Genomic DNA, 56,916 nt, shown 5'->3' with positions numbered 1-56,916 from the left:
GCCGTGCCCTCCCTGTCCGCACAACTCGCCCCGTCCGCCACCCAACTCCTGTGGATCGTGGACGTCTACGGCTTCGCGCTCGGCGCCCTGCTGATCGTGGCGGGGAACCTCGGGGACCGGATCGGGCGCAAGAAGCTGCTGCTGATCGGCGTGGCCTGCTTCGGTGTCGCCTCCGGGATCAGCGCCTACGCGAGCACCCCTGCCACCCTGATCGCCGCCCGGGCGGTGCTCGGCGTGGCCGGCGCGACCATCATGCCGTCCACGCTCTCCCTGGTGCGGGCCTCCTTCACCGACCCCAAGGAGCGGACCACCGCGGTCGGCATCAGCGGCGGGGTCGGAGCCGGCAGCTTCGCGCTCGGCCCGGTGGTCGGCGGGCTGCTGCTCGACCACTTCTGGTGGGGCTCGGTCTTCCTGGTCAACGTGCCGGTGACGGCGGTCCTACTGGGGGCGGGCGCGATCGTCCTGCCCGAGTCGCGCAATCCGCAGCCGGGGCCGCTGGACTGGCGCGGCGTGCCGCTGTCGGTGGTGGGGCTGTTCGGGGTGATCTACGCGATCAAGACGGGGGCCCGCGACGGGGTCGCAGAGCCTTCCGTGTGGATCACCGCGGCGCTCGGCGCCGTGCTGCTGGCCGTCTTCCTGCACCGCCAGACCGCGCTGGCACACCCGCTGCTCGACCTGCGGCTCTTCCGCAACCGCGCCTTCTCGGGTGCGATCAGCGCGAACGTCGTGACGATGTTCGCCGCGTCCGTGCTGTCGCTGGGCTTCTCGCTGTACTTCCAGGTGATCCGCGGCTGGTCGCCGCTGACGGCGGGTCTCGCGGTGCTGCCGGGGCCGCTCGCGGCCGCCTTCACCGCGCCGGCGGCCGGCTCGCTCATCCCGCTGATCGGCCGGGCGCGTACGGTCGCGGCCGGGCTGTTCCTGATGGGCGTCACCACCGCGGGGCTCGGCCTGGCCACCCCGCACACCGCGTACTGGCAATTGCTGCCGGTGGTGGTCGTCAACGGCGCCGGGCTGATGCTCATCTTCGCCGTGACCGCCGACACGATCCTGGCCAGCGCGCCCAGCACCAGGACGGGCGCCGCCGCGGCCATCTCGGAGACCGGGATGGAGTTGGGCGGCGCGCTGGGCATCGCGGTACTGGGCTCGGTGCTCAGCGCGTACTACCGCAGTGATCTGCGGCTGCCGAGCGGTCTGACGGCAGCACAGAGCAGCACCGCGCACGAGTCGGTCACCAGCGGCGTCGAGACCGGGCGGCACCTGCCTGGCGCTCTCGGGAGGCATGTCACCGAGGCCGCCAGGCAGGCGTTCACCGACAGCATGCACACCACCACGCTGATCGGCGGGGGCCTGCTGCTGCTCGGCGCGGTGGCCGCGCTGATCTCGCTCAGGGACGTGCCCGCGGTGCTGAACGGCCCCGACCCCGAGCCGGTGCCCGCGCCGGTGGCGGGCTGACCGGCGGAGTCGGGGCAGGGCCCCGCGCCCCTTTCGAGGGGCGAGGGGTCAGGCGCCGTCCCGGTGCGGGTTGTCGTCGTCGGACGGTGCGGCCTCGACGTCGGAGTCGGGGAAGCCGTCGACGCGGTCGACATGGGCACCCGAGCCGTTCACCGACGCGGACGGACCGTCGAGCGGGTCGACCACCGTCAGGGTGCTGGTGCCGCTGATCCCGTCGGTGACCTCGTCCGGCTCCGTCGGCTCGGTCGGCTCGACCAGCCAGTCCGGGTTGGCCTGCTTGCTCCACCAGCGCCAGGCGGCGAAGGCGGCGCCGCCGACGACCCCGGCCAGCAGCAGGCCGCGGAAGGTGCGGCCGGCCCGCTGCCGGCGGACCCGCCGGCGTACCAGCCGGTCGATGTCGTCGGCCGTCACCTGGCCGCGCAGCGCGTGCAGGGCGGCGGCGCCGCGCACCAGCGCCTCGTTGGTCACCGGCACCGCGACGGCCCTGGTGGCCGCGACCGCGGTGCCCACCTTCGGCACGGTGTAGTCGGCCGCTGTCTTCGCGGTCTCCTTCGTACGGCGGGCGGCGCTCTCCACGGCGACCGCGGTCTTGGGCGGCACGGCCGCCCATGCCTGTTCGCGGGCCTGCCGCACCTGGGCGGCGAGCTTGGCGTCGTAGGCCTGCTTGGCGAGCGCGCCGGCCTGCTGCGCGTACGTACCGGCTTGTTGTGCGTAACGCGCTGCCTCATCCTTGGCGGTGCTCGCGTACGGCGCAGCCACCTCCGCGGCGTGCCGCACGCTGTCCTTGGTGATGTCGGCCGCGTTGCGCACGCTGTCGATGCGGGTCACAGGAACCTCCTCCTCGGTGGCGTACGGTTTTCGCCTGTCCACCCGGTTTGAAATCATGCCCGGCTGGCCGCCGTACGGCATGTGCGGACGTGCATACGGGTCAGTCGGCCCGGTTGCTGCGCGGTCCGGCCGGGCGGAGAACGGGGGAAGCCCGCGCGCGGGGCTGGGCCGTGCAAGGATTTGTGCCTGTCAGCGAAGACTATGGAAGGTAGACCGTGGCCGAGCAGCTCTACGCCACCCTGAAGACCACCCACGGCGACATCGTGATCCGGCTGCTGCCGAACCATGCCCCCAAGACGGTGGCCAACTTCGTCGGGCTCGCCGAGGGCACCCGCGAGTGGACCGACCCGCGGACCGGCAAGGCGTCCCACGACAAGCTGTACGACGGCACGGTCTTCCACCGGGTCATCTCAGGTTTCATGATCCAGGGCGGCGACCCGCTGGGGAACGGCACCGGCGGCCCCGGCTACGAGTTCGCCGACGAATTCCACCCGGACCTGGCCTTCGACAAGCCCTATCTGCTGGCGATGGCCAACGCGGGCCCCGGCACCAACGGCTCGCAGTTCTTCATCACGGTCGCCCCCACCACCTGGCTGACCCGCAAGCACACCATCTTCGGCGAGGTCGCGGACGAGGCGAGCAAGAAGGTGGTGGACGGGATCATCAACAGCCCCGCCAATCCGCGCACCGACCGCCCGCTGGAGGACGTCGTGATCCAGTCGGTCGTCGTGGAGAAGCGCGGCTGACGTAGCCTTCGGGAACACCGCGCCCCGCCCGCACGTCCAAGTGGGCGGGGCGTTCAGCGCGTCAAGGCGCGGCGACAGGGGAGTACGTTGATGGACCAAGCGGTCTGCTGCTACCGGCATCCCGACCGGGAGACGGGCATACGTTGCACCCGGTGTGACAAGCCGATCTGCCCGGACTGCATGGTCAGTGCCTCGGTCGGCTTCCAGTGCCCGGACTGCGTCCGCCAGGGCTCCGGGCACACGCCCCGGCAGCGGACGGTGGCCGGCGGTGTCGTGGCGCACGACCCCTTCCTGATCACCAAGATCCTCATCGCGCTGAACGTCGCGGTCTTCGCGCTGGAACTGGCGGTCGGCGAACGGATCGTGAGCGACCTCGGCCTCTACGCGGCCTGCACCCCCAAGCAGTTCCCGCCCCAGCAGTGCATCGGGGTCGCCGACGGCGAGTGGTACCGGGTGATCACCTCGGCCTTCCTGCACGACCGCAGCAATTTCGCCCACATCGGCTTCAACATGCTGTCGCTGTGGTGGATCGGCGCCCCGCTGGAGCGGCTGCTCGGCCGCAGCCGCTACATCGTGCTGTATCTGATCTCCGCGCTGGCCGGCAGCGCCACGGTGCTGCTGATCACCCCGGACACGCTGACGCTCGGCGCCTCGGGCGCGATCTTCGGGCTGTTCGGCGCCACCGCGGTCTTCATGCGGCGGCTGCGCTATGACATGCGCCCGATCCTGATCCTGCTGGTGCTCAACGTGGTCTTCAGTTTCACGTGGCCCAACGTCAGCTGGCAGGCGCACATGGGTGGCCTGCTGGCGGGCACCGCGGTGGCTATAGCGATGGCGTACGCACCGCGGGAGCGGCGCAATGCCGTGCAGTGGGGGACGGCAGCCGGTGTGCTGGTGCTGACGGTGGTGCTCACGGCGATCGCTGTGGTGCAGGTCACGTCCTGAGGGCCGTGTCCGCTGGCGTTGATCCCGCGTTATCCACAGCGGGTAGGGAAGCCTGTGCAAGTTGTGCACAGCCGGTGTGAACGGCTGCGCGATCGCCCGCTCATCCGAGTTGTCCCGATATTCCCGGCAAGATCAGTACAGTTCGGCGTCCGGACAGCAAACGACCGGTGGCCGTCGGTCCTGGCCACCGGTCGTACCGGCGTCAACCTCGTAGAGGTTATCCACAGATCTTCCGACCTTTTCCCCACTGTGGATAACCGTGTGGACAACTACTTCCACTGGGTCGAGACGACGAACCCGCCGGCGATGAAGCCGAAGCCCACCACGATGTTCCAGTTGCCGAACGCGTCCACCGGGAGGCTGCCCTGGGTGACGTAGAACAGCACGATCCAGGCGAGGCCGACGATGAAGAACGCCAGCATCAGCGGCGCCACCCAGTTGCGGCCGCCGAGCTTTATGGCGGTGGCGGCCTTCGCCGGGGGCGGGGTGAAGTCGGCCTTCTTGCGGATCCGTGACTTCGGCACGAGGGAGTCTCCTGTCGATGCGCTGCGTAACCGCGCGGATGTGCGGGGCGGTCCTGGCGGGTATGGGGCGGGTACGGGGTGGCAGTCGGCTGCCGGCGAGGGGCACTGCCGCCGCCGGGCGTCCGTTAGCGTAGTGCTTCCTCAGGTTGTAAGGAGACAGCGTACGGTGGCGACGGATTCCGGTGGAAGCGCACCCACCCCCTCCCGCCGTGCTGTCTCCCGCACGGTAGCGCTGCGAGTGGTCAGTGCGGGAGTCTTCGCACTGGCCGGACTGATCTTCTGGATGAGTTTCGACACCGCCAAGGGTGTGGACATCCGCAGTGACGACCCGCTGCCGAAGCTGTCCGACACCATTCGCACCAAGAACACCCGCAACGGCCGGCTGGAGAGCCAGCTCACCGGCGTCCGCGACGACGTGGACCGGCTGACCCGGCAGGGCAGCGGCCTCAGCGCCGCCGAGCAGGCCAGGATCGACGCGCTGGCCAGGTCCGCGGGCAGCGACCCGCTCACCGGGCCCTCGGTCGAGGTCACCCTCAACGACGCCCCGCCCAACGCCACCCCCCTGATCCCCGGCGTCCCCGACCCGCAGCCCAACGACCTGGTCATCCACCAGCAGGACCTGCAGGCCGTGGTCAACGCGCTGTGGCAGGGCGGCGCCCAGGGGATCCGGGTGATGGACCAGCGGCTGATCTCCACCAGTGCGGTCCGCTGCGTCGGCAACACCCTGATTCTCCAGGGCCGCGTCTACTCACCGCCTTACCGCATCACCGCCGTGGGTGACCAGGCGAAGCTGCGCAAGGCGCTGGACGACAGCCCGCCGATCCGGAACTACCTGCAATATGTCGCCGCCTACGGCCTGGGCTGGAAGGTCACCGAGGCGAGGAAGACGACGCTGCCCGGTTACACCGGCTCGACGGCTCTGCACTATGCACAGCCTGTGAGCCGGCCCTGAGGGGCGGTCGGCCGACGGCCGCGAATCCGGCGGACGCCCAGGTGAAGCCATGACGAAGCTTTGTCCGGCTACCAACCCGCTCCGTGCGATCTCCCCTTACTCTGTTCCGGGAAGCCGGAAGGAAGGGACCGTAATGTACGGCTGGATCTGGCGGCACCTGCCGGGCAACGCATGGGTGAGGGCGCTGGTCTCCCTCATGCTGGCCCTGATCGTCGTCTACGTCCTCTTCCAGTACGTCTTCCCCTGGGCGGAGCCGCTGCTGCCCTTCAATGACGTCACTGTCGACAACGGGATGGCAGCCGTCCGATGAGCGCACGCATTCTCGTGGTCGACAACTACGACAGCTTCGTCTTCAACCTCGTGCAGTACCTCTACCAGCTCGGCGCCGAGTGCGAGGTGCTGCGCAACGACGAGGTGCGGCCGGAACACGCGCAGGACGGCTTCGACGGGGTGCTGCTCTCCCCCGGCCCCGGCACTCCAGAAGAGGCGGGGGTGTGCATCGACATGGTGCGGCACTGCGCGGAGACCGCGGTTCCGGTCTTCGGCGTCTGCCTGGGAGTGCAGTCCATCGCGGTCGCCTACGGCGGAGTCGTCGACCGGGCACCCGAGCTGCTGCACGGCAAGACCTCACTGGTGACGCACGAAGGGGTCGGCGTCTTCGGCGGACTGCCGACACCGTTCACCGCCACGCGTTACCACTCGCTCGCCGTGGAGGGCAGCACTCTTCCGGACGAACTGCAGGTCACCGCGTGGACGGAGAACGGCATCATCATGGGCCTCCGGCACCGGGACGCAGCCGTCGAGGGCGTGCAGTTCCACCCCGAGTCGGTGCTCACCGAATGGGGGCACAAGATGCTGGCGAACTGGCTCGCCGTCTGCGGTGACCGCGCCGCCCCGGACCGCTCGCACGGACTCGCACCGGTCGTCGGGCGGGCCGGGGCGTGACCACGCTCCGCCCGGAGCGCCCCTCGGACGGCCCGATGTCCTACGACAGCACCGGGCAGTTCAAAGCCGTGGTCGAGCAGCTGAACGACCCCCTGAACGATCCGCTGCCCGGCCACCCCCCGGCGGTGCAGGAGCCGGAGTATCCGCGGCAGCCGTTCCCCGACCCCGCTGCCTCCCCGTGGTTCCCCACCCCGGAGCACGACGAGCCGCCCGTGGCCGAGCCCGCCGTCATGGCACCCCCCGTGTATCCGACCGCGCGGATGCCCGTCGTGGCGGAGCCGGACGTGCCCGCGGAGGACGGCGGGCCCGAGGACGTACCGCTGCTCGCACCGCCCCCGCCCCTCCCTCCGCCCGCGTCGCCACCGGTGCCGGCGGACGGCGGACGGGCCGCCAGGCGCAAGGCGGCGCGGCAGGGTGGTGGCCACCGGGCCGGCGGGCACGGCCGCAGTGGCGCCGCACAGGGCCCAGGAACGGCCCAGGAGGCCGCCTCGGCGCCGTTGAGCCGGGTGGAGGCCCGGCGGGCCGCCAAGGCCGCCAAGGACAGCCCCGCGGTCGTCGCGAGCCGGGTCGTCGGCGAGCTGTTCATCACCGTCGGCGTGCTGATGCTGCTGTTCGTCACCTACCAGCTGTGGTGGACGAACGTACGCGCCCACCAGCAGGCCAACGGCGCCGCCAACAACCTCCAGCACCAGTGGGACAGCGCCTCGGCCGACCCGAACCGGGTGCCGGGCACCTTCTCGCCCGGGCAGGGCTTCGCGATCATGTACATCCCGAAGCTGGACGTCAAGGCGCCTATCGCGCAGGGCATCTCCAAGCACGACGTGCTCGACAAGGGCATGATCGGCCACTACGACGGCAGCCTGAACACGGCGATGCCCTGGGACAAGTCCGGGAATTTCGCGGTCGCCGCGCACCGCAACACCCACGGCGAGCCCTTCCGCTACATCAACCACCTGCAGCCCGGTGACAAGGTGGTGGTCGAGACGGCGACGGAGTACTACACCTACGTGATCACCGGCTCGCTGGCCTCCACCCCGCCGGCCAACGTCAGCGTGCTCAAGCCGATCCCGGTCGGCTCCGGCTTCACCGCACCCGGCCGCTACCTCACCCTCACCACCTGCACCCCCGAATTCACCAGCACCAACCGGCTGATCGTGTGGGGCAAGCTGGCCGAGGAGAGGCCGCGCAGCAAGGGCAAGCCGGACGCGCTGGTCGGCGGCTGACGTACTCCGCAGTACCCCGGCGCCGCGACAGGTGCCGCCAGACGTGCCACCGGACGGAGAGCGGAACAGCGTGACGACCAGCAAGCCCAGCGGGCGGCGCAGGGCCGCTTCCGTCATCAGCGTCGTCGGTGAGCTGCTCATCACCGCGGGGCTGGTGCTGGCCCTCTTCGTCGTCTACTCGCTGTGGTGGACCAACGTGGTGGCCGACCGGCACGCGACCAAGGCCGCCAACAAGGTGCGCCAGGAGTGGGCGGGCACACCGGCCGGCGGGCCGGCGCGCGGCCTCGACACCCTGGACGGCATCGGCTTCCTGCACGTTCCGGCGATGGGCAGGAACTACGAGGTGCTGGTCAAGAAGGGCACCTCGACCGAGGTGCTCAACGAGGGCGTCGCCGGCTACTACACCGAGCCCACTCCCGCGGCCATGCCGTGGGACTCGGTCGGCAACTTCACCCTCGCCGCCCACCGCGACGGCCACGGGGCGAAATTCCACGACATAGACAAGATCCACACCGGTGACCCGATCGTCTTCGAGTCCAAGGACACCTGGTACGTCTACAAGGTCTACAAGATCCTCGACCAGACCTCGAAGTACGACGTCGCCGTGACCGACCAGGTCCCCGAGGAGTCCGGCCGCAAGAAGCCGGGCCGCTACATCACCCTGACGACCTGCACCCCGGTCTACACCTCGCGCTACCGCTACGTCGTGTGGGGCGAGCTGGTCCGCACCCAGAAGGTCGACCCGCAGCGAACGCCGCCGCCCGAACTGCGGTAGTCCGGGCGGCGGCGTTCTCTCAGCGGGTCGGCGGCGTTCTCAGCGGGTCGGCCGGGCTAGTGGCCGTTGCCCCCCGGGGCCGGGCTCGTCTGCAACTGGACCTGCTGGTTCTGGGTCAGCGGCTGCCCCTGGCCGGGGGTGCTGCCGATGACCAGGGCGTTGCGGTCCTCGGGACCGCCGTTGACCACGACGACGCTCAGGTTCAGGCCCATCCCGTTGAGCTGGTCCTCCACCTCGCCGAGCCGATGGAACTGCACGTTCGGCATCGTCTGCCCCTGCGGCGGGGTCTGCGACTGGTCGGGGCCGGTGGAGATGACCAGGTTGATCGGGTCGTCCTTGGCGGCCTTGCCGCCGGCCGGGGACTGGCTCATGACCGTGCCCGCCGGCGCGTTCGGGTCGGACTGGGAGGTGGTGTTGATGTTGGTGAAGCCGTCCTGGTGAAGACGGTCCAGCGCGGCCTGCTTGGTGTAGCCCTTGACGTCGGTGACGTCGAGCTGCTCGGGCTGGACCGCGACCTTGAGCGTGATCAGCGTGCCCCTGGGCTGCTTGGTGCGGGGCGCGGGATCCTGGCTCAGGACGGTGTTGACGTCCTTGGTGGTGGTGACCTGGTCCACCCGCTTCACGGTGAAACCGGCGGTGACCAGCTGCGACTGCGCGTCGTCGAAGAGGTCGTTCTTCACGTCGGGCACCGGGATCGGCGCCTCGCCCTTCGACAGGATGACGGTGACCGTCTTGTTGGAGGGAACCGCGCTGTCGGCGGGCACGCTCTGCTTGCAGATCAGGTCCTTGTCGACGCCGGCGCAGAACTCGGGCAGGCCCTTGGTCAGCGTCAGGTCGATGTTCCCCGCCGTCGTCGACGCCTCGTCGAAGGACTTTCCGACGAAGTTCGGCACCTTGGACTCGGAGGTGTTGCCGTTGCCGCTGAAGAGCGTCTTGCCCAGGAAGATCGCACCGATCAGCACCAGGACACCGCCGACGACCAGCAGCACGGTGGACGTACTGCCGCCCTTCTTCTGCCTGCGGCGGTCCGGGCGGTCGTCGTAGCCGTAACCGCCGTCGTCGTCGCGGGACGGCGGCAGCATCGAGGTGTGCGGGTCGGCCTGCGACGGCAGCGCGGTGGTGGCGGCGTTGTCGCCGTAGCCGTGCGGGTAGCCGTAGCTTGCCGCGCCCATGGCGACGGCAGCGGCGACCGGCTGGCCGTCGAGCGCCGCCTCGATGTCGGCGCGCATCTCGTCGGCCGACTGGTAGCGGTAGTCGGGGTCCTTGGTGAGCGCCTTGAGGACGATCGCGTCCATCGCCGGGGTGACCTCGGGGTCGAAGACCGACGGCGGCTGCGGGTCCTCGCGCACGTGCTGGTAGGCCACCGCGACCGGTGAGTCGCCGACGAAGGGCGGGCGTACGGTCAGCAGCTCATAGAGCAGGCAGCCGGTGCTGTACAGGTCGGACCGGGCGTCGACCTGCTCGCCCTTGGCCTGCTCGGGCGAGAGGTACTGCGCGGTGCCGATGACGGCCGCGGTCTGCGTCATGGTCATGCCGGAGTCGCCCATGGCGCGGGCGATGCCGAAGTCCATGACCTTGACCTGGCCGGTACGGGTCAGCATCACGTTGGCCGGCTTGATGTCACGGTGGACGATGCCCGCCCGGTGGCTGTACTCCAGTGCCTGGAGGATGCCGACGGTCATCTCCATGGCCCGCTCGGGCAGCAGCTTGCGCCCGGAGTGCAGCAGCTCACGAAGGGTGGAGCCGTCGACGTACTCCATCACGATGTAGGGAATCGAGATGCCGTCGACGTAGTCCTCGCCGGTGTCGTAGACGGCGACGATCGAGGGGTGGTTGAGCGAGGCGGCCGACTGGGCCTCCCGGCGGAAGCGGGCTTGGAAGGACGGATCGCGGGCAAGATCCACCCGCAGCGTCTTCACAGCGACGGTACGGCCGAGGCGGGTGTCGTGCGCGAGGTACACCTCGGCCATGCCACCGCGACCGAGCACCGAGCCCAGCTCGTACCGGCCGCCGAGGCGACGCGGCTCTTCCATAGCTCTGCCCTCTCCTCAAACCCGTATCTTGACGTTCACGACCCGAATCACGACCCGAATCCCGTTAACCCATCCCCTGCGCCTACACGGAGATACGGTACCGGGCCTGCCCGGCCCATCCGTGCGCCGGACGTCCGCTGATACCTGACCGGTATGTGCACGGGCGCCACGACGCGCGTGACATTCGTCTCGTCGGGGCTCCACCGCGCGACCCTGTGGCGGTCACTTGTTGAGGACCGCCTCCATCACGCTCTTGGCGATCGGCGCCGCCAGACCGCCGCCGCTGATGTCGTCGCGGTTGGCCGAGCCGTCCTCGACGACCACGGCCACCGCGACCGGCGAGCCCTGGTCGGTCATGGCGTAGGAGACGAACCAGGCGTAGGGCGCCTTGTCGTTGTTGACGCCGTGCTGCGCGGTGCCGGTCTTGCCGCCGACCCTGACGCCGGGGATCTTCGCGTTCTTGCCGGTGCCGTCCGTGACGACCGTCTCCATCATGGACTGGAGCTTCTGCGCGTTCTCCGGCGACAGGGGCTGGCTCATCTTCTGGGGGTCGGTCTGCGAGATGGTGCTCAGATTGGGCGCCACCAGCTTGTCGACCTCGTAGGGCTGCATCAGCACGCCGTTGTTGGCGATGGCCGAGGCGACCATGGCCATCTGCAGCGGGGTCGCCGCGGTGTCGAACTGGCCGATGGAGGACAGGGCGACCTGGTCGGGGCTCATCTTGGTGTCGAAGTTGCTCGCGTCGGCCCGGACCGGGATGGTCTGCTCCTTGTTGAAGCCGAACTTCTCGGCCTCGTCGACCATGCCCTTGAGGCCGATGTTGGCGCCGAGATTGCCGAAGACGGTGTTGCAGGACTGCCGCAGCGCATTGCGCAGGCTGGCGTCCTTGCACTGGAGGTGGCCCTCGTTCACCAGCGGGGTTGTGGTGCCGGGCAGGGTGTACGGGTCGGGCGACGTCGTCTTGGCATTGATGTCGGTGACTTTTCCTGTCTCCAGTGCCGCCGCGGCCGTGACCAGCTTGAACGTCGATCCCGGCGGGTAGGTCTGGCGCAGCGCCCGGTTCAGCGACGGGTCGTTCGGGTCGTTCTTCTTGTCGAGCGCGATCCAGTTCTTCTCGTCGGTGGTGGAGTAGCCCGCGATGCCCGAGGGGTCGTACGACGGGGTGCTCGCCATGGCGAGGACGGCGCCGGTGCGCGGGTCGAGCGCGACCACCGCGCCCTTCTTGTCGCCCAGACCGTCGAAGGCCGCCTTCTGGGCCTTGGCGTTCAGCGTGGTCACCACGTTGCCGCCCTGCCGCTGCTTGCCGGTCAGCAGGTCGATGGTGCGGTTGAAGAACAGCCGGTCGTCGTTGCCGGTGAGGAACTTGTCCTCGACGCCCTCCAGCATGGTGGTGCCGTAGGCCTGCGAGGCGTGGCCGGTCACCGGCGCCCACATCGGACCGTCGGTGTAGGTGCGCTTGTACTTGAAGTCGCTGCCGTTGGTCTCGGTGTGGCCGGTGACGGCCTTGCCGTCGACGATGATGTTGCCGCGCGGCTGGGCGTACTGGTTGATGGCGACCCGGCGGTTGTGCGGGTCGTTGGAGAGCTGGTCGGCCTGGACGAACTGCACGTAGTTGACCCGCACCAGCAGGGCGAGGACGAGAAGACCGCAGAAGACCGCGACCCGTCGTAGCGGCTTGTTCACTGGTTACGCACCACCTGGGTCGCTTCGGCGTCGGGGGAGGGGGCGGGGCTCGGGGCCGGCCGCCGGGCGGTGTCGCTGATCCTCAGCAGGATCGCGACCAAGGCCCAGTTGGCGATCACCGAGGAACCTCCCTGGGCCATGAAAGGCATGGTCATACCGGTCAGCGGGATGAGCCCGGTCACACCGCCGGCGACCACGAAGACCTGGAGCGCGAAGCCGCCGGACAGGCCGATCGCCAACAGCTTGCCGAACGGGTCGCGGGCCGCGAGCGCGGTGCGTATACCGCGCTCGATCAGCAGCCCGTAGAGGAGCAGCACCGCCATCAGGCCTGCCAGGCCCAGCTCCTCGCCGACCGTGGCGAGGATGTAGTCGCTCTTGGGCGCGATGCCGTGGATCAGCCGCGAGTAGCCCTGGCCGAGTCCCGAGCCGAACAGCCCGCCGGAACCGAAGGCGTAGCGGGCCTGCGCGGTCTCGGTCACCGCGCCGTTCTGCAGGGCCAGCGGGTGCAGCCAGTCCTGCACGCGGATCTTCACGTGCGGCTCGGAGGACGCGACCGCGACCGCGCCGGCCGAGCTGAGCAGCAGGCCGAAGACGATCCAGCTGGTGCGCTCGGTCGCCACGTACAGCATGATCACGAACAGGCCGAAGAAGAGCAGCGAGGTGCCCAGGTCGGTCTCGAAGACCAGGATCAGCAGGCTGACCGCCCAGATCACCAGGATCGGGCCGAGGTCCCGGCCGCGCGGCAGGTACAGGCCCATCACCCGGCGGCTGGCGAGCGCCAGGGCGTCCCGCTTGACCATCAGGTAGCCGGCGAAGAAGACCGTGATGATGATCTTCGCGAACTCGCCCGGCTGGAGGGAGCCGATGCCGGGCAGGCTGATCCAGATCCGGGCGCCGTAGACGGGCGGGAAGAACACCGGCAGCACCAGCAGGACCAGCGCGAGCACCATCGAGATGTAGGTATAGCGCTGGAGGATGCGGTGGTCCTTGACCAGGACCAGCACCAGTACGAAGAGCACCACGCCGAAGGTCGACCACATCAGCTGCTTGGGCGCCATCGCGGAGCCCAGGGACGGCTCCTGGTCCAGCCGCCAGATCAGCACCAGGCCGAGGCCGTTGAGCAGGGTGGCGATCGGCAGCATCAGCGGGTCGGCGTACGGCGCGAACTTGCGCACCAGCAGGTGGGTCACCGTCGCCAGCAGACCGAGGCCGACGCCGTAACCGAGCAGGCCCGCCGGCACCGAGCCGTTCTTGGCCAGGCCGACGTTCGCGTAGGCGAAGACCGGGATGGCGACGGCGAAGACGAGCAGGGCGAGCTCGGTGTTGCGGCGGTTGGGAGCGCCGATCGACGTGATGGTGGTGGTATTGCTGGCGCTCATGTCGAGCCGACCCCTCCTGGTGTTACGGCTGGCCCGTGGTGCAGTTCTGGCGCAGCTTCTGCTCGTCCGACAAGGGCGTCGACGTCGGCGCCGATGTCGGGGCGGTGGTCGGGATGGTCGTCGGGGCGACGGTCGGGCTGATCGTCGGCGTGGGGTTCTTGGCCGTGGTGACGGCCGCGCCGCCGACGGGGGCGGTGGCCGCGCCGCCGGTCTTGCCGCTCGGCTTCGGCAGCTGCTGCTGGACCTTCTTCGCCGCGTCGGCGACCTCCTTGCACGCGGAGGCCTGCCTCGCCAGCTCGTCGGCCTTGTCGTCGGCCTGGCCGAGACTGCTCAGTGCGATGGTGCTTTCGACCTGGTCGCGCTGATACGCCGGAAGGTACTTGAGTTCGATATCGGTGCGGTCCTTGTGCACCTTCGACAGGTTGATCCAGGCCAGCTTCTGGTCGATGCCCTGGTAGACGGCGACATGGTCGTCCTTGGCCCCGACGTAGTACTGCGTCTGCGTCCAGGCGTAACCGGCGTACAGACCACCGGCCACCACCGCCAGCACGGCGACGCCGACCAGTGTGCGCTTGGGCCACTTGCGGCCCGCCGGCTTGTCGAAGTCGGAGTCGTCGTGGCCGCCGAAGCTGCCCAGCGGGGCGCTGAGGCCGCCCGGCACCGGGTCGCCGCTACCGGGCGGCCCGAAGGCGCCGGCCGGACCGGCCTGATGGGGGGTACGGCCCAGCTCGGCCGCGCGGCCTGCCGGGGTCTGCAGATGGCGGGCGTCGCTGAGCGGCAGCTGGGTGTCGGCGACCGCGCCGACCACCACCGGGGTGTCGTTGAGCTGCGCGGCCAGCGTGTCGCCGTCGTCGGTGTCCAGGACGTCGGCGACGATGCAGGTGATGTTGTCGGGGCCGCCGCCGCGCAGCGCGAGCTGGATCAGCTCCTGCACGGTCTCGTGCGGCGCCTGGTAGCCGGCAAGGGTGTCTTCCAGCGTCTGGTGGCTGACCACCCCCGACAGGCCGTCGGAGCAGATGAGATAGCGGTCGCCGACCCGGACCTCGCGGATGGACAGGTCGGGCTCGACCCGCTCGCCACTGCCCAGCGCGCGCATCAGCAGGGAGCGCTGCGGGTGGGTGGTGGCCTCCTCCTCGGTGATCCGGCCCTCGTCCACCAGCCGCTGCACCCAGGTGTGGTCCTGGGTGATCTGGGTGAGGACGCCGTCGCGCAGCAGGTACGCACGCGAGTCGCCGACATGCACCAGGCCGAGGCGCTGGCCGGTCCACAGCAGCGCGGTCAGGGTGGTGCCCATGCCCTCCAGCTGCGGGTCCTCCTGGACCATCTGCAACAGCTGGTCGTTGGCGCGCTGCACGGCCGTACCCAGCGACGTGAGGATGTCCGAACCGGGAATGTCGTCGTCAAGCGTGACAATGGTGGAGATCACCTCGGAGGAGGCGACCTCGCCGGCGGCCTGGCCGCCCATGCCGTCGGCGATCGCGAGCAGACGGGGGCCGGCGTAGCCGGAGTCCTCGTTCCCCTCGCGGATCATGCCCTTGTGCGAACCGGCGGCGAAACGCAGGCTCAGAGACATGCGCACCTCCCCCGTCGGCTCCGGGTACATCCGCACGCTGCCCACCCTCTCGCTCGCGCGTCGTGGCTCCGCTCGCCCATTGTGCGACTACTTCCGCAGCTCGATGACGGTCTTGCCGATGCGGATCGGCGCACCCAGCGGGACCGGCGTCGGCGTGGTCAGCCGGTTCCGGTCGAGATAGGTGCCGTTCGTGGATCCGAGGTCCTCGACGATCCACTGGCCGTCGCGGTCCGGGTAGATCCTGGCATGCCGGCTGGACGCGTAGTCGTCATCGAGGACAATCGTCGAGTCATGCGCGCGGCCCAGCGTGATGGTCTGGCCCTGCAGCGCCACCGTGGTGCCCGCGAGCGAACCCTCGGCAACCACCAGCTTGGTGGGGGCGCCCCGGCGCTGCCGGCCGTTCTGCGCCGGCTGCTGGCCGCGCCGGTCCTGCGCCGCGGCCTGCTGGCGCTGCTGCGGCGGGCGTGCCGCGGTCTCACCGCGGCGCCCGGAGCGCTGGGTCACCCGGGTCCCGAAGAGGTCGCTGCGGATGACCTGCACCGCGACGATCACGAACAGCCACAGAACGGCGAGGAAACCCAACCGCATGACCGTCAGGGTCAGCTCTGACATTGGCCCCGCTTCACCCTTCGGCTTGCCGGTAGACGATGGTGGTGCTCCCCACGACAATGCGGGAGCCGTCGCGGAGCGTAGCGCGCTGGGTGTGCTGCCCGTCCACCACGATGCCGTTTGTCGATCCGAGATCCTGCACCAGGGACGGCGTGCCCACTCTGATCTCGCAGTGTTTGCGTGATACGCCCGGGTCGTCCACCCGGACGTCCGCCTCGGTGGAGCGGCCGAGCACCAGGGTGCCCCTGGTGATCTGGTGCCGGGTGCCGTTGATCTCGATCCAGTGCCGGGTGCCGGCCGGGGCGCCGGTGCCGGGCAGCCGGGTGACGCCCGCCGGCGGGCGGCCGCCGGCGGGCGGCGGGGCCGCGGGCATCGGCGGCGGGGTCGCCGGGCGGCCGCCGGCCGCCGGGAAGGGGGCGCGGGGCGGCTGCTGGTAACCCTGCGGCTGCCGGTCCTGGACTGCCTGCGGATACGGCGGCTGCTGCGGGGAGCGCTGGGCCGGCTGGCCGTACTGGCCCTGCTGCTGGTCCTGCGGGAACTGGGACTCGCTGGACGCGAGAGTGCGGCTGCGCACCCGGTACAGGCCGGTGTCGAGGTCGGCGGCCCGCTCCAGGTGCACCTTGATGGTGCCCATGAACGTGTAGCGCTGCTGCTTGGCGTAGTCGCGGACCATCCCGGCCAGCTCGTCGCCCAACTGCACCGCGTACGGGCTCAGCCGCTCGAAGTCGGGGGTGCTCAGCTCGACGATGAAGTCGTTGGGCACCACCGTGCGGTCCCGGTTCCAGATCGTGGCGTTGTTGTCGCACTCGCGCTGCAGCGCGCCCGCGATCTCGACGGGTTGCACCTCGCTCTTGAACACCTTGGCGAAGGTGCCGTTCACCATGCCTTCCAGCCGCTGCTCAAAGCGCTTCAGTACTCCCACGGGGCACCTCCCTCCTCGGGGCCATCATCCGAGTCGAATCCGATACTGCTTACTGATCGTATCCACGCGCGGGAAAATCCTGTGGTTCCCCGATCACCCTGGACAGGCCAGTGTCAACCCTCACACCCGCCGCGCTTTCCCTCCCCCTGCCCACTGCGATGGTAGATGCGACCCCGTGCTCGGTGCTCTCCAGTGTCGCGCACCGCCGGGCCCACCCGCGCCGACTCCCTCCATCCCGACGGCCCGCCATTGCGCCGCCCCTTCACCTGCTTCCCAGCCTGGCCGCCCTCAGGCCGAACAGATGTGATTCCACCCCACGCCCCGTGCTAATCTTCTGCATGTCGGAAGGCACTCCCACCTCACCGGACCGAACAGTCCACCGGATGTGTGAGTATCGAACGGCAGCACCCATGCGCGGGTGGCGGAATAGGCAGACGCGCTGGATTCAGGTTCCAGTGCCCGAAAGGGCGTGGGGGTTCAACTCCCCCCTCGCGCACAGCGGGACACCGACGAATGGTGTCCTATCGCACCGACGAGAAGGTCGGCACCATGGTCATGGTGCCGACCTTCTTGTCGTGTCGGGCCAGGTCAGGCCGGGGTCGAGCTCGGACACGGGTGAGCGTCGGCGGCTGGGGGCCGTCTGGGCCGGCGGCGTGGGCGGTTGCGTCGACGGCGGCGCTCCGCAGCAGCCGGCGGTCGGGCGGCCGAGGCCCGGTGCGGCAGTACGGAAGGTCCGCACTGGCGCACCGGGCCGATCCGCCCCGGTTCAGCTGGGCGGCATCAGGACGGTGTCGACGAGGTAGACGGTGGCGTTCGCGGTGGGGATGTTGCCGCAGACGATGTCGGCCGATTTGTTGACCTTGAAGCTCGTGCCGGAGCCGGAGGTCGTGAGCTTGGAGCCCTCGAGGGTGGTGAACGAGCCGTTGGGCAGTTCCGCCTTCGTCACGTGCTGCTTCACCACGTGGTATTCCAGCGCCTTCTTCAGCTGCGTTGGATTGTTGGCCAGGGCGGTGCGCTGGGAGGACGACAGCTTCTGCCAGGCGGCGTTCGTGGGCGCGAACAAGGTGATGTCCTTCGACGTGTCGAGCGTGTTGGCGAGCTTGGCTCGGTTGACGTAGCCGACCAGGATGCTCAGCTGGGGGTTCCCGGTCGCTGCGGCCACGACCTTCTGCTTGGCCATGACCGCCGCGCTGCCGGCGCCGGTCTTGGGCAGCGAGGAGCAGCCGGGTCCGAAGACGCCGGAGGAGGTGGTCGAGGTTCCCGAGGGGCTGGGCGAGGGTGAGCTGGTCTGCGCGTGGGCCGCGGGCGCGAGGCCGCCGATGCTCAGCGGGATGGCGACGGCGGCGGCCGCTATCGCGGTGGTGAGGCTGGTACGTGACAGTGCCATGGAATCGCACCTCCATGAGCAGGCGGAGGCCCAGGGGCGAAGCGTTTGCCACCTGTGGGCCGTGTCCCCGTAGAAGGGGTTCTGCCTGCGAGAGAGACGTGGTCCGGTTTCTTGTCCCCCCACACAGAAGGTAGCCACAGGCCGGTACGTCCGCACGTCGGCGGCTGACACGGACCTGGACACTGCTCGACGACCAGATGGACGCGGTCCTGGAAGACCTGCGCGGCCGTGGCCTGCGCGAGCAAATGGTGCGAGAACAGCCGGGCGCTGCCACCCTCGAAGGGATGGCCTCAGGCGCACCTGCAGTAGCGCGGCACCGCCCGCTCGGGTGCAGTCCGACCGGGCCTCCATCCCCCACCGCATCTCGCGCGACCGCGCATTGTCTTCCCGCAGTGGAAAAGGAGGAGAGGACATGGCCCTGACCCGAAACCGGATCCTTTCTCTCGCGACGCCGAGCGCAGCAGCGGTGCCCGTGCCGCCGGGCGTGCGAGGGTTCGCGCCCGTCGCCTGCTCAGGGCACGGATCGGCTGCCCCCTCCCGGGCCCACCGCAGCCCGCGGTTCGTCCGCGGCACCAGCGCGCACCGCAGCGTCCTGTTGCCGACCGCCTAGCCACGAGGACGTCTCCATGTCTGTACGAGACAGGCGTGCCGAGGTGAGTACAGCGGCTTGGAGTCCTCTCGCGCGGGAAGTGGCGAGGTTCGCGGTCGTGGGGGGCACCGGCGTGGCGGTGAACCTGCTGACCTTCAACCTCGTCCGGCACCTCACGTCGATCGCGGTCGTGCCGGCGGGCATCATCGCCACCGTCGTGTCGATCGCCGTCAACTACGTGGGCTTCCGCTACTTCACCTACCGGGACCGGGACAAAAGCCGCCGTGCTCGCGAGATCGGGCTCTTCCTGGTGTTCAGCGCCATCGGGCTGCTGATCGAGAACGGCGTACTCGCCGTGGCGACGTACGGCTTCGGCTGGGACTCCCCGCTGCAGAGCAACGTCTTCAAGTTCTCCGGGATAGCCCTCGCGACGCTGTTCCGCTTCTGGTCCTACCGGATCTGGGTGTTCCGGGTGCTCCCCGAGTCGCCCGGGGCGTCGCAGCCCGGGAGCCGCGGGGCGCCCGGGCGGAAAGGCGCCGTACGGGCCTCGGGCACGGCAGGTTGGCCGCGCAGGGCGGGTCCGCCCGGATCGTTCCTGGACGAGGCACGTGCGTCCCTGCGGTCGGCGACGCCCGGCATCCTGGCGTTCATCGCCGCCCGGACCGGCAGCCTGCTGGCACTGGTGCTGCTCGGCTCCGGGACGCCGCGCCACACCTTGCACCGCTTGGCCGTGCACTGGGATGCCGCCTGGTACATCGACATCGCCCGGCACGGCTACGACCACTCCCTCCACCCGCCCGTGGCGGCCGGACACCCTTCCCCCCGCAGCAACCTCGCGTTCTTCCCCCTGTATCCGGCCCTGATCAAGGCGGTGCACACCGCCCTGCCCGTGGCGGGATGGGGCGGAGCCGCGCTGCTCGTGGTCGGCGCCTGCGCCCTGGTAGCGGCCTGGGGCATCCACGCGGTCACCGCCTACTGCTACGGCCGTCGCGTGGCCGTGTTGACGACGGTGCTGTGGGGCATCGCGCCCCTGGCCGTGGTGGAGAGCGCCGGATACAGCGAGGCCGCGTTCACCGCACTGGCCGCCTGGGCACTCCTGGCGGTCCTGAGACACAAATGGCCGGCGGCCGCCGCGTTGTCCGTGGCGGCGGGGCTGACCCGCCCCGCCGGGGTCGCGGTCGCGGTCGCGGTCATGGCGGCGGCCTGCCATGAGGTCGTCCAACGCCACCGGCGGCGCCGGGCATCCGCGGTACCGGACCCGCCTCCCGCGCAGGCGCAGGCGTCCGGCCCGGCGCCTATGCGGTTGTGGCAACCGGTCACCGCGTTCGTCGCCGCACCGCTGGGCTGGCTGGGCTTCATCGCCTGGACCGGCCGGCGGATGCACGACTGGCGGGCCTACTTCCGCATCCAGTCCATGTGGAACTCGCGCTTCGACTTCGGGATCCACACTGCCGGCCAGTTCCGCGGCCTGTTCACCCGCGACCCATCGGCCCACCTGTCCTTCTCGATCACCGCGCTGCTCCTCGTCGCAGGCCTGATACTTCTGGCGGTGACCATCGCCCAACGGCAGCCACTTCCACTCGTGATCTACAGCTTGATCATCACCGCCATAGCGCTTGGCGACACAGGGCACTGGTCATCCCGCGGCCGCTTCCTGCTCCCGGCCTTCCCGCTGCTGATCCCCGTCGCAACAGGACTGTCCCAGGCTCGCAAACGCCTCACGCCGATCGCCGTCACGGCCGGCCTGGGCACCCTCACCGCCTGTTACGGCGCCTACGTCATGCTCTACTCCGTCCGCGCACCCTGACGGCACCCCTCAACGCCTCATCGCGTCGTGCCACGGGTGGGCCTCCTTCTCAGGATGGGGGTGGTTCGAGCCGGTAGCCGTGCCCGCGGAGCGTGTCGATGTGGGGCAGGCGTGGCTGGTCCAGGGTCGCTTCTGCTGCCTCGAGGCGGCGGCGGAGGGCGGCCATCGTCACGTCGAGGGTTTTGGTCGGTCCGAACCAGTTCGCGTCCCACACCTGCGCCATCAGTTCCTCGCGGGAGACCGCGATGCCAGGCTGCTGGGCGAGCGCCGCCAGAAGTTCGAATTCCTTGGGGCGCAGAACGACTTCGGTGCCGGCTGCCAGGCAGCGGCGTGAGGAGGGGTCCACGGTGAGGTCGCCCAGCTGGATCGGCTGGCGGGCGGTGTGGGCGTCGGCCGGCCGACGGCGCAGGTGGGCTCGCAGGCGGGCGAGCAGCACGCTCAAACTGAAGGGCTTGACGAGGTAGTCGTCCGCGCCGGCGTCGAGGCCGGCGATGACATCGATCTCGTCGCTGCGTGCCGTGAGGATGACGATCAGCAGGTCGGGATGGTCGGCTCGCAGCCGGCGGGCGACATCCATCCCGTCGGTGTCGGGGAGTCCGAGGTCCAGCAGGACTGCGTCGTGGCGATGGTGTGCGGCCTCGGCAAGGCCGTTGACTCCGGTGCGGGACCAGGTCGCCGCGTAGCCGTTTCCCCGCAGCCCTGTATGGAGATGGCGGCCGATCGCCTCGTCGTCTTCGATGACCAGGATGCTGGTGACGGCCGGCCCGTACGGGTTTGGCGCAGGCATGCCTGGAAGGGTACGTGCACTCACAGTTCACGCAGCTCCTCGACGGCCGGACGGGAGAAGCTGCGGGCGCTGCCCAGCGCCGCGGAGGCGATGGCCGCAAGAGCGACGCCGCCGGTCAGGGCGAGGTAGGCCCAGGGTACGGCGACGGCCGATGGCGGCGGGTCGAAGACGCCGGTGAGCACCTTCACCAGCATCTGCGAAAGCGCCCAGCCGATGAGTGCACCCCCGAGCAGGCCGCCGGCTGCGGTGACGGCGGCCTCGCTGAGCATCAGCCCGCGTACCTGGCGCCTGCCGGCACCCAGGACGGTGGTGATCGCGAAGGTGCGCCGCCGCTCGGCGAGTCCGAGGACCAGCACGATGCCGCCGGCGCCGGCGGCCAGCAGGACCGCGAAGAACAGCTCGATGCGGGTCAGGCCGGACAGGTCGACGGAGGTCAGGCTGGAGCCCACCGCGTTGCGGGTGCGGGTGATGTCGGTGACCGTCGCCGTGGTGCCGAGCTGCGAGCGCAGGCGGTCACCCACCTGCTTCTGATGGGTGCCTCCGGTGTCGACGAGGAAGGCGCCGACCGCAGCGCTGCCGGTCGACTTGGCGACGTAAGCCGCGTTGGCGACGAGGAAGCTGTCCTTGGGGGCGGTGGGGAACTCCTTGACGACGCCGGCGAAGTGGAAGGGGACCGTGCGCAGGGCCCCGGTGCGGGCGTAGGGCAGTCGCAGATTGATCAGGTCGCCGGGGGCCAGTTGGAAGTCGCGAACGGTCTCAGCGCTCACCAGGAGGGAGTCGGGCCGCGCCTTCAGGGCGGCCATCAAGTCGTGGGCGGTGTCGCCGGCGAAGTACGCGTCCTGCAGCGCGGTGACAGACCCGACGCTGGTGGGCCGCACGCCGTAGAGGTCCTGGAGGTCGGATCCGACGTACGCGAACCGGTGCTGGATCGGCTCGACGTGGTGCACTCCGGATACGGCTGCCAGGGCGGACGCGCCCTCGGGGCCGGTCGCGGCGCCTGGCGGCTCGGTTACGGTGACGTCCGCGCCGTTGGTCAACTGGGCGTCGGCTTCGGCCTGTTGCCGGTAGGTGGCGTTGAATGTGGCGGTCGAGGCGGCGAAGGACAGGGCAAGGGCGAACAGCACGACGGAACGGGCCAGCGGGCGGCGCCTGCGGTTGATGCCGGCTGCGGCGGTGCCGGCCAGGGTGCCGGTCAGTGGACGGGCGAGGCGGGTCAGCAGGCCCCTGCCGTGGCGGAGGGCGAAGGCGGTCAGGCGCCACAGGACCAGGGCCGATCCGAGCCACAGCAGCCCAGGGCCCAGAAACGCCCAGTAGGACACGGAGATGCTGGCGACGCCTTCGGGCGCGAGGACCAGCGCGTAGTTGTTGCCGCTCGAGGCTCGGAAGACCAGCAGCGACCCGGCGAGCATCACGATGTCCAGGCCGTAGCGCATCCACAGGGGTGAGCGGTCACGGCGGCCGACGCTCCGACGGGCCTGGGCGACCGTTGCCGCCCGCAGATCCCGGATCGCGGGTACCAGGACGACCAACAGCGCCACAGCGAGACCGAGGGCGAAGGCGGTACCCGACCACAGGGCTGCCGAGGTGGCCGTCGCTCCGAACGAGGCCGTCCCGAAGGCGGCGCGCCCGGCGACTGCGGCCAGGCCGAGGCCCAGCAGTCCGCCGGCAGTGCCGATGAGCAGGGCCTCGATCACGGCGAGGGTGCCGACCTTGCGCGGTGCCAGGCCGCGGGTGCGCAGCAGGGCCTGTTCGCCCCGTCGCCGGTCCGCGCCGGACCCGGCCACGGCGGCGGTGAGCAGGGCGGCGAGGGTCACGCCGGGCGCGCCGAGGAAGAGGAAGAGTATCTGCGCGTACAGGGCGTCCTCGCGGGCGGCGCCGAGGGCCGCGCCGATGTTGTCTCCCACCAACGCGCCCCCGGCGCTGCGGACTTCGAGGTTGTGGGCGGCGCCGGTGACCGCGGTGTAGGCGGCTGCCGGGTCCGAGGGCAGGCGGGCGTTGCGGGCCACGTGGATCTGTGTGGTGACGGCGGTCGCTCCGGCGGCCCCGGTCAGTCGGCTGAACGCGGCTGCCGGGAGCAGGATCACGTTGTCGGGGGGCGCCGTGGGCTGGGACTGGGGGGGTGCTCCGACCTTCTGGAACAGGGAGTCGGCCTGCGGCAGGTCGACGACGCCGTCGACCTTCACCCGGGTCTCGGGGGCCCCGGGCAGGGTGATGGTGACGGTGTCGCCGGGCGCGGCGTGGAGGTTGGCCGCGGTCTGCTGCGCGAGTTCGACACCTGCGGGGGTGCCGGTCAGCTGGCGGATCTCCTGCGGGAAGGCGGAGCTGTAGCCGTCGGGCATGCCGAGGGCCGTCCCCGGTCCTGTGCTCTGCACGGAGCCGCCGGCTCTTGCCTGGAATCCGGAGGTGCGGGCGAAGCCGACGGGCAAGGCTGTTCTCACCCCGGGTGAGGTCCGCACGCTGCGGAGGACGGTTGCCGGATCGGTGCCTGCCTGGACCTCCACCTGCCAGTCGACGGCGACCGATCGGGCGGCCCGCGCGGTCATCGTCGACTTCGATGCGGTCAGGAACGAGCCGAGGGCGGCCGCGAGGGCGACGGCGAGCGCGATGCCCAGGGCGGTGGCCGCCAGCCGTCCGGAGCGCCGCCGGATCAGTCCCGCGGCCCAGGTGATGATCATGACTGTGGTCCTTGGGTGCCGTGGGGTGCAATGAGCCGTCCTTCGTGCATCTCCCGCCGGATGGCGAGACGTCGTGCGACGGCGTGGTCGTGCGTGGTCACGACGAGTGCCGCGCCGAGCATGTCCACCGCGCTGATCAGGACATCGATGACGTGGTCGGCGGTGGCACGGTCGAGATGTCCGCTCGGCTCGTCCGCCAGGACGAGCCGGGGCGACTGGGTGAGCACGCGGGCGATCGCCACGCGCTGGGCCTGTCCGCCGGACAGCTCCTCGGGCAGGCGTCGCGCCAGGCCGGCGATGCCCAGGTCGTGCAGGCTGGCTTGCGCGCGCCGTTGCGCCTGGCCTTCCGGCACGCCGGCCAGGACCAGCGGCAGGGCCGTGTTCTCGACCACGTCGAGTGCCGGGATCAGGCTCGGGCCCTGGAACACGACGCCGATCTGATGGATGGGTGCCGATTCCGCGGACGGGGTGTCGAGGCCAGGCCAGGACACCCGTCCGCCGCTGGGGCGTTCCAGCCCGGCCAGCAGGTGCAGCAGGGTGGATTTCCCCGATCCGGAAGGTCCGACGACGGCGGTGCGGTCGCCTGCCCGGACCTGGAAAGTGGCACCGTGCACGGCCACCACGGCGGTCGGGCCACGGCCGTAGGTGCGGGCGGCGTCGCGGGCGTCGACCAGGACGTCAGCGCTCGTCATCGAGGATCCTTCCGTCGTCCAGACTGATCACCCGGTCGGCGATCCGCAGCGCCTGACGGCTGTGGGTCACCAGCAGCACGCCGCGCGAGGTGTCGCGGTGGGCCCGCAGCAGGTCGAGGATCCTGCGTTCGGTCGAGCCGTCGAGTTCGCCGGTGGGTTCGTCGGCCAGGAGGACATCGGGGTCGTTGGCCAGGGCCACTGCCAGCCCGGCGCGGGCCAGTTCGCCTCCGGACAACTGGCGGGGCAGGGCGTGAGCGCGGTGTGCCAGTCCTGTGCGTTCCAGCAGTTCGGTCATCGGCTGGGAGCTCTTTCCGCGCGCGGCACTGCGGGCGAGGCGGATGTTGTCGCGGACGCTGAGGTGGGCGACGAGGTTGCCGGACTGCGTCACGACTCCGATGTGCTGGGCTCGCAGGCGTGCTCTTTCGCTTTCGGGGCGGTGGCTGAGGCGTTCGCCGGCGATGTGGACGGTGCCTCCGGCGGGCTCGTCGAGTCCGGCCAGGCAGGCGAGCAGGGTGGATTTGCCCGATCCCGAGGGTCCGATGACGGCGACGGTCTCACCGCGCGCGACGTGCAGACTGACGCCGCGCAGAGCGAGGGTCTCTTCCTCACCGGCGCGGAAGAACCGGTAGAGGTCGCGTGCGTCGAGGGCGTGGTCCGCCATGGAGGTGCCGTTGGTTCCGGTCATCGCCAGGTGAGGGAGTCGGTCACGATCCGCCAGGGGTCGACGTTGTCGGCTCCTACGGGTCCGGACAAGGTGAGGTCGACCTCGCGGCCCGCCTGATGGAACGCGTAGCGTTCGAAGGCGTCCTTGACGACCTTGCCTGTGACGGGGTCGGCCGCCGCGTCGCCGCGGTAGGTCAGCAGGACGGCTTGACCCGCCCTGCGGCTGACGGCGGAGACCTTCGGTGAGGCGAAGTTCGCGATGCTCTGCCGAAGTCGGGGAACCACGGTCGCGGTCACCGTGCTGGGGGTCGGTGCCGCGCCGCCGGAAAGGGCCTCGATCTGGATGCGGTTGAGCTTGTCGGTGAACGTCGTCACCGCCCCGGCGTCGGTGCGGGCCCAGCCCTCGGGGACCTTGACGGTGAAGCCGCCGCCCCTGGGGCTGAAGGCCACGTAGGCCTGGTTGTCGGGGATGTCGCCGGCTGGGTTGGACTCGGCGGCCGGCGGACCGGAGGCGCTCGTGGGGGAGTCGGTGGTAGCGCTCGTCACGGGGGCAGAGGCGGTCGTACTGGTGCTGCCGGTGGCGTGCGTCGAACCACCCGAGGAGCCGCAGGCGGTCGTCACCACTGCGGCAAGGACGAACCCGGCGGATGTCAGAAGGAGTTCGCGTGGTGTGGTCATGCCGCAGACGCTACGAACCCGCCGGTTAGAGCCAGGGGCAGCGCGGGTTAGACGACGGCAAAATTGGGGGCCGATCGGTGCGGGCCGGTCCCGCGGAGCCCGCATGATGGGTCCATGAGACAGCGTGTGGCCCGCGTGGCCGTAGCGGCCGTGCTGCTCGCGCTCGTCCTGCTCGCGCTGCCGCTGGCCGTGGGAATTCGGGTCGCCGCTTTCGACGACGAGCGTGGCAGGCTGGAGCGGGACGCGCTGGCCGCCGCGGTGCGCGTGGGCCCGGAGTTCTCCGCCGGCGACCCGGTGGAGCTGCCCACTCCCCCGGGCGGGACGCAGGTGGGCGTGTACGACGCAGGCATGCGTCTGCAGGCGGGGGCCGGCCCGCGTACCGGGGACGCGGCGACGCGGCGGGCCGCCTCCACAGTCGCCGTCAGCGAGCGCTCTGGCGGGCACATCGTGGTGGCCGTCCCCGTATCGAGCAACGAGCAGGTCATCGGCGTCGTGCGGGCGGCCGTCGACGCCGGGCACGTATGGTCCCGCGTGCTGGCGGCCTGGGCACTGCTGTCAGGGGTGGCCGCGTTCGCCCTGGCGGTCGCGGTCCTCGTCGCCCGGCGGCAGGCCCGCGCGCTGTCGGCACCGCTGGAGAACCTCTCCTCGGTCTGCCAGGACATCGCCGACGGTGACCTGACCGCCCGCGCGGCGAGCAGCCACATAGCCGAGATCGACCAGGTGGCCCGCACCCAGAACGCCATGGTCGCCGAGCTGGCACGTCTACTGCGACACGAGCGGCACTTCACGGCGAACGCGTCCCACCAGTTGCGGACACCGCTGGCCGGACTGCAACTCGGCCTCGAAACCGCGCTCGCCACACCGGACGTCGACCTGCGTGCGGCGATCGAGGAGGCCCTGGCCCAGAGCGGACACCTGCACCACACGATCGACGAGGTCCTGCGCCTGGCCAAGGCGAAGGCCGAGGGGGGAAGGGGCGGCAGCGCCACCCGGACGGCCGCCGTCCTGCTCGATCGCGTCGAAACCCGCTGGCACGGCGTGTTCGCCCAGGAACAGCGCCGCCTCGCCATACGGCTCGCCCCCGGCGTGGAGGACCTTCCGCTGCCCGACCGCGCTGTCGGCCAGATCCTTGACGTGCTGCTGGAAAACGCTCGTGTTCACGGCAGCGGACGCGTGGACGTGACCGTGCGGGAGACCAGCGGCGGGCTCGCGTTCGACGTGGCCGACGAGGGCCGGATGAGCTTCCCGTCGGCCAGGCTGTTCGACCGGGGGGCGACGATCGGGCCCGGCACCGGGATCGGCCTGTCACTGGCCCGGGACCTGGCCGAGGCCTCCGGTGGCAGGCTCTCCCTGGCCGGCTCCTCGCCCACCGTGTTCACCCTGCTGCTGCCCTGCGGCGGGTGAACCCGGCGGCGCGAGCACGGCCGACCCCGCCGCCCGCAGCCTGATCGAGGATCACCGTCGCGCCGTGTCGCGTCGCGATCGCTCTGGAGGTGGGCAACCCGAGCGTCCGGGCATCAGACAATCCGTGCCATCCGCTTTGTGACCCTTATCGCAATTGCACCTGAAGGTGAGCTTTGGTGACGGGGCTCACTCCCACCGGCGTGCGGTTTGCCTATCTTTGGCACCGACCAGAACTCCTGATGAGGTTGCCTTTTGATGCCGTACCGATCACGCTGCACGCCGCGCGCGAAATCCACCGCGCGGCCCACTCGGAAAGCCGCTGCCAAGCTTGGTGGCGGTTTCCTCGCAGCCGTCACCGCACTTGTCACGGTCGGTGCGCTGGGCGCGGGGTCGGCCGCTGCGGCGGCACCGTCGTCAACACCGCAACCCGGTGTTTCCGTCACGCATCTCCCTGCGGAGGTGCATCCCCGAGGCGCAGCGCGTGTCACGGCAGCGGTGCTGCCGCTGGATGGCGCAAACCGGAAGGTCACCGTCTTCGGGGACGACCACGCCTACGACACCGCCAGCATCGTCAAGGTCGACATCCTGGCCGCAGTACTGCTGCAGGCGCAGGGCGCGGGGCGGACGGCCACCGCGCAGGAGCGCGCGTATGCGCAGCCGATGATCCAGCACAGCGACAATGCCGCGGCGAACACGCTGTGGCGGCAGATCGGACGGGCGCCGGGACTGGACTCGGCGAACAAGCGTCTGGGGCTGACCGGGACGAAGGGCGGTCCCGGCAACAAGTGGGGGCTCACCCGGACAACTGCGAGTGACCAGATACGACTCCTGGCGGCGGTGTTCGGCTCCGGCGGGACACCGGCTACGGCCTCCGGCGTCCTGGCGAAGGAATCCCGGGCGTACGTCCAGACCCTGATGAGCAGCGTCGAGCGCGGCCAGTCATGGGGCATCTCGGCGGCCGGCGGCTCGTCGTGGGCGGTGAAGAACGGCTGGCTGCAACGCGATGCGACCGGCCTCTGGGACATCAACAGCATCGGACTGTTCACGGTCAACGGACATCGCTGCCTCATGGCGGTCCTTTCGGACCGCAGTACGTCGATGAGCGAAGGTGTCAAACTGGTGGAAAGTGTGGCGCGCGCGACAGCTCGTTCGGCACTGGCGAACTGAGGGTTGCGGGGGTCCCGTGTCGCGAGCCGGGTGCTCGTCGCGGTGGTGGCGCGGCCGGGCCGGGCGGGCCCGCTCAGGCCAGGCGGGCGCGGACGCGGTCGGGGTAGCGGGCGGTGAAGATCGCGGGGGCGGCGAACCCGGCTATCTGGAGCGGGACCGAGGCCGCGTCGCCGAGATGGGCGGCGCTCGCGCCGGCCAGGAGCGCCGCGGTGACGGTGAAGGAAGCGGCCCACACCCGGGTGAGCACGACGTTGATCCGCAGGAAGACCGGGTTGTGCCACAGCTCGGCGGGGGTCTGGCGGCGGGCTATGCCCAGGGTGAAGGGGCGGCCGACGGCCAGTCCGGCCCAGGCGGTCGCGGCGAGCCAGCCCAGCGAGAGTGCGCCCGTGACGTGCCGCACCGGGCTGTCGGGGGCGGCGAAGGCGAAGGCGGTCAGCGCGGCGAACCAGAGGACCGTGCTGTGCTCCAGGATCAGCGAGTCGGCCGGGACTCCCGACCTGCGGTCCCGCACGACCAGCTGCAGCCCGAGCAGCAGGCCGGCCAGCGCGCCCCACTGCCAGCCGACCGACGAGACGGCGGCGAAGGCGATCCAGGGGATGAAGCCGCGCAGGTAGTTCATGGGAGTCCCTCCGTTGGTCCGGGTGCTGCCGCCCGGGTGTCGTTACGTTCCAACTCTGACATGTCTGAAGTGGAAGGTCAAGGATTGACCTGTCAAGAGTGGAAGGTACAATGGTGCGCATGAGTCTTCGCCACGCGGTTCTCGGGCTGCTCGCCGATCGCACGGCCAGCGGCTACGACCTGATGAAGCTGTTCGACACCTCACTCGCCAACGTCTGGCCCGCCACGCAGAGCCAGGTCTACGGGGAGCTGGGCAAGCTGGCCGGGTCCGGTCTGATCGAGGTGTCCGCCGAGGGCCCGCGCGGCCGCAAGGACTACGCGATCACCAAGCGCGGCCTCGACGAGCTGCGCAGCTGGCTGATCGACACCGAGCCGGATCGCACCCGCCGCAGCGAGACCCTGCTGAGGGTCTTCTTCCTCGGCGTCCTCACTCCGGTGGAGTCGGTCACCTACCTCAGTGTCGAGGCGGCCCGCGCGGCCGGCGAGCACGCCGAGCTGGAGCGGCTGGACGCCCAGGTGGACTGGGGGGACGACCATCTGTCGGTCTACGGGCGGCTCGCGCTGGAGTACGGGCTGCGGCTGACCGCCATGCAGGAGGAATGGGCGAGTTGGGCCAGGGACCAGGTCGGCGAGCTGACCTGAGGTCGCGGCGGCCGGCCGTGAAGGGTGGCAGCCGTCCGGGAACCGGGGCAGGGTGGTGTCCGTTGGAGCCATTGGGCAAAGGAATCGTCAAGTGGCGCGGCCCGCGCCGAATTGAGCAGGGAGATCCACCATGGGTGTCAGCCTCTCCAAGGGCGGCAATGTCTCACTGACGAAGGAGGCCCCCGGACTGACGGCGGTCACCGTCGGCCTGGGCTGGGACGTCCGCACGACCACCGGCACGGACTTCGACCTGGACGCGAGCGCGCTGCTGCTCGACGCCACGGGCAAGGTCGTCTCGGACAAGCACTTCGTCTTCTTCAACAACCTCAAGAGTCCTGACGGCTCCGTCGAGCACACCGGCGACAACCTCACCGGTGAGGGCGAGGGCGACGACGAGGCCATCAAGGTGAACCTGGCCGGAGTGCCCGCCGAGGTGGACAAGATCGTCTTTCCGGTCTCCATCTACGACGGCGAGACCCGCCAGCAGAGCTTCGGCCAGGTGCGCAACGCGTTCATCCGGGTGGTCAACCAGGCGGGCGGCACCGAGATCGCCCGCTACGACCTGACCGAGGACGCGTCGACGGAGACCGCCATGGTCTTCGGCGAGCTGTACCGCAACGGGGCGGAGTGGAAGTTCCGGGCCGTCGGCCAGGGCTACGCCTCCGGGCTGCGCGGCATCGCACAGGACTTCGGCGTCAACCTCTGACGTAGGAGTTTGCGTCCGTCAGTCCCCGTCCGCCACCGTGCACGCCGGCGGGCGGGGCTCACGGGTGGTCCGCGGCGTCCGCGTTGTAGCGGACCAGGTAGCGGGCGAAGCGCTCCAGGTCCTCAGGGTCCCAGGCGGCCAGCCGTGCCTGGATGGACTCCTGCCGGCGGGTCCTGGCTGCGGCCAGGATCTCGATCCCGCCCGGCGCCAGGTGCAGCACCTGCACCCGGTGGTCGGACTCGTCCACCCGCCGCTCGATGAAGCCGAGCTTCTCCAGCGAGGCCACCTGCCGGCTGACCGTGGACTTGTCCAGCAGGTAGTGCGCGGCCAGGTCGGTCGCCCGGCAGCCCTGCTGCTCCTCCAGGTGCGCGAGGATCGTGTAGGCCACCAGCGACAGTTCGGGGTGCATACGGGCGGCGGTGGCCCGGGCCCGGCGGGCGAACGCGGTCAGTTCCCGCTGGACGGTGTCCAGGGACGACTCCCGTGCGCTCATGGCTGCGACTCCTCACACCGGTTCTCGGTCGGGCGAGGCCCGGCCGGCACCTGCGGAACCTTGTGTTGTAGAGTGCAACGATATCAGCTGGGCAGCGGAAGTTCGAACCACACCACCTTGCCCACCGCCTTGCGGCTGGTCCCCCAGCGCCGCGACATGTGCGACACCAGCGCGAGACCGCGCCCGCGGGCGTCGTCGGCTTCCGCGCGCTGCAACTGCGGCAGGTTGTGGTTGTCGTCGCTGACCTCGACCAGCAGTTTGCCGACTCGCATCAGCCGTAGCTCCACCTCGTAGGAGGCGGCCCGGATCGCATTGGTGACCAGCTCGCTGACCAGCAGCTCCGTGGTGTCACTGAGCCGGTCCAGGCCCCAGGAGGCGAGCTGGCGCCGGGTCAGGTCGCGGGCCCGCGCCACCTCGCAGTCGTCCACCCGCAACCGCCACTGCGCCACGTCCTGCGGTGCGATGCCGTCGAAACGCGCGACCAGCAGGGCCACGTCGTCCCGCCGGTCCTCGGAGTGCACCCGGCTGAGGATCTGCGCGCACACGTCCTCGGGGGTCTGCTGAGGCTCGATCACGTGCGCGCACAAGGCGGCAAGTCCGGCGTCTATGCCCTGGCCGCGCACCTCCACCAGGCCGTCGGTGCACAGCACCAGCCAACTGCCGTCCGGAGCCGGTATCTCCACCGTCTCGAACGGCACTCCGCCGACGCCGATCGGCGCGCCGCCGGGAATCTGCAGCAGCTCGCCCCGCCCGTCGTGGCCGGCCAGGACCGGTGGGATATGGCCGGCGTTGGCGAGGGTCAGGGTGCGGTGGATCGGGTCGTAGACCGCGTAGACGCAGGTGGCGAGGTGGTCGGTGCCGAGCCGCTGGGCCAGGTTGTCCAGGTGGCGCAGCAGCTGGGCGGGAGGCAGGTCGAGCGCGGCCATCGTGATGACCGACGTGCGGAACTGGCCCATCACGGCCGCCGCCTGGAGCCCGTGCCCCATCACGTCGCCGACGATCAGCGCCACGCGGCCGCCGGGCAGCTGGATCGCGTCGAACCAGTCGCCGCCGACCTGCGCCTGCCGGTCCCCCGGCATGTAGTGGTGCGCGATCTGCACGCCCGGGGTGCGCGGCGGCCGGGTCGGCATCATCGAGCGCTGGAGCGTGGCGGCGGCGCGGGACTCCAGGCGGTGCAGCCGCGCGTTGTCCAGGTGGACCGCGCCGCGGGCGGCGACCTCGGCCGCCGTCGCGGCGTCGCGGGCGTCGAAGGGGCGGCGGCCCGGGCCGCGTACGAAGCAGACCCGGCCGAGCACCGTGCCGCGCGCGGTGAGCGGCGCCAGGATCAGCGAATGGCCGGCCAGCAGACCGCCGAGCGCGGGCACGCCCAGGTCGGTGGCGATGTCGGGGGCCAGCGCGGGGTCGACGACCGGCACCAGAACCGGGTCGCCGAGCCGCGGCATCGCGTCCTGCGCGGGCAGCGACAGCAGCTCGCCCTCGGGCAGCGCGATGTCCCAGCCCGTGCCCGTGCCCGACCCGGCCCCCGACAGGTCGGCGATCGCGATCCGGCGGACCAGCACCGTGTCGGCTACATGGTCGTCCTTGGGCGGCTCGGTGTCGGAGAAGAGCTGGTCCACCACGAGCACGCTGGCCACGTCCGCGAAGCGCGGCACCGTGACCGCGCACAGCTCGCGCGCGGTCGTGTGCAGGTCCAGGGTGGAGCCGACCACGGAGCCTGTCTCGCGCAGCAGCGAGAGCTGCTCGTCCAGCGCGCTGCCGGGCAGCGGGCTGCGCGCGTCGCGGCCGACGCCGGCGGGTGCGGGACGGCCGGCCCGTGCGCCGGTGTCCGGCCGGACCGGTGACGGCGGGGCGGCCGCGGGGTGCGGAGGGGTGTGCGTGGTGAAGGGGCTCGCGGGGCCGGCGGACGGAAAGGGAACGGCGGTCAGGGCGGACGCGCTTGAACGGTCGCCACTGTGGGTAGTCATTTCATTGCTGAGAGTAGTAGAGTCTGCGGTACGGTCGGCGGGGTCGGTATCGGAGCCGGGACGGTGGTCGGGGGATGCGGCGGGGCCTGGGCGGGGTCCCGGCAGCAGCTCACGGCGTGCGGAGCGGTCGGCGCGGGCGGCCGCGGCGACCTGGGCGTAGTCCTGCGGGGTGACGGGCAGCCGGACACTGCCCTCCACCTCCAGGGCGGGGTGGCCGAGCGGGGCGATCTGCCGCACGATGCGGTCCAGCCGGCCCGGGCTGACCCCGGGCAGGACGGTGCCGAGCCGTGCGGTCAGTGCATGGCCCTGCGCAGGGTCGGGGGCGGGGCACAGCACGGCGGCGATCGCGATGTCCTGGCGCCGGCTTCCCTCCGCGGTGTACGGCAGCAACCGGCCGCCCACCGCGATCCGCAGGCTGCCGGTGCGCAGCGGTCGGGCGTGCGCGGCGATGGCGAGCAGGCTGCGGCCGCCGGGCTCGGCGATCCGGTAGGTCCACCACAGCACGTCCTTGACCGTGCCGTCCCGGTCGGTGGCCGCGAGGGCGCCGGCCCAGGCGGAGGTGGTGAGGTCGTCGAGGACGTCGAGGGTGTCCTGGCGCGCGGTGCCCGAGGCGGTGGGCGTCGCGCCGGCGGCGGTACGGGCAGGAGTGAGCAGACCGGAGGCACGGTGGCCGAAGACATGCTCCCAGCGGTGGCCGAACAGCTCTTCCGCGCCGCGGTTCCAGTACGAGATCCGGCCGTCCGGGTCGACGCACAGCACCGCGAGGCGGAGCAGCGCGGTCATGCCGGTGCCGCCGGTGCCGCCGGCGGTGGCCGGGCTGCCGAACGGAACGGCCGCCGGGGCGGGGCCGCCGGCGCCGGGACGGGCGGCGTCGGGGGCGCAGGCGCGGGCCGTGCGGGCGTCGCCGGTGTCGGTACGGCCGGTGTCAGGACGGCCGTCGCCGGTTAACCGGGTGCGGTGCCGTGGGTCGGTCTCCGGGGTGGGCCGGGCCGCTCCGTGTGCCTGGTCTTCGCGCCGCTCTTCGGGGGTGGGACGGTCTGTGTGATCATCTGCGTCGGTGGCTGCGGGATGCCGGGTGATGTCGTTCAACGTCGTGCACCTGCGGTTCGCCGCTGAGTAGGGTCCTGGGTTCAAGGCAAGCACGAATGAGGCCGCGGGGCGACCGAATAGCCGGATTGACCCCCGCAGTGGGGTACATGACGGGATGTCCGCTGACGCGGGCTACGGGGATGGGGGGAGAGGGCCGGTGCACGCACGAGTGCCGCAGGTCGCGGGTTTCGCCCGCTGGCCGCACGAGGTGTCGGCGAAGCAGAGGGGCAAGGCGCTGCGCGAGGGGGTCCCGCGGGCGGTTTTCGGCCGCCCCGAGGTATGGACCTGGCAGGACAGGGGGCGCGGGGCCGCCGCGCCCGGCACCCTCGCGGTGGCAGCCGCGGTCGCCGCCGTGGAGGAGTCCAACGCGGGCCGCATAGCCGACCTGGTCCCCTTGCGGATCGGGCGGATGGCGGCGAGCCCCTTCGCCTTCCTGCGCGGCTCTGCGGGCCTGATGGCCGCCGACCTCGCCGACCGCCCGGTCACCGGCATAGCCGCGCAGATATGCGGTGACGCGCACGCCGCGAACTTCGGCCTCTACGGCGACGCCCGCGGCGGCCTGGTCATGGACATCAACGACTTCGACGAGACCGTACGCGGCCCCTGGGAGTGGGACCTGCTGCGGCTCGCCGCCTCGCTGGTGCTGGCCGGGCGGGAGGCGGGCGCGGCCGAGGACGTCTGCCGGGCCGCGGCGTACGACGCGGTGGGCGCCTACCGGCGGACCATGCGGCTGCTGGCGAAGCTCCCGGTGCACGAGGCGTGGAGCGCCATCGCCGACGAGCGGCTGGTCGCGCACGCCGACGCCCGCGACCTGGTCGGCACGCTGGACCAGGTCTCCGCGAAGGCCCGGCGCAACACGAGCGCGAGATTCGCGGCGCGCTCCACCGAGGCGATCGAGGGCGGCGCCCGGCGCTTCACCGACGCCCCGCCGGTGCTGCGGCGGATCCCGGACGCGGAGGCCGCGGCGGTCGCGGGCGCGCTCGACGGCTATCTCGCCACGGTCGGCGAGGACCGGCTCCCGCTGCTGGCGCGCTACGCGGTGCACGACGTCGCCTTCCGGGTGGTCGGCACCGGCAGCGTCGGCACCAGGTCCTATGTGGTGCTGCTGCTCGACCACCTGGGGGAGCCGCTGGTGCTCCAGGTCAAGGAGGCCCGCCCCTCCGCGCTGCTGCCGTACGCCGCCAAGGCCGGTTTCGCGGCGGAGCCGGTGCGGCACGAGGGGCGCAGGGTGGTGCTCGGCCAGAAGCAGATGCAGGTGGTCAGCGACATCCTGCTCGGCTGGACCGAGGTGGACGGCCTGCCGTATCAGGTGCGGCAGTTCAGGAACCGCAAGGGAAGCGTGGATCCGGCGACGCTGCCGCCGGAGCTGCTGGACGACTACGGCCGGATGACCGGCGCGCTGCTGGCCAGAGCGCACGCGCACAGCGCGGATCCGCGGCTGGTGGCGGGCTACTGCGGCAAGAACGACGAGCTGGACGAGGCCGTGGCGGCCTTCGCGGCGGCCTACGCCGACCGGACCGAGGCGGACCACGCCGATCTGCTGGCGGCGATACGGGCCGGGCGGCTGCCCGCGGACCTCGAAGGCCGGCCGGCGCCGGTCTGACGTCCTGCGCTGGTGCCCCCGGCGCCGGGTCGCCCGCAGGCCGGCGCTCCGCGCGATCACCCGGACAGGGCCTACGCTGTCCGGGTGACGAACACCTTCGGAACCGAGTCCGCCGCCGCGTCCGCTGCTGCCGCGCCGTCCGTGCCCGGTTCGCAGGAGCGGCTGGCCAAGGCGGTGCGGGCGGCCGAGCAGGCGCTGATCGAGTTCGAGATCGCCGTGGAGACCTTCCGGGTCGAGGTGGAGAATTTCTCCCGGTTGCACCACCAGCGGCTCGGCCCGATGTACGCGCGGCTGGACGAGCTGGACGCGCTGATCGCGGAGGCCGTCGCGGCCCACAGCGGCGACCGGGCGGACATCGAGCGGGCCTGGGAGGCCCGCGCTCTGGTCATGCCCATGCCGGGCATCGAGGAGCTGTTCGGCGGGCTGCTGGGCTCCGACGGCGTACGCCCGGTCGAGGACCCGAACCCGCCGCGCCGGGTGCGGCCCGGCAAGGAAGCCCAGCGGCTCTACCGCGAGCTGGTCCGCAAGGCGCACCCCGACCTCGCCCAGGAGGACGAGGAGAAGGAGCGGCGCAGCGCCTTCATCGCCCGGGTCAACGAGGCCTACGCCTACGCCGACGAGGACGCCCTGCACGCCCTGGCCGCCGAGTGGGAGGCCGGGCCTGTGCCGCTGGCCGACCTGCCCGGCGAGGCCGAGGTGCTCTACGCCCGGCTGGAGTGGCTGGCCGAGCGCAAGGAGAAGCTGTCGGCCATCGCCGCCGAGCTGGACGAGAGCGCGATCGGGCAGATGATGCGGCTCGCCCCCGACGACCCGGACGCGCTGCTCAACGAGATCGCCGAGCAGCTGCTCACCCAGGTCTCCCAGCGCGAGGCCAGGCTGGCGGAACTGGTCAGGGACGCCTCGGGCGGCTGAGGTAGTTTTGCCGGGTCGCATCCGAGTCGCCGGGGTGCCCCCGCACGCGGCGTGGAAACGTACTGTACCTACGCAGCAAGTGATCAGTGAGCGGTACCGCCGGAGCGCGGGCCGCACTTCCCGTGTCCCAGGAGGCCGCGTCCGATGTTCCGTTCCCAGCTGCCCTCGGTCGAGGCCACCGCCGTACCGGCCGACGCGGTCCTGCTCGACGTCCGGGAGAACGACGAGTGGGCGGCCGGACACGCGGAGGGCGCGCTGCACATCCCGATGGGCGAGGTCGTCGCGCGGATCGACGAGCTGCCGCAGAGCGGCACCGTGCATGTCGTCTGCCGGGTCGGCGGTCGGTCCGCGCAGGTCACGCAGTATCTGATCGGCCAGGGCAGGGACGCGGTCAACGTCAGCGGCGGCATGCTCGACTGGGAGGCCGCGGGCCGCCCGGTCGTCACCGGCGACGGAACCGACGGCTTCGTCCTCTGACCCCGCCGGCGGGTCCGCCGCCGCACCGCCCGTCCCGCTCTCTCCCCGCCGTCACTCCGGACGCCCCAGGCCGTTCCGTCACCTGTGGATAACTCGGTATGGTCACCGCCGGACCCCCGGGTGGGTAGCGTGCTGCCCGGCATGCACGCCCGTGCGGAGAGCGGAGAGACGATGCAGTCAGAGCAGGGGGACAAGCCCCAGGCGGCGACCTTGTCACTGCCCGCCCGAATAACGGTGGCCGTGACCGTGGGCGTGGTCGCCGTGGGAGCGCTCTTCCACCTCGGCATGGTCTTCCTGCACGTCGCGCCCTCCAACACGCTCAGCAAGCAGCACGCGACGGCGGTCAGCGACTACGTCTACCCCGAGTTCGAGCAGAACTGGAAGCTCTTCGCGCCCGATCCGCTCCAGCAGAACATCCACGTGCAGGCCCGCGCGGAGGTACGCAAGGCGGGCGGCGGCACGGAGACCACCGGCTGGGTGGACCTCACGGCGACGGACGTCGCCGACATGCGGCACAACCCGGTGCCCAGCCACTCGCAGCAGAACGAACTGCGCCGCGCCTGGGGCTACTACAGCGACACGCACAACGACCAGAACCAGTCGACCGGGAGCGGCGGCAGCGACCTGAGCAGCAGTTACCTGCAGAACATCGTCGCGGGGCGCCTCGGTCCCCGGCTCAACGGCGGCACGGTCGTCCGCATCCAGGCCAGGGCCGCGACCACCTCGGTCGCCAGGCCGACGTGGAGCGGCGAGTCGGTCGACACCACCACCCAATACCGCGAGCTGCCCTGGTGGACCGTCACCACCGCGCCGGCAGGGCAGGAGAACGCCTCGTGAGCGACCCCGGCATCCCGGCCCCGCCCGCCCCCGCCGCCCCTGACCCGGCCGCCGGCACCGCTGAGCCGGTCGCCGCCGCCCCGGGCGCCGGCAGCCATGCCCTGGTGGACCCCGCTCCGGCCCCCTCGCCCTTCGCCGGGCTAGGCCGCGGTATCGACCGCGGTATCGCCGCCGGTCTCTCCAGGATCACCGGCGGCGCCCTGGCGCCCTACCAGAGCGCGATCGTACGGATCGGCTTCTCGCTGACCTGGCTGCTGTTCCTGCTGCGGGAGTGGCCGCACCGCTCCGAGCTCTACGGCCCCGACAGCCCGTGGAGCTTCGACCTGGCCAAACGGCTGGTCGCCGGAAACCACGCCTTCACCGCGGTGCTGTGGAGCGACAGCCGCGGCTGGTTCGAGCTGGTCTACGCGGTGGCCGTGATCAGCAGCGCCATGCTGCTGATCGGCTGGCGCACCAGGACCGCGTCGGTGCTCTTCATGCTCGGGGTGCTGTCACTGCAGAACCGCAGCGTCTTCATGGGAGACGGCGGCGACAACGTCATCCACCTGATGGCCATCTACCTCGTCTTCACCCGCTGCGGCCAGGTCTGGTCGCTGGACCGGCGGATCGCCGACCGGGCCGCGGCCAAGGCGGAGGCCCGGGCGTCGGATGCGGCCGTCGCGCGGTCCGGAGGCGCCCCGCGCCTGCCGGGGAGCGCGGGGACCGACCCGGTGGGGATCGCGCTGTGGCTGCTGCTGGGTGCCGCACTGGTGGCGGCCACCGCGGCGGGCAAGCTCAGCACCGAGTGGGCGGTGGCGCTGTGGGCGGGACTGCTGCTCCAGGCACTGTGGTGGGCGGTACGCCGCTACGCGCCCGGTGAGCCGCGCACGGTGCTGGACATCATGGCCGACGTCATCCACAACGGGGCCATGCTGGTGATCGTCGTGGAGGTCTGCCTGATCTACTCCACGGCCGGCTGGTACAAGATCCAGGGCAGCCGGTGGGAGGACGGCACCGCGCTCTACTATCCGCTGCACCTGGACGACTTCACCCCGTGGCCGAGCCTGTCGCACGCACTGGCGGGCAATTCGCTGATGGTCATGCTGATCACCTACGGCACGGTCATGGTGCAGGTCGCCTTCCCCTTCACCCTCTTCAACCGCCGGGTGAAGAACGTGCTGCTGGTGGCGATGATGCTGGAGCACGCGTCGATCGCCATCGTGCTCGGGCTGCCCTTCTTCTCGCTGGCCATGATCGCCGCCGACGCCGTCTTCCTGCCCACCGGTTTCCTGCGCTGGCTGGGCGAGCAGGTCGCCCGGCCGCTGCGCCGGTCCTCGGCGCCGCCCGCGGCCGCCGCGGTCCCCGGGCAGCGCTCGGCGGACGATGACGCCGGGCAGCCCGCGGCGGGGCCGTCGCCCACCGAGGCCGTCACCTGACGCGCGAGCCCGCCCGGCCCGCTGACGCACCTGATCCGCTGATCCACCTGCCCGCCGGCCCGTTCCCGGCCGGTGACCTGGGCGGGCGGGGCCAGGTCTCGCCTTAGGCTGGCGGCATGAGCGATGAGCAGGCCGCACTCCGGCTGCCCGGGGTGCGGTCCGCCGTGCTGCGCTGGCATGAGCACGCCGCCACGGCGGACACGGTCGTGCTCGACGGCTTCCACGCCCTCAAGCACGCGCTGCGCTTCGGCGCCGACGTCCATGTCGCGGTCAGTAGCGACAAGGACGCCGTGCTGCGGCTCGCCGCCGACCTGGCGCCCGACCTGGCCGCGGACCTCGCCGAGCGTGTCACCGAGGTCCCGGCCGCCGCGCTGCGTGAGCTGGTGACCCGCGTCCATCCCACGGCCGTGGCGGCGCTCGCCGCCCGCCCGGGCGGGGACGGGCGCACGGCGGCGCTGGCGGCGCTGCCCCGGCAGGCCCCGGTCGTGGTCCTCGACCGCCCGCGCAACCTCGGCAACGTCGGTGCCGTGATCCGGCTCGCCGCCGGTTTCGGTGTCACCGGCGTCGTCACCACCGGCGACCTGGACCCCTGGCATCCCAACGCCGTACGGGCCGGCGCCGGGCTGCACTACGCGACGGCCGTGGACCGCACCGACCCGGACGGGCTGCCGCCGGGGCCACTGCACGTCCTCGACCCCGAGGGCGCGGACATCCGCGGCACCGCGCTGCCGGACGACGCGCTGATCGTCTTCGGCTCGGAGCGGCACGGCGTGTCCGACGAGCTGCGCGCCCGGGCCACGGCACTGGTCTCGCTGCCGATGCGGCCGCAGGTGTCCAGCTACAACCTGGCCACCAGCGTCGGGATGACGCTCTACCACTGGTCGGCGACGTCCGGTTCCCCGCTGGTCCCCGGACGCCCCTGACCCCGTGCCGGTCCGGGGTACGTCCGGTCAGGCCGGCCTGCGCACCTCCACCGTCCGGAACCGGCTCGCGACGAAGGCCCCGTCGCACAGCGCCGCATTGGCGGCGGGATTGCCGCCGGAGCCGTGGAAGTCGGAGAAGGCGGCGGTCTGGTTCACATACACCCCGCCGGTCAGGTTGAGCGACAGCTGAGCGCACTCCTCCTGGCAGACCTCTTCCAGCTGCCGCTCCACCTCGGGCGAGGTCGTGTAGCCGCCCACCGTCATGGCGCCGTGGTCGCGGATCGTGCGGCGCAGCAGCCGGAGCGCCGCGTCGGTGGAGTCCACGGCGACGGCGAAGGCGACAGGGCCGAAGCACTCGGCCATGAACGCCGCCTCCGCGTCCGGCTTGGCGGTGTCCAGCCTGACCAGCACCGGGGTGCGGACGACCGCGTCGGGGAAGTCGGGGTGGGCCACCGCGCGCGAGGCCAGCGCGACCTCGCCCATACCGGGGGCGGCGTCCAGCCGGGCCTTGACGTCCGGATTGACCAGCGCGCCGAGCAGCGCGTTGGCCCGGGCGTCGTCGCCGAGCAGCTGTTCCACCGCGGCGGCGAGGTCGGCGACCACCTCGTCGTACGCCCGCGGTCCCGCCTCCGTGCCGATGCCGTCCCGGGGGATCAGCAGATTCTGCGGGGTGGTGCACATCTGCCCGCTGTAGAGCGACAGGGAGAAGGCCAGGTTGGAGAGCATGCCGCGGTAGTCGTCGGTGGAGTCCACCACTACCGTGTTGACCCCGGCCTTCTCGGTGAAGACCTGTGCCTGGCGGGCGTTGGCCTCCAGCCAGTCGCCGAAAGCCGTCGACCCGGTGTAGTCGATGACGCGGACCTCGGGGCGCAGGGCCAGCGTCCTGGCGAGTCCCTCGCCAGGACGGTCGACGGCCAGGCACACCAGGTCGGGGGAGAAGCCCGCGTCCGCCAGCACGTCACGGGCGACGGCGACGGTCATCGCGAGCGGCAGCACGGCCCGCGGATGCGGCTTGACCAGCACCGCATTGCCGGTGGCCAGCGAGGCGAACAGGCCCGGGTAGCCATTCCAGGTCGGGAAGGTGTTGCAGCCGATCACCAGGCCGATGCCGCGTGGCACCGCGGTGAAGGACTTGCGCAGGGCGATCGGGTCCCGCTTGCCCTGCGGCTTCACCCATTCGGCGCTCTCCGGGGTGCGCACCTGCTCGGCATACGCATACGCCACCGCTTCGAGGCCGCGGTCCTGGGCGTGCAGGCCGCCGGCCTGGAAGGCCATCGTGAAGGCCTGGCCCGAGGTGTGCATCACCGCATGGGCGAACTCGTGCGTCCGCGCGTTGATCCGGGCCAAAACCTCCAGGCAAACCATCGCCCGGGCCTCGGGTCCCGCGTCCCGCCAGGCGGGCATCGCGGCGCGCATCGCGGGCAGCAGCACGTCGGGATCCGGGTGCGGATACGTCACACCCAGCTCGATCCCGTACGGCGAGCGCTCGCCGCCGGTCCACTCGTCCGTCCCCGGCTGCGCCGACGCGAAGGGGAAGGGCTTCCCGAGCAGCGCTTCGAACGCGGCCTTGCCCTCGCCGGCGTCCGGATACGCCTTCGGCTGCTCGGGGTGGGGCGACCAGTAGGCGCGGGTCCTTATGGTCTCCAGCGCCTTGTCGAGGGTCTCGCGATGGCGCTCGGCCAGGGACAGGGGGGAGAGATCGGCGGACAATGGGACCAACTCCTCGTCGAGCTGGGCTGGGTGAGGGGAACACCGCTAGATTAACCGAATGTTCGGTCGGGACAAGGGCGGGAAACCCCGACCTGTGGATAACTCTGCCGGAGCCGGGAGAGCCCGGCGGGCACGGGCGGGAACCGGCACCGGCAGGAACCGTTCGGCATCGGCAAGGAGTCGTGGACAGCGTGACCGCACTTGACCGCACCAGCACCGTGGCCGTCGTAGGCGTCGGGACCATGGGCCAGGGGATCGCCCAGGTGGCGCTGCTCGCCGGCCACCGGGTGCTGCTGCACGACGCCGCCCCCGGCCGGGCGCGGGTCGCGGCCGACGCCGTGGCGGGCCGCCTCGACCGGCTGGTCGCCAAGGGCAGGCTCGGCGCGACCGACCTTAAGGACGCGCTGGCCCGGCTCGTACCCGCCGAGAGCGCCGCGGACCTGGCGGGGGCGTCGCTCGTCGTGGAGGCCGTGGTCGAGGACCTGGCCGCCAAGCAGTCGCTCTTCGCCGAACTGGAGGCCGTCGTCGGCGACGGCTGCCTGCTGGCGACCAACACCTCCTCGTTGCCGGTGACCGCCGTCGCGGGCGCGCTGCGGCTGCCGGGCCGCCTGGTCGGGCTGCACTTCTTCAACCCCGCCCCGCTGCTGCCGCTGGTCGAGGTGGTCGCCGGGGCCGCCACTGACGCCGCGGCCGTCACCACCGCCTGCGACACGGCGGCCGCCTGGGGCAAGACGCCGGTGCGCTGCACCGACACCCCGGGCTTCGTCGTCAACCGCGTCGCCCGCCCCTTCTACGCCGAGGCGCTGCGGGTGTACGAGGAGCGCGCCGCCGACCCCGCGACGATCGACGCGGTGCTGCGCGAGTGCGGCGGCTTCGCCATGGGGCCTTTCGAACTGATGGACCTGATCGGCCAGGACGTCAACGAGGCCGTCACCCGGTCGGTCTGGGAGGCCTTCTTCCACGACCCGAAATTCACCCCGTCGCTGGCCCAGCGCCGGCTGGTCGAGTCCGGGCGGCTCGGCCGCAAGACCGGGCGCGGGTGGTTCGCCTACGGCGGGGACACCGGCGGCTCCCGCGGCGCAGGGGAGGCCGGCGTACGGAGGCCGGAATTCCAGCCGCAGACTGCCGAGCCGGCCGTCTGCCCGTCGTACGTCGTGCTGCGCGGTGACCTCGGCCCCGCGCGGGCGGTCGCCGGGCTGGTCGCGGAGTCGGGGATCGAGGTGCGCGAGGAGCCGGCGGACGGGCCGGGCGCGATCGTGCTGCCCGGCGGTGCGCCGCTGCGGCTGGCGGACGGCCATCCCATGCCGGCGCCGGGGGTCCGCTTCGACCTGGCGCTGGACTACCGCACCGCGACCCGGATCGCTGTCGCACCTTGTGACGGGGCGCATGCCGAGGCGGTGGACCAGGCGGTGGGCCTCTTCCAGGCGCTGGGCAAGGACGTCAGCGTCGTCGGGGATGTGCCGGGCCTGATCGTGGCGCGGACGGTCGCCATGCTGGCCGACCTGGCGACCGACGCCGTCGCCCGGCAGGTCGCCTCCGCCCGGGACATCGACACCGCGATGCGGCTGGGCGTCAACTATCCGCTGGGTCCGCTGGAGTGGTGCGAGCTGATCTCCGCCGGCTATGTGCGCGATCTGCTGGACGCGCTGCACCGCGCCTCCCCCACCGGCCGCTACGCCCCCTGCCGGGAGCTGAGGCGGCGTGCGGACGCGGCCGAAGGTGTGTTCTCCTCATGACCATGCCCAAGCGCGACACCTATACGCCGGACTCGCTGCTCGCCGTGGCCGTGGAGGTCTTCAACGAACGCGGCTACGACGGCACGTCCATGGAGGACCTCTCGCGCGCGGCGGGAATCTCGAAATCCTCGATCTATCACCACGTGCGGGGCAAGGAGGAGCTGCTCAACCGGGCGGTCGGCCGCGCCCTCGACGGTCTGTTCGGCATCCTCGACCAGCCGGAGGCCGAGGACGGCCCGGCGGTGCGGCGGCTGGAATTCGTCATCCGGCGGACGGCCGTCGTCCTCATGGACGAGCTCCCCTACGTCACGCTGCTGCTGCGGGTGCGGGGGAACACCACGACCGAGCGGTGGGCGATGGAGCGCAGGCGGGAGTTCGACCAGCGGGTCGCCGAGCTGCTCAAGGAGGCCGTGGCGGAGGGCGACCTGCGGGTGGACGTCGAGGTCAGGCTGGCCACCAGGCTGCTCTTCGGGATGATCAACTCGATAGCCGAATGGTACCGCCCCGCCGCGAAGGGAGCGCTCGACCGGGAGCAGGTCGCCGACGCCGTGGTGCGGCTGGCCTTCCACGGGCTGCGCAGCTAGACCGGGTCCGCGGCAGTAGGACATCGACTTCGGGTAGGACAACAACTTCGGTCAGGTCAACGGCTCCGGCCGCCTGTCACCCGAACGGGTCAAGGGCCGCCAGGGGCGACGTTCCTGAGGAGATCACGGCAGCCGGCGCCGTCGCCGTTTCAGTCCCCGACCACCAGGTCGGTCTCCTCGAAGACCAGCAGGGTGCGGCTGCTCAGCACCTCCTCGATGGACTGCAGCCGGGTCAGGACCAGCTCCCGCAGGCTGCGGTTGTCGACGGTGTGCACCAGGAGCAGCACGTCGAAGTCACCGCTCACCAGTGCGATGTGGGCGACACCCGGAAGGGTGACGAGCTTTTCCCGCACAGTCCGCCAGGAGTTCTGGACGATCTTGAGGGTGATGTACGCGGACGCGCCGTGGCCCGCGCGCTCGTGGTCGACCCGGGCGGTGAAACCGCGGATGACCCCGTCCTCGATGAGCCGGTTGATCCGGGCGTAGGCGTTCGCCCTGGACACGTGCACCCGCTCGGCCACCGAGCGTATCGAGGCCCGCCCGTCCTCCTGCAGCAGCCGCAGGATCGTGCGGTCTATCGGGTCCAGAGGTCGGACCGTCGGCTCCTCGTCGGCCATCTGTTCTCTCGCCATCCCCCGCAAGCTCCCTACCATGGACGTACTGGCTCCATCTCAGGCTGTGCAGAACCGTTTGTCCACAGGCGAAACCACCCCGTAGCCAAAATGCCTCCGGCGACCGAACAATCGGTAGGGAGAGCGGAACCCGCTCGCGCTACCGATTGCTTTCGGTCACCGACCACAAGGAGGTGCTCGCGATGACCGTGCTGGACACCCCTGCCTGGCGGCCTCGCGCCGACGCCGCGCCGCTGCTGCCCGACCCGGAGCCGTACCGGCTGCTCGGCACCCCCGCCGCCGCGGACCTGGATCCTGCGCTGCTCAGCAGGCTGTACGGCCAGCTCGTCCGCGGCCGCCGCTACAACCGGCAGGCCACCGCCCTGACCAGACAGGGCCGCCTTGCCGTCTACCCGTCCAGCACCGGCCAGGAGGCCTGCGAGATCGCCGCCGCGCTCGCGCTGCGGCCCCACGACTGGCTCTTCCCCAGCTACCGCGACACCCTCGCCGTCATCGCCCGCGGGGTCGACCCCGTCGAGGCGCTGACGCTGCTGCGCGGCGACTGGCACACCGGCTACGACCCCCGCGAGCACCGGGTCGCACCGCTGAGCACCCCGCTCGCCACCCAGCTGCCGCACGCCGTCGGCCTCGCGCACGCGGCCCGGCTCAGCGGCGATCCGGTGGCCGCGCTGGCCCTGGTCGGCGACGGCGGGACCAGCGAGGGCGACTTCCACGAGGCGCTGAATTTCGCGGCCGTCTGGCGGGCCCCGGTGGTCTTCCTGGTGCAGAACAACGGCTTCGCCATCTCCGTGCCCCTCGACAAGCAGACCGCCGCCCCCACCCTCGCCCACAAGGCGGTCGGCTACGGCATGCCGGGCCGGTTGGTGGACGGCAACGACGTGGCGGCCGTCCACCAGGTGCTCACCGAGGCCCTGGAGCGGGCGCGGGAAGGCGGCGGCCCCACCCTGGTCGAGGCGGTCACCTACCGGATCGACGCGCACACCAACGCCGACGACGCCACCCGCTACCGCGAGGAGTCCGAGGTCGCCGCCTGGCGGGCGCACGACCCCGTGGAGCTGCTGGAAAGGGAGCTGACAGGCCGCGGGCTGCTCGACGACGCCGGCCGGCAGCGTGCGATGGACGAGGCCGAGGCGATGGCCGCCGACCTGCGCGAGCGGATGCACGAGGACCCGCCGCTCGACCCGATGGAGCTGTTCGCGCACGTCTATGCCGAGCCGACACCGCAGCTGCGCGAGCAGGCCGCGCAATTGCGGGCGGAACTGGCAGCGGAGCGGCAGTCATGACCACTGCCACCACCGCGGCGGACCGGACCGCCGCCCCCGCCCGCGGACCCGCCACCATGGCGCAGGCGCTGAACCGGGCGCTGCGCGACTCCCTCGCCGCCGACCCGGCGGTGCACGTCATGGGCGAGGACGTCGGCACCCTCGGCGGGGTCTTCCGCATCACCGACGGGCTCACCGCGGAATTCGGCGAGGACCGCTGCACCGACACCCCGCTGGCCGAGGCGGGCATCCTCGGCGCCGCCGTCGGCATGGCGATGTACGGGCTGCGGCCGGTCGTGGAGATGCAGTTCGACGCCTTCGCCTACCCGGCGTTCGAGCAGCTGGTCAGCCATGTCGCGCGGATGCGGAACCGCACGCGGGGGGCGCTGCCGCTGCCCATCACCGTGCGGATCCCCTACGGCGGCGGCATCGGCGGCGTGGAGCACCACAGCGACTCCTCCGAGGCGTACTACCTGCACACCCCCGGCCTGCACGTGGTCACCCCGGCGACCGTCGAGGACGCCTACGGGCTGCTGCGGGCGGCCATCGCCTCCGACGACCCGGTGATCTTCCTCGAACCGAAGCGGCTGTACTGGTCGAAGGCCGACTGGTCGCCGCAGGAGCCGTCCGACGTCGCGCCGATCGGGCGGGCCGTGGTGCGCCGGCCGGGGCGTACGGCGACGCTGATCACGTACGGCCCCTCGCTGCCGGTGTGCCTGGAGGCGGCGGAGGCGGCCCAGGAGGAGGGCTGGGACCTCGGCGTGGTCGACCTGCGCAGCCTGGTGCCCTTCGACGAGGAGACGGTCGCCGCGGCCGTCCGCGGCACCGGCCGGGCGGTGGTCGTCCACGAGTCGTCGAGCTTCGGCGGCGCCGGCGCGGAGATCGCGGCGCGTGTCACCGAGCGCTGCTTCCACCACCTGGAGGCGCCCGTGCTGCGCGTCGCCGGCTTTGACATCCCCTATCCACCACCGATGCTCGAACGGCACCATCTGCCGGGCGTGGACCGCATCCTCGACGCCGTCGGCCGACTGCAGTGGGAGGAGGGCTGATGGCCGTCGTGCGCGAATTCACCCTTCCCGACCTCGGGGAGGGGCTCACCGGGGCGGAGATCGTCCGCTGGCTGGTGCAGGTCGGCGAGGTCGTCGCCGTCGACCAGCCGGTGGTCGAGATGGAGACCGCCAAGGCGGTCGTCGAGGTGCCCTGCCCCTATGGCGGGGTGGTGACCGCCCGCTTCGGCGAGGAGGGCGACTCCCTGGAGGTGGGACGCCCGCTGGTCACCGTCGCCGTGGGGTCCGACTCCGGTGCCGCACGCCCGTCGGGCGGGGACGGTGACAGTGGCGGTGACGGGCAGGGCTCGGGCAACGTGCTGGTCGGATACGGCACCGGCGCCGCGTCCGCGCGGCGGCGGCAGCGCGTACGGGCGGTCGGCGCGGCGGGCATTGGCTCGGTCGCGGCCGCTGAGGGGGCGCCTTCCGCCGTCCCGGACGCGGGGCGCGGCGGGACGGCGGCGGCCGCACCGCACGGCTCAGCCCCGGTGGACGGCGACAGCGGCCCGCTGGCCGTCATCTCCCCGCTGGTCAGGCGGATCGCCCGCGAGCACGGCCTGGACCTGCGGCGGCTGGCAGGCAGCGGCCCCGAGGGGCTGATCCTGCGCTCCGACGTCGAGCGCGCGATCGCGGCACCGGCCCCGTCCCTGTCGGGAGCGGCGGACGGCGCCGAACGGGTGCCGCTGCGCGGGATACGCCGGGCGGTGGCCGAGAAGCTGACCCGCAGCCGCCGCGAGATCCCCGACGCCACCTGCTGGGTGGACGCCGACGCCACGGAGCTGCTCGCCGCCCGGGCGGCGATGAACGCCTCGGGGGAGCGGCGGATCTCCGTCCTGGCGCTGCTGGCCCGGGTGGTGACGGCCGCTCTGGCGCGCTACCCGGACCTCAACTCCACGGTGGACACCGAGCGCTCCGAGATCGTACGGCTGCCCGGGGTGCACCTCGGCTTCGCGGCGCAGACCGACCGCGGCCTCGTGGTGCCCGTGCTGCGGGACGCGCACACCATGACCACCACGGCGCTCGCCGCCGAGATGGCCAGGCTCACCGAGGCGGCGCGGACCGGCTCGCTGACCCCGGCGGAGCTGACCGGCGGGACGTTCACGCTCAACAACTACGGGGTCTTCGGTGTCGACGGCTCCACGCCGATCATCAACCACCCCGAGGCCGCGATGCTGGGCGTCGGCCGGATAGCGGCCAAGCCGTGGGTGCACGAGGGCGAGTTGGCGGTGCGGCAGGTGGTGCAGCTGTCCTTCACCTTCGACCACCGGGTGTGCGACGGCGGGACGGCGGGCGGATTCCTGCGGCTGGTGGCGGACTGCGTGGAGCAGCCCGCGGTGCTGCTCGCCGCGGTGTGACGCGGACCCCGGTCGGGGCCTGCCCCGGGCGGGGAGGCCCGGCCGGGGGATACTCGCGCGCATGACGACGAGCTACGACGCGGTGGTGCTCGCGGGCGGCGCCGCCAGCAGGCTGGGCGGCGCCGACAAGCCCGCGCTCGCCGTCGGCGGCCGGATGCTGCTCGACCGGGTGCTCGCCGCGTGCGCGGTCGCCGACCGCACCGTCGTGGTGGGGCCGCGCAGGCCGACCGCCCTTCCGGTGCGGTGGACCAGGGAGCAGCCCGCGGGCGGCGGACCGCTCCCCGCGCTCGCCGCGGGGTTGGCAGCACTCACCGGTGCGGACCGTCCGGCGGCGGTCGTCGTACTGGCCGCGGACCTGCCCTTCCTGGCGGCGCGGACCGTGACGGCACTCGTCGAAGAGCTGGCCGGCCCCGGGTCCGGAGCCGGGGCGTACGAAGGCGTCGTGCTCACCGACCCCGGCGGACGCGACCAACCGCTGGCGGCGGCGTATCTGGCGGAGCCGCTGCGCCGCGAGATCGCCCTGCTCGGCGCCGAGCACGGCACCTTGAACGGCCTGCCCCTGCGCCTGCTGACCGGCGAACTGGCGCTGCGCCGGATCGCCGACCCGACCGGCGAGGCCAGCTTCGACTGCGACACCTGGGACGACGTGGCCGCCGCGCGGGCGCGGCTGGGCGATTCCCCCGACCGCTGAGGGCGGGGTACCCGGGCTTCCGCGCGCCCGCCGCACCGCCGGATGGGAGTCCGAGGGGTGAGCCTGGGTGGCTTGCGGGGCCGGATCGGGGACCATGGGCGTGTGGTGGACGAATGGATCGCAGCAGCCAAGGCCGAACTGGGCATCGACCTCGACGTGGACACCGGGGTCCTGCTCGACCTGGCACGGGACGCGGCGCACGGCGTAGCGCGGCCGGCCGCCCCGCTGACCACTTTTCTGGTGGGATACGCGGCGGCGCAGGCGGGCGGCGGACCCGAGGCCGTACGGGAGGCGGCCCGGAAAGCCGCCGACCTGGCATTGCGCTGGACCGAGGAGTCCGGCGGATGACCGGCCCCCGGGACGACGGCGGACGGGACAACTGGCCGAGGACGAACGGCGCACGGGACCACGGGCCGACGACGAACGGCGCACGGGAGCGCGGCCGTCCGGGCGCCGACTCGGCGGACCGGGCGCTCGACGACGCCCTCGCACTGGCCAACGGCCCCCGCCCGGCAAGTCCGGCCGCCCGCCCGCCGAGCACCGACCCGCTGGTCGTCGCGCTCGGGCACGAGCCCGGCCACCGGTCACCGGCCACACCCGCGCCCCGGCACCAGGCGGCCGCTGTTTCCTGGCCCGAAGCGCGGCGGATCGCCCGCCGGGCCGGCGGGCGGCTCGACGCGCGGGCGCTGCCGCTGGGCGAGGACCTGCTCGGCATGGCGCTGGCGCGGGACCTGCTGGCGCTGACGGACCTGCCACCGTTCGATTCCTCGGCCATGGACGGCTGGGCGGTCGCGGGCACGGGCCCGTGGCGGCTGAAGGGCCAGGTGCTCGCCGGGCAGCAGCGGTCGGCGGACGCCCTGCTCAGCGGCCACGCCGTTCGTATCGCCACCGGGGCGGTACTGCCGCCGGGCACCACGGCGGTGCTGCGCAGCGAGTACGGCAGCATCCGGCGCGGGACCGACGGCGAGTGGCTGCACGTCCCGGCGCCGCATCCCGCGCCCCGCCCCGGCCAGGAGATACGGCGCAGGGGCCAGGAGTGCCGCGGCGGAGACGACCTGCTGCCCGCGGGCACCGTGGTGACGCCCGCGGTGCTGGGTCTGGCCGCCGCCGCGGGCCATGACGAACTGGTCGTCACCATGCGTCCCCGGGTGGAGATCCTGGTGCTCGGCGACGAGCTGCTCGACCACGGGCCGCCGCGGGCCGGCCGGGTGCGCGACGCGCTCGGCCCGATGCTGCCGCCCTGGCTGCGCGGGCTCGGCGCGGACGTCACCTCGGTGCGCCGGCTGGTGGACGACGCCGACGTGCTGCGTGCCGCCGTGGCCGCGAGCACCGCCGACCTGGTGGTGACCACCGGCGGCACGGCGGGCGGTCCGGTGGACCATGTGCACCCGGTCCTGGCCGCCTTGGGCGCGAGACTGCTGGTCGACGGGGTGGCGGTACGGCCGGGGCACCCGATGCTGCTGGCGGAACTGCCCGCCGGCGCCCTGCTGGCCGGGCTGCCGGGCAATCCGCTCGCGGCCGTCGCCGGGGTGCTCACGCTGGTGGCCCCCGTGCTGCGCACACTCGCCGGCCGCCCGGTGCCCGCGCCGTATGCGGCGCCGCTGACCGCGGACGTCACCGGGCACCCGGTGGACACCCGGCTGGTGCCGGTGGTCTTCGACGACGAGTCGGCGGCGCGGCCGCTGCACTTCACCGGGCCGGCGATGCTGCGCGGCCTGGCCGCCGCCGACGGCATGGCGGTGATCCCGCCGGGCGGCGCCAGGGCCGGTCAGGAGACGGCCGTGCTCGACACCGGGGCGCTCGCGCCGGCCTGGGGGAGCGGGATGTGACACCGCGGGGCGGCGGCGGGCCACCCGGTCCCCTCGCCCCGGACACCGGCGCCGCCGACGGCCCGGTGTCCCTCCCGTACCCGCAACTGCCGTGCCGCCGGGCCGACCTGGCGGCCGATCGGGAGTCGACGCTCCGTCATGCCGGCTCATGCCAGGGATACTTGCAGGTCGCATGATCGATCAGTGGTGATATGATCACGCCGCTTGTCGGCGCCAGCCAAAGCGAGTAAGACGGACGGCAATCCGTTGAGAGCGTTAACCACTCCAAGGAGCATTATGCCGCAGTCGGGCATATGGAGCCGTTTCGATTCATCGACGCTTCGGTGCCGCTGTCGACAGGCCGAGTGCGATGCTCCCAGACCCCGTGGGCGCTGTACGGGCGCCGTCGCTTCTCGGGACATTCCGGACGCAAAAGCACAGTACCCCCTTTCAGTCCTTGGCGGTCGTCTAGTCGTTTAAAGAGAGTCTCATGACGCATTACATACAGGATCCAGCGCTCTGGGCTCTGATCGCTGGCACGCCGCTCGCCGCCACTGTCATAGTGCGCGAGCGCAGAGCGCGAACCAAGACACGCCGGGAGAAGGCGGTCGTCGAGAGCCGTTACGCGGAACTCGAAGGCAGTTACGCCGCTTCCGTGCACGAGGCCCGGATCCGTGCGGAGGACGCCACCAAGAGTGCGCTGAAATCCGCGATGCGAACGCTCCAGGGTCTCGCGAATGAACAGCAGCTGGCCATCTCCAAGGCGCAGGGGAAGTACGGTGAGCACTACGTGCTCCAGGACCTCCTGGAGATCGACCACATGAACTCGCAGTTCGGCAGGCGTGCCCAGGCCATCGCCGTGCTCTGCGACGGGTGGCTGGGCAGGCAGCGGGCCGACGCCTCGGTCTACGACGTGGTGCGCAGCGCGAAGGGCAGAATCCGGCACTACACCCGGGTCGAAATCCGTTCCCAGAGCAATTTCGCCATGACCGGCCGGGCTGTCGAACCGGTCGCACTGGCGCTTGCCGAGCTGCTTGACAATGCGACCAGCTATTCCGCTCCCGACTCCCCTATCGACATCACCACCCGCACAGTGCCCAAGGGTGTCTGCATCATTATCGATGATGCCGGTGTCGGTATGAACGAGGAGGAGAAGAAGCGGGCCGATCACCTGCTGTCGCCGCAGGGCCCCACCGACATCACCGCACTCGGAAACCCGCCGCAGTTCGGTTTCGCGGTCATCGGCGTGCTCGCCGCCCGATACGGATTCAGCGTTTCCGTCGATTCTTCGTCTCCGTACGGTGGTGTACGCGCGGTGGTGCTGATTCCCGAGGAGCTTCTGACCAGCATGCCAGAGCCGGAAGAAGCGCCGATGCCTTCCCGCACATCGGGGGCAGCAGCGCCAGAAGTGAGCACTTCCACCCCCGGTGGCCTCCCGAAACGTAGTCGAAAAGGCTCGATATCCATCGTGCCGCAAGCGGATTCCACCCGTGCTCCGGCCCGGACGGAAGCGGAAACTGCATCGATTATGGCCGCCTTCCAGCTCGGCACACAGTCCGGGCGCTCCGCAAACACGGAAGGGCACGATCCGCAGTGAACAACGACCTGTCATGGATGCTTGACAGCGCCCTAGAAGTCCCAGGGGCCCGTCATGCGATCCTGATCTCCGCCGACGGCCTTCTCATGGCCCGCTCGCAGGAGATCATGAAGGACGATGCCGACACCGTCGCTGCGGCCATGAGCGGCATCCAGTCGTTGAGCCGCACCATGGCCGGCTTCTGCGGCGGCTCCCATATGCAGTGGCGGCAGACCCTGGTCGAGTTCGACGGCGGATGGGTCTTCCTCATCGCCGCGGGAGCGGGCGCGTATCTGGCCGTCTCGTCCGCGCCCGACGTCGACATGGGAGCGATCACCTTCCGGATGCAGCAGCTTGTCGGACAGCTCGGCAAGGCGCTGACCAGTCCGCTGCGTGAGAACACGAGTACCCAGGCATGAGCACACCTGGGGATCCCGAAGCGCTGTCCGTGGAATTAGTGCGACCGTACGTCATCACGAACGGGCGCGGGCTCCCGGACGACGACCAGTTCAATCTGATCACCCTGGTCACCACGTCCGACCAGCCACGCCCGAGCCACCTCGACCCCGAAAAGCACAGCGTCCTCGACCTGTGTTCCGGAGGGCTTCTGTCGGTCGCCGAGATCGCGGGGCACATGAAGCTCCCGATCGGCATCGTCAAGGTCCTGCTGTCCGACCTGTCGGCGGACGGCTTCCTCGTCGTACGCGCCCCCGTGCCACCCGCGCAACTTGTCGACGTATCACTCCTCCAGGAGGTGCTGAATGGGCTCCAGGCCCGATTCGGCTGATGGCGTCTATCTGGACGACGCGGTGCAGATCGCGGCCAAGATTCTGGTCGTGGGGCACTTCGCCGTCGGGAAGACGACGTTCATCGGCACCATGTCCGAGATCCCTCCGCTGCGTACCGAGGAGCGGATGACACAGGCCGGCGCACACGTCGACGACCTCGGCGGGGTGCGGGGGAAGTCCACGACCACCGTGGCGATGGACTTCGGCCGTATCACTCTCAGCAGCAAGCTCGTCCTCTACCTGTTCGGGACGCCCGGGCAGGAGCGCTTCGTCCAGGTGTGGGAGGACATGACCAGGGGCGCTCTCGGGGCGCTGATCCTGGTCGACCCCGAGCGGCTCAAGGAGTCCTTCCCGGTGATCGATCTGGTGGAGCAGTACGGGCTGCCCTACGCGATCTCCGTCAACCACTTCGACGAGACGCCGGTCCGTCCGGAGAACGAGTTGCGGGAAGCCCTCGACCTGCTACCCGAAACCCCCATCGTCACCTGTGACGCCCGTGACCAGAAGTCATCCGCCGACGCGTTGATCGCCCTGGTCCGGTATCTGCAGACGCGTACCGATAGGAGAGCATGACGTGAGCATCGATTCAGAGGTCCCCTCGCCTCCGCCGGGCTGCCCCGCCCACGGCCGGGTGCCCCTCTACGGGCCCGATTTCGCGGCGGACCCGAACGCTTACTACGCGTGGATGCGCAACTACGGGGCGACCGCACCGGTCGAGTTGGCGCCCGGAGTGAACGCCACTCTCGTCACGGATTACCTGGCGGCGCTGCAACTGCTGCAGAATCCGGACACGTTCAGGAAGGACTCGCGCCACTGGCGCGACTTCAACCAGGGTCTGGTCAGTCCGAACAGCCCGGTGGTGCCGCTGCTCGCCTACCGGCCGAACTGCATGTTCAGTGACGGCTCCGACCACCTGCGGCTGCGGCAGGCGGTGACGGACACGATGGCCCGGGTGGACGCGCACCAGCTGAAGAGGAACGTCGAGCGTATATCGACCTACCTTATCGAGCAGTTCAACTCCCGCGGTTCCGTCGATCTGCTCAACGACTACGCCAAGCTGCTGCCGCTCTTCGTCTTCAGCGAGCTCTTCGGCTGCCCGGCCGACATCGGTGACCGGGTCATCTTCGGTATCAACGGTATTTTCGACGGAATCAACGCGGAAAAAGCGAACGAGGTGCTCGCGCAGAGCGTCGGGGAACTTGTCGCGCTCCGCCGGGCAAAGCCGGGTGACGATGTCACTTCCTGGCTCATGCAGCACCCGGCGAATCTTACCGACGAAGAAATGGCCCATCAACTCGTCCTGCTCCTCGGGGCCGGTGCCGAGCCGTTGCGGAACCTCATCGGGAACGGGCTTTACCTCATTCTGTCCGATGACAGGTATTCCGGGGGCGGCCTGCTGGTCGAGGACGCCATCGACGAGGTGTTGTGGAACAACCCGCCCATGTCGAACTACGCGCCGCACTACCCGGTGACCGACGTCGACTTCGCGGGGACCCGGCTGAACGCGGGCGACCTGGTGCTGGTCAGCTTCGCCGCGGCCAACTCCGACCCGGCCTTCTCCGGATCGCGCCAGCTGCTCAGCAAGCGCGCTCACCTGGCATGGAGCACCGGACCGCACGGATGCCCGGCAAAGGATCCGGCCCAGCTCATCACGGTGGCGGCCATCGAGAACCTGCTCAACCGGCTGCCCGACATCGAGCTCGCGGTGCCCGAGGACAGCCTGGCCTGGCGCCCGGGACCCTTCAACCGCGCCTTGGCCACGCTGCCCGCCCGGTTCAGCCCGCTCCGCGCCGAGAGGAGTTCGGCGCCGCAGGGACAGGCACAGACTGCGGCAAGCGGAACCCAGGCCCGGCCGCAGGGGAAGTCCGAAAAGGGCGGGTTGTGGAGTTCCTTCCTGGCTTGGTGGAAGGTGTGATCCACGACACATGCGGAATATGCCAGCGCATTGCATGACCGATACACGGGACGGGTAGTCAACGAGGCGCAATTCGCGTTGGTCAAAAACAAAAAGGAGTAGTCGTGGTGCCTGTCCCCGTCGGCGCACCCGCCCATCCACGTTCCGCGATTTCTTCGGTGTCGCGGCTATGCGATCTCCCCCTCAAATTGGACAATTTACTGATACGTAAGACATCCCGCATGCCGCGAGTTCCCGTACCCGCCCCCCGGGGCGGGTCTCTTAACGTCCGTATAAGGCGAAATACCGCCTTCCGTGCCGTCTCCGGGGCTGCGCAGTGAGAAGCCGCGCTCCGGAATCGGAGCAGCTTGCCGGCCACGGGGGGCCGCAACGCGACGGTGGACGGCTCGGCGACCTGGTGACCGGGCAGCTGACCAGGCTGTGCGCGGTGGCCGAACTGGACCGGACGGACGCGGAGACCTACGCGGGTGTGCTGACCGACAGCCTGGGCCCGGTAGCACGGAGGTCGTTGGCGCTGCCGCCGCCATCCCGGAGCTTCCTGTCCGACGACCACACACCGGTGGAATTCTCGCTGGCCTTCCTGCCGGGCGCGGCTCCCACCCTCAGGGTGCTGGTGGAGCCGGGATGCGGCAGCGACGACATGGCGGAGAACGGCCGCACCGGGCTGCGCGCGATACGGGAGATGGCGGACCGCTGGAAATTCGACACCAGCCACCTCGACCGGCTCGAGGACCTGTACTTCCCTGCCTCCCCTGAAGGCCCGCTGGCCCTGTGGTGCGCGCTGGAACTGCGTCCCGGTGGCATTCCCCGGGTCAAGGTCTACCTCAACCCGGCGGTCGCCGGGCAGGACCGGTCGGCCGAGACCGTCCAGGAGACGCTGGCCAGGCTCGGCCACCGCAAAGCCTTCGACGCCCTGCCGAAGGCCGACGGCATGCTCTTCGTCGGCCTGGACCTGGGGGACTGGAAGGCACCCCGCGTGAAGGTCTACCTCAGCCACCGCGGCCTGTCCGCCGAGGAGGCCGGCGCCATGCCCGCCATGACGCCCGCCGGTGGGCGGGAGCAGATGGCGAGGTTCGTGCGGACCGCCGGCGGCTACACCGCCGAGGACGACGCCGAACTCCCCGTCAGGCGCCGCACCCTGACCTGCCACTCCTTCACGGAGACCGCGACCGGCCTGCCCAGCGGCTACACGGTGCACGTGCCCGTCCGCGAACACGCCCGGCACGACGGCGAGGCACGCGACCGTGCCGCCGCGGTGCTGCGCGAGCACGGCATGGACAGCGCGGCACTCGACCGGGCGCTGGCCGCCGTGACCCCGCGCCGGCTGAGCGACGGCCCGGGCCTGATCGCCTACGTGTCGCTGGTCCACCAGCGGGGCCATCCGCCCCGGGTGACCGTCTACGTCTCCTCCGAGGCGTACGAGGTACAGCGACCGCGCGACGCGGTCCCGCCCCAGCTCGGCCGCGAGTCCGGCCGGTAGCACCTCTCCCCGAGAGACAGCACGAAGCAACGACAGGAGCACCGTCAGCATGGAGCCGTACAGGATCAAGGTCGTGGAGCCCATCCCGCAACCGACGCGGCAACAGCGCGAGGAGGCGCTGAAACGCGTGCACTACAACCTCTTCGACCTGCGGGCCGAGGAGGTGACCATCGACCTGCTGACGGACTCCGGAACCGGCGCGCTGTCGGCCGCGCA

The 56,916-nt window shown here is 71.3% G+C and carries 51 protein-coding genes, 1 tRNA gene and 2 pseudogenes (2 of these 54 cut by a window edge); 35 read left to right on the top strand and 19 right to left on the bottom strand.

Annotated elements, in window-relative coordinates:
• A protein-coding gene (locus BUE44_RS10495; RefSeq protein ID WP_073496858.1) for an MFS transporter crosses the window boundary here: on the top strand, positions 1-1,452 show its 3' portion. 132 nt of this gene lie to the left of the window's left edge; the window shows 1,452 of its 1,584 coding nt (coding positions 133-1,584); the start codon falls outside the window, past its left edge; it ends in the stop codon at positions 1,450-1,452.
• A 48-nt stretch (positions 1,453-1,500) separates the two neighbouring features.
• On the opposite strand, the gene BUE44_RS10490 is transcribed toward BUE44_RS10495, so the two are convergent.
• Positions 1,501-2,280, bottom strand: a complete 780-nt coding sequence (locus BUE44_RS10490) for a DUF5324 family protein (protein ID WP_073496484.1) — start codon at positions 2,278-2,280, stop codon at positions 1,501-1,503.
• A 215-nt stretch (positions 2,281-2,495) separates the two neighbouring features.
• Between BUE44_RS10490 and BUE44_RS10485 the strand changes: the two genes are divergently transcribed.
• Together BUE44_RS10485 and BUE44_RS10480 are read left to right on the top strand one after the other, a co-directional pair.
• Entirely contained in the window at positions 2,496-3,026 is a 531-nt protein-coding gene (locus tag BUE44_RS10485) for a peptidylprolyl isomerase (protein ID WP_073496482.1), read from the top strand.
• 90 nt (positions 3,027-3,116) lie between these two features.
• A complete protein-coding gene (locus tag BUE44_RS10480) occupies positions 3,117-3,971 on the top strand; it encodes a rhomboid family intramembrane serine protease (RefSeq protein ID WP_073496480.1) in 855 nt (284 codons plus the stop codon).
• Between the two features lie 269 nt (positions 3,972-4,240).
• Here the strand turns inward: BUE44_RS10480 and crgA are convergent, their stop codons facing one another.
• Entirely contained in the window at positions 4,241-4,495 is a 255-nt protein-coding gene (crgA, locus tag BUE44_RS10475; protein WP_073496478.1) for a cell division protein CrgA, read from the bottom strand.
• A 238-nt stretch (positions 4,496-4,733) separates the two neighbouring features.
• On the opposite strand from crgA, the gene BUE44_RS10470 reads away from it, so the two are divergent.
• The 5 genes from BUE44_RS10470 to BUE44_RS10455 all read left to right on the top strand — a co-directional run bounded on the left by BUE44_RS10470 (position 4,734) and on the right by BUE44_RS10455 (position 8,390).
• Positions 4,734-5,447, top strand: a complete 714-nt coding sequence (locus tag BUE44_RS10470; RefSeq protein WP_322939886.1) for a DUF881 domain-containing protein — start codon at positions 4,734-4,736, stop codon at positions 5,445-5,447.
• Positions 5,448-5,580: 133 nt separating this feature from the next.
• Positions 5,581-5,757 carry a hypothetical protein gene (locus BUE44_RS36400; protein WP_107415670.1) on the top strand — a complete coding sequence of 59 codons (177 nt, stop codon included), beginning with the start codon at positions 5,581-5,583 and terminating at the stop codon, positions 5,755-5,757.
• Positions 5,754-6,392: an aminodeoxychorismate/anthranilate synthase component II gene (locus BUE44_RS10465; protein WP_073496475.1), complete on the top strand. Its 639-nt coding sequence runs from the start codon at positions 5,754-5,756 to the stop codon at positions 6,390-6,392. Before BUE44_RS36400 ends, BUE44_RS10465 begins: the two co-directional genes overlap by 4 nt.
• Positions 6,389-7,615, top strand: a complete 1,227-nt coding sequence (locus BUE44_RS10460) for a class E sortase (RefSeq protein ID WP_073496472.1) — start codon at positions 6,389-6,391, stop codon at positions 7,613-7,615. The genes BUE44_RS10465 and BUE44_RS10460 overlap by 4 nt, the downstream gene beginning before the upstream one ends.
• Before the next feature lie 70 nt (positions 7,616-7,685).
• The gene (locus BUE44_RS10455; protein WP_235002018.1) at positions 7,686-8,390 is read left to right on the top strand and encodes a class E sortase; all 705 of its coding nucleotides are present in this window, start codon (positions 7,686-7,688) and stop codon (positions 8,388-8,390) included.
• Positions 8,391-8,446: 56 nt separating this feature from the next.
• Here BUE44_RS10455 and pknB read toward each other — a convergent pair whose 3' ends face one another.
• The 6 genes from pknB to BUE44_RS10425 form a co-directional block, all read right to left on the bottom strand.
• On the bottom strand, positions 8,447-10,423 hold the full coding sequence (gene pknB / locus BUE44_RS10450) for a Stk1 family PASTA domain-containing Ser/Thr kinase (RefSeq protein WP_073496468.1): 1,977 nt from the start codon (positions 10,421-10,423) through the stop codon (positions 8,447-8,449).
• Between the two features lie 222 nt (positions 10,424-10,645).
• The gene (locus tag BUE44_RS10445; protein WP_073496466.1) at positions 10,646-12,106 is read right to left on the bottom strand and encodes a peptidoglycan D,D-transpeptidase FtsI family protein; all 1,461 of its coding nucleotides are present in this window, start codon (positions 12,104-12,106) and stop codon (positions 10,646-10,648) included.
• Positions 12,103-13,485 (bottom strand): FtsW/RodA/SpoVE family cell cycle protein, encoded by a 1,383-nt coding sequence (locus BUE44_RS10440; protein WP_073496464.1) that lies wholly within the window; start codon positions 13,483-13,485, stop codon positions 12,103-12,105. Before BUE44_RS10440 ends, BUE44_RS10445 begins: the two co-directional genes overlap by 4 nt.
• 22 nt (positions 13,486-13,507) lie before the next feature.
• Positions 13,508-15,058 carry a Stp1/IreP family PP2C-type Ser/Thr phosphatase gene (locus BUE44_RS10435; protein ID WP_235002016.1) on the bottom strand — a complete coding sequence of 517 codons (1,551 nt, stop codon included), beginning with the start codon at positions 15,056-15,058 and terminating at the stop codon, positions 13,508-13,510.
• An 87-nt stretch (positions 15,059-15,145) separates the two neighbouring features.
• A complete protein-coding gene (locus tag BUE44_RS10430; protein WP_073496460.1) occupies positions 15,146-15,670 on the bottom strand; it encodes an FHA domain-containing protein FhaB/FipA in 525 nt (174 codons plus the stop codon).
• Positions 15,671-15,680: 10 nt separating this feature from the next.
• A complete protein-coding gene (locus BUE44_RS10425; RefSeq protein ID WP_073496458.1) occupies positions 15,681-16,589 on the bottom strand; it encodes an FhaA domain-containing protein in 909 nt (302 codons plus the stop codon).
• Between the two features lie 412 nt (positions 16,590-17,001).
• Here BUE44_RS10425 and BUE44_RS10420 point away from each other — a divergent pair.
• A tRNA-Leu gene (locus BUE44_RS10420) sits at positions 17,002-17,085 on the top strand.
• 270 nt (positions 17,086-17,355) lie between these two features.
• Here BUE44_RS10420 and BUE44_RS10415 read toward each other — a convergent pair.
• A complete protein-coding gene (locus BUE44_RS10415; RefSeq protein WP_073496456.1) occupies positions 17,356-17,976 on the bottom strand; it encodes a fasciclin domain-containing protein in 621 nt (206 codons plus the stop codon).
• 707 nt (positions 17,977-18,683) lie between these two features.
• On the opposite strand from BUE44_RS10415, the gene BUE44_RS10405 reads away from it, so the two are divergent.
• Complete coding sequence (locus BUE44_RS10405) at positions 18,684-20,372, top strand: GtrA family protein (protein WP_159450241.1); 1,689 nt, start codon at positions 18,684-18,686, stop codon at positions 20,370-20,372.
• A 49-nt stretch (positions 20,373-20,421) separates the two neighbouring features.
• Here the strand turns inward: BUE44_RS10405 and BUE44_RS10400 are convergent, their stop codons facing one another.
• Genes BUE44_RS10400 through BUE44_RS10380 form a run of 5 tightly spaced genes read right to left on the bottom strand, consistent with a single transcriptional unit; the run spans position 20,422 to position 25,867 of the window.
• The gene (locus BUE44_RS10400) at positions 20,422-21,159 is read right to left on the bottom strand and encodes a response regulator transcription factor (protein WP_073496454.1); all 738 of its coding nucleotides are present in this window, start codon (positions 21,157-21,159) and stop codon (positions 20,422-20,424) included.
• A gap of 20 nt (positions 21,160-21,179) precedes the next feature.
• Complete coding sequence (locus tag BUE44_RS10395; protein WP_073496452.1) at positions 21,180-23,834, bottom strand: ABC transporter permease; 2,655 nt, start codon at positions 23,832-23,834, stop codon at positions 21,180-21,182.
• The gene (locus tag BUE44_RS10390; RefSeq protein WP_073496450.1) at positions 23,831-24,526 is read right to left on the bottom strand and encodes an ABC transporter ATP-binding protein; all 696 of its coding nucleotides are present in this window, start codon (positions 24,524-24,526) and stop codon (positions 23,831-23,833) included. The genes BUE44_RS10395 and BUE44_RS10390 overlap by 4 nt, the downstream gene beginning before the upstream one ends.
• Positions 24,513-25,211 (bottom strand): ABC transporter ATP-binding protein, encoded by a 699-nt coding sequence (locus BUE44_RS10385; RefSeq protein ID WP_073496448.1) that lies wholly within the window; start codon positions 25,209-25,211, stop codon positions 24,513-24,515. The genes BUE44_RS10390 and BUE44_RS10385 overlap by 14 nt, the downstream gene beginning before the upstream one ends.
• Positions 25,208-25,867 carry a hypothetical protein gene (locus BUE44_RS10380; RefSeq protein ID WP_073496446.1) on the bottom strand — a complete coding sequence of 220 codons (660 nt, stop codon included), beginning with the start codon at positions 25,865-25,867 and terminating at the stop codon, positions 25,208-25,210. The genes BUE44_RS10385 and BUE44_RS10380 overlap by 4 nt, the downstream gene beginning before the upstream one ends.
• A 114-nt stretch (positions 25,868-25,981) precedes the next feature.
• Between BUE44_RS10380 and BUE44_RS10375 the strand changes: the two genes are divergently transcribed.
• Complete coding sequence (locus tag BUE44_RS10375; protein ID WP_073496444.1) at positions 25,982-27,271, top strand: sensor histidine kinase; 1,290 nt, start codon at positions 25,982-25,984, stop codon at positions 27,269-27,271.
• Between the two features lie 255 nt (positions 27,272-27,526).
• On the top strand, positions 27,527-28,438 hold the full coding sequence (locus tag BUE44_RS10370) for a serine hydrolase (protein ID WP_073496442.1): 912 nt from the start codon (positions 27,527-27,529) through the stop codon (positions 28,436-28,438).
• Between the two features lie 73 nt (positions 28,439-28,511).
• Here BUE44_RS10370 and BUE44_RS10365 read toward each other — a convergent pair whose 3' ends face one another.
• Positions 28,512-29,057 (bottom strand): hypothetical protein, encoded by a 546-nt coding sequence (locus tag BUE44_RS10365; protein ID WP_073496440.1) that lies wholly within the window; start codon positions 29,055-29,057, stop codon positions 28,512-28,514.
• A 119-nt stretch (positions 29,058-29,176) separates the two neighbouring features.
• Here BUE44_RS10365 and BUE44_RS10360 point away from each other — a divergent pair, with 119 nt between their 5' ends.
• Both BUE44_RS10360 and BUE44_RS10355 read left to right on the top strand, forming a co-directional pair.
• Positions 29,177-29,698 (top strand): PadR family transcriptional regulator, encoded by a 522-nt coding sequence (locus tag BUE44_RS10360; RefSeq protein WP_073496854.1) that lies wholly within the window; start codon positions 29,177-29,179, stop codon positions 29,696-29,698.
• A 130-nt stretch (positions 29,699-29,828) separates the two neighbouring features.
• On the top strand, positions 29,829-30,404 hold the full coding sequence (locus BUE44_RS10355; RefSeq protein ID WP_073496439.1) for a TerD family protein: 576 nt from the start codon (positions 29,829-29,831) through the stop codon (positions 30,402-30,404).
• 58 nt (positions 30,405-30,462) lie between these two features.
• Here BUE44_RS10355 and BUE44_RS10350 read toward each other — a convergent pair whose 3' ends face one another.
• Both BUE44_RS10350 and BUE44_RS10345 read right to left on the bottom strand, forming a co-directional pair.
• Entirely contained in the window at positions 30,463-30,897 is a 435-nt protein-coding gene (locus BUE44_RS10350) for a MarR family winged helix-turn-helix transcriptional regulator (protein ID WP_073496436.1), read from the bottom strand.
• An 83-nt stretch (positions 30,898-30,980) separates the two neighbouring features.
• Entirely contained in the window at positions 30,981-33,950 is a 2,970-nt protein-coding gene (locus BUE44_RS10345) for a SpoIIE family protein phosphatase (protein WP_235002015.1), read from the bottom strand.
• A 115-nt stretch (positions 33,951-34,065) separates the two neighbouring features.
• Between BUE44_RS10345 and BUE44_RS10340 the strand changes: the two genes are divergently transcribed.
• From BUE44_RS10340 to BUE44_RS10315, 6 genes are all read left to right on the top strand, one after another.
• On the top strand, positions 34,066-35,553 hold the full coding sequence (locus BUE44_RS10340) for a DUF2252 domain-containing protein (protein ID WP_073496434.1): 1,488 nt from the start codon (positions 34,066-34,068) through the stop codon (positions 35,551-35,553).
• Positions 35,554-35,637: 84 nt separating this feature from the next.
• The gene (locus BUE44_RS10335; protein WP_073496431.1) at positions 35,638-36,465 is read left to right on the top strand and encodes a hypothetical protein; all 828 of its coding nucleotides are present in this window, start codon (positions 35,638-35,640) and stop codon (positions 36,463-36,465) included.
• A gap of 144 nt (positions 36,466-36,609) precedes the next feature.
• A complete protein-coding gene (locus tag BUE44_RS10330; protein ID WP_073496430.1) occupies positions 36,610-36,942 on the top strand; it encodes a rhodanese-like domain-containing protein in 333 nt (110 codons plus the stop codon).
• Positions 36,943-37,113: 171 nt separating this feature from the next.
• The gene (locus BUE44_RS10325; protein WP_073496428.1) at positions 37,114-37,779 is read left to right on the top strand and encodes a DUF5819 family protein; all 666 of its coding nucleotides are present in this window, start codon (positions 37,114-37,116) and stop codon (positions 37,777-37,779) included.
• Entirely contained in the window at positions 37,776-39,194 is a 1,419-nt protein-coding gene (locus BUE44_RS10320; protein ID WP_407640014.1) for an HTTM domain-containing protein, read from the top strand. The genes BUE44_RS10325 and BUE44_RS10320 overlap by 4 nt, the downstream gene beginning before the upstream one ends.
• Before the next feature lie 116 nt (positions 39,195-39,310).
• Positions 39,311-40,117, top strand: a complete 807-nt coding sequence (locus BUE44_RS10315; protein ID WP_107415669.1) for a TrmH family RNA methyltransferase — start codon at positions 39,311-39,313, stop codon at positions 40,115-40,117.
• 27 nt (positions 40,118-40,144) lie between these two features.
• Here the strand turns inward: BUE44_RS10315 and paaN are convergent, their stop codons facing one another.
• Positions 40,145-41,827 (bottom strand): phenylacetic acid degradation protein PaaN, encoded by a 1,683-nt coding sequence (gene paaN / locus BUE44_RS10310; RefSeq protein WP_073496426.1) that lies wholly within the window; start codon positions 41,825-41,827, stop codon positions 40,145-40,147.
• Between the two features lie 191 nt (positions 41,828-42,018).
• Between paaN and BUE44_RS10305 the strand changes: the two genes are divergently transcribed.
• Both BUE44_RS10305 and BUE44_RS10300 read left to right on the top strand, forming a co-directional pair.
• Complete coding sequence (locus tag BUE44_RS10305; protein ID WP_073496847.1) at positions 42,019-43,563, top strand: 3-hydroxyacyl-CoA dehydrogenase; 1,545 nt, start codon at positions 42,019-42,021, stop codon at positions 43,561-43,563.
• Positions 43,560-44,147 carry a TetR/AcrR family transcriptional regulator gene (locus tag BUE44_RS10300; RefSeq protein WP_073496424.1) on the top strand — a complete coding sequence of 196 codons (588 nt, stop codon included), beginning with the start codon at positions 43,560-43,562 and terminating at the stop codon, positions 44,145-44,147. Before BUE44_RS10305 ends, BUE44_RS10300 begins: the two co-directional genes overlap by 4 nt.
• Positions 44,148-44,296: 149 nt before the next feature.
• On the opposite strand, the gene BUE44_RS10295 is transcribed toward BUE44_RS10300, so the two are convergent.
• Positions 44,297-44,779 carry an Lrp/AsnC family transcriptional regulator gene (locus BUE44_RS10295; protein WP_073496422.1) on the bottom strand — a complete coding sequence of 161 codons (483 nt, stop codon included), beginning with the start codon at positions 44,777-44,779 and terminating at the stop codon, positions 44,297-44,299.
• 182 nt (positions 44,780-44,961) lie between these two features.
• On the opposite strand from BUE44_RS10295, the gene pdhA reads away from it, so the two are divergent.
• The 13 genes and pseudogenes from pdhA to BUE44_RS10230 all read left to right on the top strand — a co-directional run.
• Positions 44,962-46,062, top strand: a complete 1,101-nt coding sequence (pdhA, locus tag BUE44_RS10290) for a pyruvate dehydrogenase (acetyl-transferring) E1 component subunit alpha (protein ID WP_073496845.1) — start codon at positions 44,962-44,964, stop codon at positions 46,060-46,062.
• Positions 46,059-47,090 carry an alpha-ketoacid dehydrogenase subunit beta gene (locus BUE44_RS10285; protein WP_073496421.1) on the top strand — a complete coding sequence of 344 codons (1,032 nt, stop codon included), beginning with the start codon at positions 46,059-46,061 and terminating at the stop codon, positions 47,088-47,090. Before pdhA ends, BUE44_RS10285 begins: the two co-directional genes overlap by 4 nt.
• Positions 47,090-48,442, top strand: a complete 1,353-nt coding sequence (locus tag BUE44_RS10280; RefSeq protein ID WP_073496419.1) for a dihydrolipoamide acetyltransferase family protein — start codon at positions 47,090-47,092, stop codon at positions 48,440-48,442. The genes BUE44_RS10285 and BUE44_RS10280 overlap by 1 nt, the downstream gene beginning before the upstream one ends.
• Positions 48,443-48,503: 61 nt before the next feature.
• Positions 48,504-49,106 (top strand): annotated as a pseudogene (gene mobA / locus BUE44_RS39745) (molybdenum cofactor guanylyltransferase); the annotation flags it as partial.
• A 108-nt stretch (positions 49,107-49,214) separates the two neighbouring features.
• Positions 49,215-49,481: pseudogene (locus BUE44_RS39740) on the top strand (DUF6457 domain-containing protein); the annotation flags it as partial.
• The gene (locus BUE44_RS10265) at positions 49,478-50,962 is read left to right on the top strand and encodes a molybdopterin molybdotransferase MoeA (RefSeq protein WP_079189641.1); all 1,485 of its coding nucleotides are present in this window, start codon (positions 49,478-49,480) and stop codon (positions 50,960-50,962) included. The pseudogene BUE44_RS39740 and the gene BUE44_RS10265, both read left to right, overlap by 4 nt.
• A gap of 469 nt (positions 50,963-51,431) precedes the next feature.
• The gene (locus tag BUE44_RS10260) at positions 51,432-52,538 is read left to right on the top strand and encodes an ATP-binding protein (protein ID WP_073496415.1); all 1,107 of its coding nucleotides are present in this window, start codon (positions 51,432-51,434) and stop codon (positions 52,536-52,538) included.
• On the top strand, positions 52,535-52,936 hold the full coding sequence (locus BUE44_RS10255) for a roadblock/LC7 domain-containing protein (protein WP_073496413.1): 402 nt from the start codon (positions 52,535-52,537) through the stop codon (positions 52,934-52,936). Before BUE44_RS10260 ends, BUE44_RS10255 begins: the two co-directional genes overlap by 4 nt.
• Positions 52,933-53,304 carry a DUF742 domain-containing protein gene (locus BUE44_RS10250; protein ID WP_073496411.1) on the top strand — a complete coding sequence of 124 codons (372 nt, stop codon included), beginning with the start codon at positions 52,933-52,935 and terminating at the stop codon, positions 53,302-53,304. The genes BUE44_RS10255 and BUE44_RS10250 overlap by 4 nt, the downstream gene beginning before the upstream one ends.
• Positions 53,279-53,878, top strand: coding sequence for a GTP-binding protein (locus BUE44_RS10245; RefSeq protein ID WP_073496409.1), 600 nt, complete (start codon positions 53,279-53,281; stop codon positions 53,876-53,878). The genes BUE44_RS10250 and BUE44_RS10245 overlap by 26 nt, the downstream gene beginning before the upstream one ends.
• Position 53,879: 1 nt before the next feature.
• Positions 53,880-55,220, top strand: coding sequence for a cytochrome P450 (locus BUE44_RS10240; RefSeq protein WP_073496407.1), 1,341 nt, complete (start codon positions 53,880-53,882; stop codon positions 55,218-55,220).
• A gap of 397 nt (positions 55,221-55,617) precedes the next feature.
• Complete coding sequence (locus BUE44_RS10235) at positions 55,618-56,700, top strand: tryptophan dimethylallyltransferase family protein (protein ID WP_235002013.1); 1,083 nt, start codon at positions 55,618-55,620, stop codon at positions 56,698-56,700.
• A gap of 49 nt (positions 56,701-56,749) precedes the next feature.
• Positions 56,750-56,916 carry the start of a tryptophanase gene (locus tag BUE44_RS10230; RefSeq protein ID WP_073496405.1) on the top strand. Its footprint extends 1,207 nt past the window's final position, so only the first 167 of its 1,374 coding nucleotides appear in the window; its start codon is at positions 56,750-56,752; its stop codon lies off the right edge, out of view.

Source organism: Actinacidiphila paucisporea (assembly GCF_900142575.1).
Lineage (GTDB): Bacteria > Actinomycetota > Actinomycetes > Streptomycetales > Streptomycetaceae > Actinacidiphila > Actinacidiphila paucisporea.
Note: the sequence above shows the minus strand (reverse complement) of the source record. Positions and strands in the feature narration are given on the sequence as shown.

Coding starts and splice junctions, on each gene's coding strand:
- BUE44_RS36400 (WP_107415670.1), top strand. CDS start 5,581: ATGTACGGCTGGATCTGGCGGCACCTGCCGGGCAACGCATGGGTGAGG.
- BUE44_RS10415 (WP_073496456.1), bottom strand. CDS start 17,976: ATGGCACTGTCACGTACCAGCCTCACCACCGCGATAGCGGCCGCCGCC.
- BUE44_RS10285 (WP_073496421.1), top strand. CDS start 46,059: ATGACCACTGCCACCACCGCGGCGGACCGGACCGCCGCCCCCGCCCGC.
- BUE44_RS10340 (WP_073496434.1), top strand. CDS start 34,066: ATGTCCGCTGACGCGGGCTACGGGGATGGGGGGAGAGGGCCGGTGCAC.
- BUE44_RS10355 (WP_073496439.1), top strand. CDS start 29,829: ATGGGTGTCAGCCTCTCCAAGGGCGGCAATGTCTCACTGACGAAGGAG.
- BUE44_RS10295 (WP_073496422.1), bottom strand. CDS start 44,779: ATGGCGAGAGAACAGATGGCCGACGAGGAGCCGACGGTCCGACCTCTG.
- BUE44_RS10300 (WP_073496424.1), top strand. CDS start 43,560: ATGACCATGCCCAAGCGCGACACCTATACGCCGGACTCGCTGCTCGCC.
- BUE44_RS10435 (WP_235002016.1), bottom strand. CDS start 15,058: ATGTCTCTGAGCCTGCGTTTCGCCGCCGGTTCGCACAAGGGCATGATC.
- BUE44_RS10365 (WP_073496440.1), bottom strand. CDS start 29,057: ATGAACTACCTGCGCGGCTTCATCCCCTGGATCGCCTTCGCCGCCGTC.
- BUE44_RS10265 (WP_079189641.1), top strand. CDS start 49,478: ATGACCGGCCCCCGGGACGACGGCGGACGGGACAACTGGCCGAGGACG.
- pknB (WP_073496468.1), bottom strand. CDS start 10,423: ATGGAAGAGCCGCGTCGCCTCGGCGGCCGGTACGAGCTGGGCTCGGTG.
- BUE44_RS10380 (WP_073496446.1), bottom strand. CDS start 25,867: ATGACCACACCACGCGAACTCCTTCTGACATCCGCCGGGTTCGTCCTT.
- BUE44_RS10260 (WP_073496415.1), top strand. CDS start 51,432: ATGACGCATTACATACAGGATCCAGCGCTCTGGGCTCTGATCGCTGGC.
- BUE44_RS10280 (WP_073496419.1), top strand. CDS start 47,090: ATGGCCGTCGTGCGCGAATTCACCCTTCCCGACCTCGGGGAGGGGCTC.
- BUE44_RS10465 (WP_073496475.1), top strand. CDS start 5,754: ATGAGCGCACGCATTCTCGTGGTCGACAACTACGACAGCTTCGTCTTC.
- BUE44_RS10245 (WP_073496409.1), top strand. CDS start 53,279: ATGGGCTCCAGGCCCGATTCGGCTGATGGCGTCTATCTGGACGACGCG.
- BUE44_RS10375 (WP_073496444.1), top strand. CDS start 25,982: ATGAGACAGCGTGTGGCCCGCGTGGCCGTAGCGGCCGTGCTGCTCGCG.
- BUE44_RS10370 (WP_073496442.1), top strand. CDS start 27,527: ATGCCGTACCGATCACGCTGCACGCCGCGCGCGAAATCCACCGCGCGG.
- BUE44_RS10480 (WP_073496480.1), top strand. CDS start 3,117: ATGGACCAAGCGGTCTGCTGCTACCGGCATCCCGACCGGGAGACGGGC.
- BUE44_RS10385 (WP_073496448.1), bottom strand. CDS start 25,211: ATGACCGGAACCAACGGCACCTCCATGGCGGACCACGCCCTCGACGCA.
- BUE44_RS10325 (WP_073496428.1), top strand. CDS start 37,114: ATGCAGTCAGAGCAGGGGGACAAGCCCCAGGCGGCGACCTTGTCACTG.
- BUE44_RS10315 (WP_107415669.1), top strand. CDS start 39,311: ATGAGCGATGAGCAGGCCGCACTCCGGCTGCCCGGGGTGCGGTCCGCC.
- BUE44_RS10440 (WP_073496464.1), bottom strand. CDS start 13,485: ATGAGCGCCAGCAATACCACCACCATCACGTCGATCGGCGCTCCCAAC.
- BUE44_RS10330 (WP_073496430.1), top strand. CDS start 36,610: ATGTTCCGTTCCCAGCTGCCCTCGGTCGAGGCCACCGCCGTACCGGCC.
- BUE44_RS10350 (WP_073496436.1), bottom strand. CDS start 30,897: ATGAGCGCACGGGAGTCGTCCCTGGACACCGTCCAGCGGGAACTGACC.
- BUE44_RS10395 (WP_073496452.1), bottom strand. CDS start 23,834: ATGATCATCACCTGGGCCGCGGGACTGATCCGGCGGCGCTCCGGACGG.
- BUE44_RS10360 (WP_073496854.1), top strand. CDS start 29,177: ATGAGTCTTCGCCACGCGGTTCTCGGGCTGCTCGCCGATCGCACGGCC.
- BUE44_RS10250 (WP_073496411.1), top strand. CDS start 52,933: ATGAGCACACCTGGGGATCCCGAAGCGCTGTCCGTGGAATTAGTGCGA.
- BUE44_RS10400 (WP_073496454.1), bottom strand. CDS start 21,159: ATGCCTGCGCCAAACCCGTACGGGCCGGCCGTCACCAGCATCCTGGTC.
- BUE44_RS10390 (WP_073496450.1), bottom strand. CDS start 24,526: ATGACGAGCGCTGACGTCCTGGTCGACGCCCGCGACGCCGCCCGCACC.
- pdhA (WP_073496845.1), top strand. CDS start 44,962: ATGACCGTGCTGGACACCCCTGCCTGGCGGCCTCGCGCCGACGCCGCG.
- BUE44_RS10430 (WP_073496460.1), bottom strand. CDS start 15,670: ATGTCAGAGCTGACCCTGACGGTCATGCGGTTGGGTTTCCTCGCCGTT.